Here is a 47,165-nt window from a genome sequence, read left to right on the forward strand (position 1 = left end):
GTGCTCAGCGTCGATATCGAACGTGTCTGGCAGGCGAACCTGCAGGTCTACGGGGCTGACAAGGTGTGGCGCCAACTGCGGCGTGAGGGAACGGATGTGGCCCGCTGCACCGTGGAGCGCCTGATGCGCAAGGCCGGCCTGCGGGGCGTCATGCGCGGCAAGGTCGTACGCACGACGGTTCCGGATGCGAAGGCGCCATGCCCGCTCGACCGTGTCAACCGCCAGTTCAAGGCGCAGCGGCCGAACCAGCTGTGGGTCTCCGACTTCACGTACGTCTCGACCTGGCAAGGTTTCGTCTACGTGGCCTTCGTCATCGACGTCTTCGCCCGGCGCATCGTCGGCTGGCGCGTCAGCAGCGCGATGCGGACCGACTTCGTGCTCGACGCTTTGGAGCAGGCGCTGTACGCCCGCCAGCCCGAACGAAACGAGCTGGTCCATCATAGCGACAGGGGCTCGCAATACGTATCCATAAAGTACAGCGAGCGTCTGGCAGAAGCCGGCATCGAGCCGTCTGTGGGTAGCAAAGGCGACAGTTACGATAATGCCCTGGCCGAGACGATCAACGGGCTCTACAAGGCTGAGCTGATCCACCGCCGCGCTCCCTGGAAAACGCGTGAGGCCGTCGAACTGGCCACGCTGGAATGGGTGTCGTGGTTCAATCACCACCGCCTGCTCGAGCCACTCGGCTATATACCGCCAGCCGAAGCTGAGGCAAACTATTACAAGCAATTGAGCAGTCAAGCCATCCCGGCCTGACTTACACCAACCGGCCTCCACGAAAGCCGGGGCGATTCAATGAAGCTACCCTTAATCGTGTACGTTGCTGTGTACGTTGCAGTGGGCGTTGCCATTGATGTTGCAGTGAGCCATTGCGTTGACTGAGGCGGAGTCAAAGCTGCCAGGGCCAAAGCATAAGCCGCGCTCAGTAAAACGGAGTGGTGGATTAAGGCAGAGGTCGAGTCCTGACCCCGCTCTTAATGTCAGACTTGACCCCGCTCTTGCGCTCTTCCCGCTAACTCATTCATCACCGAGTCGCATCCGCACAACCGCAACTCAAAGTTCCATTATTTCCTTCAACCTTTCAATTAAACGGGCGATTGATGGAGTTTTCTCAACTTCGTTCTCATCCAACGTGTCTATTAATGTCTCAAGAGCTATTCCATACTCACCTGCATCAAAGAACACTTTCAGTTGCGTCATATCTACTTCAGAAATCAATCCGGGCAACCGCTCAAAAAGCGAAGTAAATAAGCTCTCTATTTCTTGATATTGCATTTTTCGTCCGTTATGGAATGTTAGATGTCGGCTTTGGCGGCGGATTACGCGGAACATTTGTAGGAAATCCCGTAACAATGCGCCCACCTTTAGAACCAGGCTCTGTGACTGTTGTGATATCTACGCCATCCCTCGTACCGGTTGAGATTGTTCGCCCACCTTTTCCAGGGCTATGTGTGGAATCAGGTGCGGTAGCCACGTCAGAAATCTCGCCGAGGATCTTTTCGTCGCTCCAGTTTGTTGGGAACTCGCTTTTCCCCGGACTCCCAGTACCGGGTCGATGGCCGCCACCAGTTTTATCACCGTCCAGAATATGCTTTTCGCCTTTTTCATCTACGAGGCTAGGCTTCTTTTCAGAGTCGCTTCTTTTCGGCTCCGACCGAGAATTCCACCAATCTACAATCTTCTTGCCGGCATACGTTCCACCAATGAGCACGGTTCCCGCTGCTATACCACCACATACAGGACCGCAAACAAGAGTACCCCCCACACCCGCCGGAATCGCGACAGGATTTCTCCCATCCGGATCTACGTACTTGTACGGACTGTTATTGGCATACGCGTAGCGATTAAAGCTCCCACCAGTATTCGCATCGGTGGTCACCGGATCAATGCTCAAAAACCTCCCCGCTACAGGATCATAGTACCGTTGCTGCATATACGTCAGCCCCGTATCGGCATCGTTCACGTGTCCCGTGAAGCCAACGGCCGGGACCGCGCCACTGGCGACGTAGCCGTAAGGCTCATAGCGTGTGTGGCTGATGAGGTTACCGCCACCATCAGTGCGTGCTACCGGACTACCAAGGCCGTCTGTGTGAATGAAGGTCACACGACTCAGGTCTTCGGTTACCGTTACCGAACTGCTGGCGATGTCGCCAAACCAATCACCTTGACCGAGCATGCGCCACTGCATCGTATAGTCACCAGCCAATGGCGCCGTCACAGGGAAAGTAAAGGTATGGTTCTGCCCCGGAGCCACCGAGGTAGTAAGTGCAACGCGCGACAGGCCCCAGGTGACATTGTCGACAGGATTTTCAGACCCCAGCACGTGGCTTCCAGGTGCCCAAGTCGTCGTTCCGCTGTTACGCATGGTCACTGAAACGGTGTAGCCCAGCTTCGTTTGCATTCGGGGCTGGACTCCCATATCTGAGACCTGGGCGTTATTAACCAAGGGTGGCGGTGGGACCACATTGATCGTGACTGGGGTCGTCCCTGGTCCAAATGCCCCTTGGCCTTCACGCTGCATGCCGCATTGCATCGCATAACGGAAGGGTCAGGTCTGACATTCAGACTTCCCGCCTTGCGCAACCTCAACCGTAGCTCCGCGTTCCCGAAAAACGGCTGAGCAATCTCAGTGCCGCGAGCACTCATCCGGTATCGTGTTCGCAGCATGGCACCCGGACCGATGCGCAAGAATCCTCCTGCTACCGGATCACAATACTCCTGCATACAGGTCAGTCGAGTATTGGCATCGTTTACGTGCCCAGTGAAGCCAAGCGCCGGCACCGTGCGGCGGTGGGGCAGTCCAAGCATCAATTAACGAAGTGGGGCCTTGTATCCGGTTGCAGGTTAATGAGCTACGCCGATGACACCTACTGATTTGCTCCACGCTAGCAGTAAAATTGCCATCACCTCGCAACTCCTATGTTATTCTCAATCGACAATCTCGCCCTTCGAGCGATAACGATTTGGGACATCTCCGTCAGCGTCAAACACGATCAGCAGACTCAATGAAAAAGAAATGGCTCGTCATACCGTGTTTATTGGTCCTGACCGCGGCTAGCGCACTCACGCTGCCCGGCTTGCTGCGTTCCTGGCACACACTCGGTCCGCAGCCGGAGTTAGTGCTCGACCACGCAACGCGGGCAGCGACGATTGATAACCTGGTAGCGAAGCTGAACGATCACTATGTTTTCCCCGACAAGGCCAAAACGATCGAAGTAGTCCTGCGCCAGCGGCAACAGGAAGGCAATTACGATGGGATACGGAGCGGCTATGGCCTGGCGCGACAGCTTACGGCCGACGTTCGTGGCGTCGCCAGCGACCTGCATCTGGAGGTGCGGTACGCCCCCAAAATGGCGCTACCCGACCACGCGGACGGGCCTGCGCCGGCGTCACTGGAAGAGTGGGAGCAGCAAACCAACCTGGTCGAACGCCTGATCGTGCGTCATACGGCGACCCGTGGCGTGCTGCGGGTCGGTCATCTGGGCGCCAACATCGGCTACCTGAAGATGTCCAGGTTCCCGGATGCTTTCCTCATGACCGACAAATACGCTGCAGCGATGGATAAACTTGCCGACACCGACGGCCTCGTCGTGGACCTGCGCCACAACCGCGGCGGCGACCCGCACGCGGTGGTTTTACTTGTCAGCTATTTCGTCGACGGGCGTACGCGCCTCAACGACATCTGGGATCGTGACACCGGCAAGACCACGCAGCACTGGACGCACGATAAGCTGGACGGCAAACGCTATGGCGGCAGGAAGCCGGTGTTGATCCTGGTCGGTCCGGAGACGGCGTCCGCCGGCGAAGATTTCGCATACACGATGCAAGCCTTGAAACGTGCCACGGTGATCGGCGAGCGGACCTGGGGCGGCGCCCATCCCGCCAGTCCGCATCGCATCGGCGCGCATTTTTATGCGGTCATACCCAGCCAGCGCAGCATCAGCCCCATTACCGGTACCAACTGGGAAGGCGCTGGCGTCACCCCCGACATCATGGCGGCGCCGGACAGGGCGTTTGCCGTAGCCACGACGCTCATGCAGCGCCGGATTCAGGGAAGCGCGCCGCTCGCCGCCGCCGCCGCCGCCGCCGCCGCCGGAAAAGGTTTGCATCTGCGGACTAAATCGTCCGCTTCAACTCCTGCAACCCACTCCCCTTGCGCCGATACAAATCTGGGGCCCGATGCTGCCCACCCTTGCGCCGCTCGCCGGTCGGTTCGATGATGTCCTCGTCCAGCACCTTCTTGCGAAACGCCGCGATATTGGTCGCCGAACCGGTCACCTGTTCGTACATCGCATGCAGTTCGGGAATCGTGAACGCCGGCGGCAGCAGGAAGGTCAGCAGCGACGAATACGTCGACTTGTTGCGCAGGCGGCGGATCGCCATGTCCGCGATGGCGTTGTGGTCGAACGGCAGTGGCGGGATGCGGTCGGCCGCCACGAATTCCAGCCCTTCGATGCGCGTTTCTTCCAGCACCCCTTCCGGCACCAGCGAGTAGTAGGCGACCGACAGCGACCAGCGGCGCGGGTCGCGCTGGCGGCCCGAGAAAGTATAGAGCTGCTCCAGGTAAGGCGGATCGAAGCCGAGCTTGGTGCGCACGACCCGCCGCGCCGCCGCCTGCGCATCTTCGTCCTCGTCGGTATGGATGACGCCGCCCGGCAGTGCCAGGGCGCCGCAGTATGGCTCGTCCGGGTTCTTGCGCGTGGCAAGCAGCAGCGACAGCCGCCCGTCCTGGATGGTGAAAAGCGACACATCGACCAGCGCCAGCGGGTCTTCGTATTGATTCATGATCATTGTCAGCAGACATTAACCTCAGGATCATACGATAGCTTGACACAGTTGCACACAGGACAGAATTTTCGTGTTCCAATGTTTGTTTGTTGTTAGTTGCATTTTACGAGAAACGTGTTAGGATGGCCTTAACGATGGAGGAAACGCGCATGAGCACTGACGTTGCAAGCCTGTCTGCCGCCGCATTGCTGGCCATTCCCGAGGACCGGCCCGAGCGCCTGTTCAAGGGCGGCATCGACGACATCAAGAAGGCCTATCGCCTGCTGGCGATGAAGTGGCATCCGGACCGCAGTTGCGACCCGGGCGCGCTGGCCGTGTTCCAGCATATCGGACGCATGCGCGAGAGCGCCGAAGAGAAGATTGCGCTCGGCGACTGGCCCTGCAGCGGCGCTGTACGGCTCAGCGCGGTCGACGGCAGGACCTGGGAGATCAACTACCTGCGCCGCCATCGCTTCGAGCTGGGCAGCATGTATGTGGCGCCGACTGTCGTCGCCTTCGAGGTCGGGCGCGCGCATGCCGACCTGGTCGGGCGTGCCGAGCGCACGGTCAAAGAGTTGGACTACGCCGACGCCACCATGCGCACGCAGATCGCGCCCCACTTGCCGGCCTTTCCTTTCGCCGGCGCCTTCGAAACCGACACCGCGTACGTGATCGTGATGCGCAAGAGGCCCGACCTCCTGCTGCTGCGCGACGTGCTGGACCACTTCGACGGCCGCATGGACCCGCGCCACGTCGCCTGGGTGGTTAGCTCGCTCCTGAACCTGTGCTGCTACTTCCAGTATGCGGGCATCACCCACAACGCGCTGTCGCCCGACACCTGCTTCATGTCGCCGCTTGAACACAGCGTGGCCGTGCTGAGCGGCTGGTGGTATGCGGCGCGCAGCGGCGAGCGCATGGCCGCGGCGCCGGCGCGCACGCTCGAGTGGGCGCCGCACGACCTGCTCGAGACGGGCCAGGCCGATATCCGCACCGACCTCGAACTGGTGCGCGCGATCGGGCGTGAACTGCTGGGCGACATCAGCGGCATGCGCCTGGCGCGGGAAAGCGCTGCGAGAGCAGCCATGATCGATTGGCTGCGGCTGCCCGCATCGAACGATCCCATCGACGAATACCGGACCTGGCGTACCCAGGTCCTGCACGACAGCTTCGGCGCGCGTCGCTTCGCCGAACTGCCGCTCACACAAAGCGACATCTATCAGTGACATTGAACCTCATTGAACCTTCAAGGAGAACACCATGGGTGGAATGCGTTGGGATGCGGACGACTGGAAACGCGCTTCGAAGGCGACGGTCGGCAAACGCACCGAAGAAATCTTTACCTCGTCGGGCATGCACCCGAATCTCAATCCCTATGGGGTTGTTCGCGAGTCGCGCGACTCGCTCGTCAATCCGGAGTCGAACGCGATCATCATCGGGCTCGACGTGACCGGTTCGATGGGCGTGATTGCCGACACGATGGCGCGCGAGGGACTGGGTACGCTGGTCGAAGAAATCCTGAAACGCAAGCCGGTGTCGGACCCGCACATCCTCGCCTGCGGCATCGGCGATTCGTACTGCGACACCGCGCCGCTGCAGACCACGCAGTTCGAGGCCGACATCCGCATCGCCGACCAGCTCAAGATGATCTGGCTGGAGAAAGGCGGCGGCGGCAACAACCACGAGGGCTATCACCTGCCCTGGTATTTCGCCGCCCAGCACACGCAGATCGACTGCTTCGAAAAGCGCAACAAGAAGGGCTACCTGTTCACCGTCGGCGACGAGGAACCGCCGCAGGAACTGCTGGCCTCGCACGCCAAGGCGATCTTCGGCGACTCGCTGCAGCGCGACCTGTCGGTGCGCGAACTGCTGACACTGGTCTCGCGCATGTACCACGTCTTCCACGTCGTGGTCGAGGAAGGCAACCACGCGCGCGCCTACCTGCCCAAGGTGCTCAAGAAGTGGAACGCCCTGCTCGGCCAGCGCGTGCTGCGGCTGAAGGATTACCGCCGGCTGGCCGAAGTCGTCGTCTCGGCGATCGAAGTCAACGAGGGACGCGACCGCGAGGCGGTGGCGAAGAGCTGGTCGGGAGACACCTCGGTCGTGGTCGCGCATGCGCTGGGAGCGCTGCCGGCCAGCCCGGCCAGGAAACTGCTCGGCCTGGTACGGTTTTAAGGAGCCGATGATGAAGCGAACCGCGCAAGCCGTCATCGGCGCCAACTACGGCGACGAAGGCAAGGGCCTGATGACCGATTACCACGTCGCCCCGGCGGGAGAGGACGGCATCGTGGTGCGCTTCAACGGCGGCGCCCAGGCCGGCCATACCGTCGTCACCCCGGAAGGCAGGCGCCACGTGTTCTCGCACGTCGGCAGCGGCGCCCTGGCCGGCGCCGCGACCTTCCTGTCGCGCCACGTCGTGTGCAACCCGCTCCTGTTCCTCAAGGAGGCCGCCAATTTACCGGCGCCGCCGCAGGTCTTCGTCGACGAGCGGGCGCCCGTATCAACGCTCTACGACATCCTGATCAACCAGGTCGCCGAGCGCCACCGCGGCGACGGCCGCCACGGCAGTTGCGGCATGGGCATCGGCGAGACCATCGAACGCAACCTCGACCCGGATTTCGCCTTGACGATGGCCGACCTGCGCCAGGGCGCCGGTTACCTGCTGCACCGGCTCGGCGCAATCCGGCGCGACTATGTGCCGCGGCGCCTGGCCAGCCTCGGCATTCCCGCCCTGGGCAGCCAGGACGCCGCATGGCTGGCCAGCGACAGCGCCCTGCAACACTACGCGCACGCCGCCATGCAATTCTGCCGCGCGACGCAGGCGGCGCAACCGGGCCTGCTGGCCGATTTCGGGAGCGTCGTCTTCGAGGGCGCGCAAGGCCTGCTGCTCGACCAGGACCGCGGCGCGTTTCCGTACGTGACGCGGTCGCATACCGGCATCCGCAATGCGCTCGACGTCGCCGCCGAAGCCGGCATCGAGGCACTCGACGTCACCTACGTCAGCCGCGCCTACCTGACGCGCCATGGCGCCGGTCCGCTGGCCAACGAGCTGCCGGGCCAACCCTACCGGGGCATTCGCGACGATACCAACGTTCCCAATGAATTCCAGGGCACGCTGCGCTTCGCCCATCTCGACCTGGACTTGCTGAAACGGACCGTGCGTGCCGACTTCGCCGATGCACGGCTCGCCCCGGGCATCGCCACCACCTTGATCCTGGCCGTCAGTTGCCTCGACCAGGTCGGGCCGGCGGTGTCGTATGTCGAGAACGGGGAATTGAAGAGCGCGCCACCCGCCGCCCTTGCCGCCCGCCTGGCCGCGCACCTCGATGCAGCTGCCTTGTACGCCGCCTGGGGACCGACGCGCGATACGATCAAGGTACAGCGGTTCAGGGTGCAGCAGCACTGAACGCAGGTGCGTGCAGGTGCAATGCCGCGTACAGCGATTCCTTCTCGGCATACGCGGCGCTGTCGACCTGCCAGAATCGTTGGCCGTGCGCGGACTGCAGGAAGGCTTGCCGCCGTTGCAGGCGTTCGCTGCCGGCCGCGCTCTTCGAGATCAGGTAGCGTATCTCGCCTTTTGGACCGAGGATGACGGTGGCCCCGCCGACGAGGGTATAGCCCGGCTCGCGCGGCGTCGGCAGGATCGTCACGCGCTGCGTGATCTCGGCGACCAGGTCATGGGCGATCTGCCCGTCCGGACCGGCGCGGCGCGCACTGCGCACCGATTCGACCGTCGGCAAGTCGGCCCTGCCCCCCAGCGCCTCGGCTTCGCTGTGCGAGACGAGACCGAATTCGTGCAGGTGTTGGGGGCGCGTGGCGAACTCGCCCAGCGCGCGCGCCTGCCGGGTCAATTCTCCAGGCGATGCGCCGGAGGCCATGTCGCCGTCGAACATCAGGTGCGCGGCATCGAGCCCGGTCACCGCCGGCATGGCGCGCCGCGGCGGGCGCCACAGCAGCGCATCCTCGGCCAGCGTGGGCACGTGGCGCGGATAGATATCGCGCCGCGCAAACGCATCGATCAGGGCTTCGCGGTAGCCCCAGGGATCGTCGGGCACGAGATCGTAATCGGCCGTCACCAGCGCGCGCAGGTATTCGCCGAGGGTGATGTTCGCCGGCGGGCAGTAATCGATGGCGCGGATGATGAGCGACTGGAAGTGGCCGGCCAGCGCGCTGGCCGCATGCGCCAGCAGATCGACCAGGTCGGCCGGCAATTCGCCCGGCGGGCAGATCCCGGTGCCGTTGCTGGCCAGGCGCAGGAAAGGCGCGGCCTTGCGCTCGAACACGACCAGGTAAGCCTCGAACACGGCGCACAGCAGGACGCGGCCCAGCTGGTGCGGCTCGGCGTTGGCGTCGTACCCGTCCGGCGGCTCCTTCGACAGCGCGCTGCGCAGGGCCGATTCGCGTTCGAGCGCGTGGCCCAGCTGGTGTGCCAGGTCGGTCAGCAGCGGCGCCTGGTCCAGCCGTCCGCGCGCCTTGCGCAGCGCTGTCTTGACCAGTTCGCGGTAGCTGAGGCGCTGGAAGATCGCGACCAGGTCGGCAAACCCTTCATGGAAGGCCGCCACGTCGGGGCCGGTCGGAACGCTGAACTGCGAGCGCAAACCGTCGAGCAGCGCGTGCGTCACCTCATGCGCGATGATGTCGTGCGACAGGCAGGTGAAAACGTAACCGACCGGCAGCGTGCGGTTCCCGGTTTTACGCACGGGCGCCAGGTCGTAACCGAAGCACAAGGCTCCTTGATCCTTGTCGTACCAGGCATTCGCGCCCTTGAAGGCGAAGGGCCGCAACTCCAGCCGGGCCGGATCGTCCGCGCGCCGGAAACCCCAGGCCACATGGCGTCCCAGCGCGCCGCGAAAGACCGCATACACGCTGCTGCAGACCGCGTACACCATCTGCTGGTGAAAGCGCGGCTCCGATGGTGAGGGCGTGTAGCCTCCGGCCATCAGAACATAGGAATCGTTCAGATCGGCGGCCTGATACTGAACATCCTGTTGCGGGTCCTCCCTGCTGACCTTGAAGAAAACTGCCGACCGGCCCCGGCGCCAGCGGCTCGTAAGGCACGTTGATCTGGGCCACCGCCGCTTCCATGCGCGAGGCGGCCGGGTCGCTGGTGAAGACCTTCAGCGGGCGGTACAGCGGGTCGCCGGTCTTGCGTGCGAACGGCGTGGCGACTTCGCGCGTCACGGCGGGCGCCACCTGGAAGCGCAGCCCGAATCCATCGCTCGCACCGGGCGCCGGGCCGGGCGGCGCCAGGCGCGGCCCGGCCGCACCGTCGCGGCTTTGCGCTTGCGCAGCCGCGGCCTGCGTGGTCGAACTGTCGTGCTCCGCCTGGGCGCTCACCATGTACCCTCAGCGGTTCTGCTCGGTGCTGCTCTGCAGCGACTGCGACGACGGTGCCTGCAGGCCGCCATTCGGCCGCCCCCATGCCTTCAAGCGCGACAGTTGCGGCTGCGCCTCTTGCAGCAGGTGTTCGACCCTGCGCAACAGCGCCACGAGCTGGCCGATGTCGGCCCCGGTATCGGCCCCGGTATCGGCACCTGCATCGGCTACTGCAGCGGCCTCCTTCCGGATTGCTTCGGATGCGGCGCCAGCCAACGGCTGCAGCAGCATGCGCCTGGGCGCGCCGCGGTGACTGCTGTCGAGCTGGACGTGCTGGCGCGCGTCGTCGCCAAAGTCGGCCCGCACCCGTTCGATGAACTGGCCGTTGCTGATCCCGTCGAGCCCCTGCGCCAGGAGGACGGCCTCTAAGATCGCAGTCGCGCGCACGGTGAACGCTCCCTGCCCCTGGCTTTCCCAGGCGGACTCGGTCGGGCTGCAGGCCGCAAAGCTCACCTCGAAGGTCGGCTTCGGCTCGACGCCAGGCGCAAAGGCACGCGCGCCGTCGGCGTCGCCGAGCGCCTTGTCGCGGTAGATGCGGTGGGCCTCGATCATGTCCGGGCTGGCGGGCAGGAAGCGCGGGCGCTCGTCGTCCTCGGCCAGGAGCAGGCGCGCGTTGTCGCCCGAGTGGCAGCAATCCATGAAGCACGTCAGGTTCACGCCATCGGGCAGGCGGGCGTAGATCTGGCCGAGGTCGTCGTCGAGCAGGAATGCCCCTGCCTTGTAATCGTAGGGAACCAGGGCTTCGTCCATCGCGTCCATTTCGTCCGCGTTCTGGTCCGGCAGGCGCGTGCCGTGCCCGGCGTACTGGAACACGATGACGTCGCCCTTGCGGCTGGCGGCGATCATGTTCTCGAGTTCGGCCACGATGTTGGCGCGCGTCGCTTCCGCGTCGAGCAGGAGCGAGACCGCAAACCCGGCCTGGCCCAGCACCCGGCTCCAGGAATCCACGTCGGCCAGGCACCCCGCCAGCGGGCGCTCGGCATAGGCATTGATGCCGACGCAGAGCGCCCGTCTCGCACCCTGCCGCGTCCCGGTGCGGATGTCTTCGCTACGGCGGTCGGGCTGCGGCTTCACCCTGATCGGGCCGGAGAGGTCGGCCGCAGCCTCGCCCCACTGCGCGCCGCGATTGGCGTCCCCGGCCGGCACGTATTCGACGATGGCTTCGTGGTCCGCCTTGCCCAGGATCCGGCGTGCGATGCTGCCCATGGTCGACGCATCGTCGTCGAAGCCGCCGTGCGAGGTGGCATTGCTGGCGCTGGCCCCCTTGACGGCCTGGGTGCGCGACCAGATGACGTCGGCCCGGCCCGCGCCGCCGGACAGGCCGAACATGCGACTCAACCCGCTGTCGGCGCGCAGGTTTTCCTCCAGGCCGAGGAGCGGCGTCTGGCGCTGCGGCTCGAGCGCATGATAGATCAGGTACAGCAGGGATTTGCGGTAGATCCGCGCGCAGTCGTCGCGCCGCTCCAGTTCATCCCGCATCGTGTACACGGTGAGGTCGCCGATGCCGCCCTGCGCGCCCACCAGCGGAGCCAGGTTTTGCTTGAACAGGTCGACCCGGAGCGCCGGCGCCATCAGGTGCAGCGAGCGAAAGCACGGCACGCCCAGGCCCAGTGCACAGGGGATGAACCACGCATGGAAAATCGCGCCGGCACTGTGGCCGACGGCGTGCAATTCCACCTCCTTGCCGAAGCGCCGGCAGAACGCGGCGAGCTGCTGGGCGACCAGGTGGGCGCCGCCCTGGCGCTCCGGATGCACCTGGCGCGAGACGCCCAGGGTGTCGGGCCAGGAAGCCGCCTGCGCGTTCTGCTTCATCACGCCCCAGATCTTCGGCGCGCCGAGCAGGCGCACCGTTTCCTGGATCAGCGGATCGCTGGTGAAGTCGGCGAAGTCACGCTTCCCGGCAACCGCCCGGCGCAGCAATTGCCCGATGCTGTCGAACAGCCCCGTCTCCCAGGCAAAATAGACCGGATAGATGCCGTTGTCGAGCCACCAGGCGACGCTCTTGCGCGCCACCGCCAGGCCGGTCGCTTCGTCGTTCAGCCCGCCATGCGCCTGGAACATCAACCGCAAGGGCTGGCCGGCGGCGCGGGCGCGTTCGAGCGCGCGCGGTAAATGTTCCCCGAACATCGCCTCGATGTCGGCGCGGGTGGTGGTCCATGCGCCGTCACTGGAGAGTTCGCCCATCGACAGGTTGACCAGGTGCGGCTTCAGGTCCGGCTGCCCGGCCGCCGCCGCGGCCGCACCGCGCCCGCCGCGCGCCCCGTCGTCCTGGTAATGGTGATGGGTGCAGGCGTCCGCATCGGCATCGAAGGCGCTCACGATACTGCGTTCCCGATGCGTCATCTCGTCCAGCATCCCTGCGATGTCGAAGCCGGTGTCGAGGGAATCGCGATGGAAGGGCAATTCGGCAGCGGGCAAGGCACGGTTGCGCTGCGCCAGTTCGCGGCGTTCGCGCCCGACCTCTTCCAGCACCTGCGTGTAGTCGATGCTGCTGCCGGGGCAGGTCTTCGCCGACAGCATGTTATGGAATTTCAGGCTGTCCGGCGCCAGGTCGAAACATTGCTGCACCAGGGCGACGACGGCGATCGCCGCCGCGCGCTGTTGGCCTTCGAGGCGGTCACGGCCGGCGTCGAAGTCGCCGATCATTTCGAACATGAACGGTCCGGCACGCAAGTCGCCGTTGTGGCCTTTGGCGCTGGCCGGCGGCATGTTCCAGTCGCGCCCGAGCCAGATGCCGCCCTCCGGATCGATGGTGATGTGCTGGGCGATATCGGACCAGCCGTTGTGCTCCGTATGAAATTTCCACATCGCGACAATCGACGCGTGACCGTCGAACTGCGCATGGTCGGGCCGCCAGGTATGGTGCATGTGGACGGCGTTGATCGCGCGGGAGAACGGGAAGCGGTCGAGCAGCTCGGAAAACTGCGCCAGGCTGACGCGTTTGAAAGGGGCGCGCATGACGATCCTCTACATCGAAGATGATTCGGAAACACATCCGGTGACCGGGGCCTTGACATGACCGCAGGTCCACCCTTGAAGAAAATCATTCTGAGCGCATTTCGAATGGAAGACACGCACAATTTGTCGAATCCTGGCGCGTGCAGTAAATACAACAACGGGGAAACGACCTGACGCATGCGCCCATTGCCGCAAGCAAAACAGGGGTTGGCGCCGGATTTGGTATAAATGATCATGTTGCCAAGATTCTGCCGCCGCCATGCATGGCACGCGGTGGCCAGGCTGAGAACTTTTTACGTGAAAAGAGGAACCCATGTTCAATCCCTCGGATGATCCCCACCGCCGCTACAACCCCCTGATGGGCGACTGGGTGCTGGTGTCGCCGCACCGCGCCAAGCGTCCGTGGCAGGGCCAGCAGGAAGCGGTCGACCGCACGGTGCAGCCCGCGCACGATCCATCCTGCTACCTGTGCGCCGGCAATACGCGCGTCAACGGCGAGCAGAACCCGCCGTACCAAGGCACCTATGTGTTCACCAACGACTTCGCGGCCCTGAAAGCCGACACGCCCGATGCCGCCCCCGGCGACGACCCGTTGTTCCAGACCATGAGCGTGCGCGGCACCAGCCGCGTCATCTGCTTTTCGCCGGACCACGGCAAATCGCTGCCGCTCTTGAGCCTGCCGGCCATCGAAGCCGTGGTCGACACCTGGTGCGCGCAAGCCGAGGAACTCGGCGCCAGCCACCGCTGGGTGCAGGTCTTCGAAAACAAGGGCGCCGTGATGGGCTGCTCCAACCCGCACCCGCATGGCCAGATCTGGGCCAGCAGCTTCCTGCCCGACCTGCCGGCCACCGAGGACGCCCAGCAGCGCGAATACCACGCGCGCCAGGGCAAGCCGCTGCTGCTCGACTACGTGGAGCGCGAGGCCGCATCCGGCGAGCGCGTCGTCGTCAGCACCGAACATTGGCTCGCGGTGGTGCCTTACTGGGCCAGCTGGCCGTTCGAAACCCTGCTGCTGCCGCGCTTCCCGGTCAAGCGCCTGGAAGACCTGGACCCCGCGCAGCGCGCCGACCTGGCGCTGGCCCTGCGGCAGCTCACCATCCGTTACGACAACCTGTTCCAGTGCTCGTTCCCGTATTCGATGGGCTGGCACGGTGCGCCGTATGGAGACGACGACACCGCCCCTTGGCAGCTGCACGCGCACTTCTACCCGCCCCTGCTGCGCTCGGCCTCGGTGCGCAAATTCATGGTCGGCTTCGAGATGCTGGCGGAGACCCAGCGCGACCTGACGCCGGAACAGGCGGCCGCCCAGCTGCGCGCCGTCTCCGACGTCCACTACCTTCACGCCCCCGACACACATAAATAAAACTACAACATGCCCAATTCCCCCAAGGCCCGTGCGGCCGCCATATTCCACGCCGCCTTTGGCGAGACCGAATCGATCCGCGTCCAGGCGCCGGGACGCGTCAACCTGATCGGCGAACATACCGACTACAACGATGGCCTGGTGCTGCCCTGCGCGATCGACTACCGCACCGTGATCGTGGCACGCCAGCGCGACGACCGCCTGGTACGCGTGGTGGCTGCCGACTACGACGGCGCCATCGACGAGTATTCGCTGGATGCGCCGATCGAACGCCTGGACGCGCCGATGTGGGCCAACTACGTGCGCGGCGTCGTCGACGAGATGGCAAAGCGCGGCCTGCCGATGCGCGGCATGGACCTGGCGATTGCCGGCGACGTGCCGCAAGGCGCCGGCTTGTCGTCGTCGGCGTCGCTGTCGGTCGCGGTGGCGCGCCTGTTCGCCTCCCTGCCCGGCTTCAAGGGCTGGACGCCGATCGACCTGGCGCTGATCGCCCAGCGCGCGGAAAACGACTTCGTCGGCTGCAAGTGCGGCAACATGGACCAGATCAGTTCCGCCGCCGGCATCCAGGACCACGCCTTGATGATCGACTGCCGCTCGCTGGAAGTGGAACCGGTGCCGATTCCGGCCGGCGCCGCGATCATGATCTTCAATTCGCACGTCACGCGCGGCCTGGTCGACAGCGCCTACAACGCACGCCGCCAGCAATGCGAGGAAGCGGCGCGCCATTTCGGCGTACCCGCCCTGCGCGACGTCGACGCCGCCATGCTGGAAGCGCGCGCCGCCGAACTCGATCCGACTGTGCTGCGGCGCGCGCGCCACGTCGTCAGCGAGAACGCACGCGTGGCCGCGGCAGCGGAGGCGCTCGCCGCCGGCGACCTGCAACGCATGGGCGAACTGATGGCCGCCTCGCACGCCTCGATGCGCGACGATTTCGAGATCACCGTGCCGCTCATCGACGAGCTGGTCGGCATCGTCAAGGATGCGATCGGCAGCGCCGGCGGTGTACGCATGACCGGCGGCGGCTTCGGCGGCTGCGTGGTGGCGCTGGTGCCGCAAGCGCTGGTCGATCCGGTGCGGGCGGCGGTAGCAAGCAGCTACCGTGGTCCGAACGGCGAACCCGCCACCATCTACGTGTGCCGCGCCGCCGGCGGCGCCGGCCTGGCGGCGGGCTGACCCGAACGGGCGTATCCTGATGACAGTCGACCAAAGAACCATTGCCGCGCTGATGCAGGGCGAGCACGCGGACCCGTTTGCCGTGCTTGGCATGCACGTCCACGACGGCGACATCGTCGTGCGTGCCTTGCTGCCGGGCGCGCTGGGGGTGGACGTGATCGGCGGCGACGCACCGATTCCTCTCGCGCGCCAGGGCGACAGCGACGTGTTCGCCGCCGCCCTGCCCGCCGCCTTGTCCAGATATACAGCGCCATTTCCCTACCGGCTGCACATCGACTGGGGGAGCCACCGGCAGGAGATGGACGACCCCTACCGCTTCGGACCGGTGCTGGGCGAGATGGACATCTGGCTGCTGTCCGAAGGCACCCATTACCGGCCCTACGAAAAACTCGGCGCGCATCCGTTGCAGGTCGAGGGCGTCGACGGCGTCAATTTCGCGGTGTGGGCGCCGAATGCGCGCCGCGTTGCCGTCGTCGGCAGCTTCAACAACTGGGATGGCCGGCGCCATGCGCTGCGCAAGCGCGGCGCATCGGGCATCTGGGAGATCTTCATCCCCGGCCTGGCCGCCGGCGACGTCTACAAGTTCGAGATCAGGACGCAATCGGGCGAACGCCTGCTCAAAGCCGATCCCTTCGCCTTCCGCGCCGAGCTGCGGCCGGCAACGGCATCGGTCGTCGCCCAATTGCCGCCGGTGGCGCCGTCGACCGGGGAGCGCCGACGCGCCAATGGCCTCGGCGCGGCGCTCAGCATCTATGAAGTCCACCTCGGCTCGTGGCGCCGCGTCCCTGAAGAAGGCGACCGCTGGCTCAACTACCGCGAACTGGCGGCGCAGTTGATCCCTTACGTCAAGGAACTCGGCTTCACCCATATCGAACTGCTGCCGGTCAGCGAACATCCCTTCGACGGCTCCTGGGGCTACCAGCCGATCGGCCTGTATGCGCCGACGGCGCGCTTCGGCACTCCGGAAGACTTCCGCTATTTCGTCGAGACCGCGCACGCCAGCGGCATCGGCGTGCTGCTGGACTGGGTGCCCGGCCATTTTCCGACCGACGCGCACGGCCTGGCGCACTTCGACGGCAGCTGCCTGTACGAACACGCAGATCCGCGCGAGGGCTTTCATCAGGACTGGAATACGCTGATCTTCAATTACGGCCGCCGCGAAGTGCGCAATTACCTGGTCGGGAATGCCTTGTACTGGATCGAGCGCTTCGGCATCGACGGCCTGCGCGTCGACGCGGTCGCCTCGATGCTGTACCGCGACTACAGCCGCAAGGCGGGCGAGTGGATTCCGAATGCCCACGGCGGCCGCGAAAACCTGGAAGCGATCGAATTTATCCGCAAGCTGAACGCCATCGTCTGCGCCGAGCGCCCGGAAGCGATCATGATCGCCGAAGAGTCGACCAGCTTCCCGCAGGTCTCGCGTCCGCTGCACACGGGCGGCCTCGGTTTCCACTACAAATGGAACCTGGGCTGGATGAACGACACGCTGCGCTACATGGGCGAAGACCCGATCCATCGCCGCTACCACCACGAGCGCATCACCTTCGGCCTGGCCTACGCCTTTTCCGAAAACTTCATGCTGCCGCTGTCGCACGACGAAGTCGTGCACGGCAAGCGCTCGATCCTCGGGCGCATGCCGGGCGACGCCTGGCAGCGCTTCGCCAACCTGCGCGCGTATTACGGCTTCATGTGGGGCCACCCGGGCAAGAAGCTGCTGTTCATGGGCTGCGAATTCGGCCAGGAAGGCGAATGGAATTTCGAGCGCAGCCTCGACTGGCACCTGCTCGATGTGCCCGCGCACGCCGGCGTGCAGCGACTGGTGCGCGACCTGAACGCAGTCCAGCGCTACTACCCCGCCTTGCACGCAATCGATTTCGACGAACGCGGTTTCGAGTGGATCACGCACGAGGACCGCGACAATTCGGTGTTCTCGTTCATGCGCAAGGCGGACGACGGCGCCACCGTGCTGGTCCTCTGCAATTTCACGCCCGTGCCGCGCCACGGTTACCGTATCGGCGTGGCGCAGCCGGGGCGCTACCGCGAAATCATCAACACCGATGCCGCGATCTACGGCGGCAGCGGCGTGCACAATGGCGAGCTGCAGACCGAACCGGTGCCGGCCCACGGCCGCGCCCTGTCGCTGAGCCTGACCGTCGCGCCGCTGGCGACGCTCATGCTGACGCTGGAGCCTTGAAGCGATGACGGTCATGATCGAACCAGTCGTGCAACTGCGCGCCGGTGCGCCCTACCCGCTCGGCGCAGGTTGGGATGGGCGCGGCGTGAACTTCGCCCTGGTCGCGCCGCATGCGCAGGCGGTGCACCTGTGCCTGTTCGATGCCGCGGGCGTGCTGGAACTGGCGCGCCTATCCATGCCCGCCTGCACGGACGGCGTCTGGCACGGCTATCTCGACGGCGCGGCGCCGGGGCAGGTGTACGGTTACCGGGTCGACGGTCCCTACGCGCCCGGGCGCGGGCAACGCTTCAATCCCGACAAGGTGCTGCTCGACCCGTACGCGCGCATGGTGGTCGGCGAATACCGCGCCCAGGACGGTTTCCTGGACCAGACGCCAGGCGCAGACGGTCCGAACCCGGTCGACAATGCCGCCATTGCGCTCAAGGGCCAGGTGGTGCATGAGCCGTATGACTGGGGCGACGATGCGCCGCCGCGCGTGGCCGCCGGCGAGACCGTGCTCTACGAACTGCACGTAAAAGGTTTTACGAAGCTGCATCCGGACGTGCCGCCGCCCCTGCGCGGCAGCTATGCCGCCATGGCGCATCCGGCCGTGCTCGATTACCTCGACCAGCTCGGCATCACCACGGTGAGCCTGATGCCGGTCCACTTCCGCGCCGACGAGATGCGCCTGCAGCAGATCGGGCTGTCGAATTACTGGGGCTATTCGAGCATCGGTTTCTTCGCGCCCGAGACGCGTTACTGGTCGGGCCGGCCCGGCACCACGCCGATCAGTGAATTCCGCGACATGGTCAAGGCCTTGCACGGCCGCGGGTTGGAGGTCGTGCTCGACGTGGTCTACAACCATACCGCCGAAACCGACGAATGGGGCCCGACGCTGAGTTTTCGCGGTATCGACAATGCACTGTATTACCACCTGCGGCCCGACGATCCGGCCCTGTACGAAAACTGGACCGGCTGCGGTAATTGCCTGAACCTGGCCGAGCCGCGCGTGCTGCAGCTGGTGATGGATTCGCTGCGCTACTGGGTGCAGGAGATGCACGTCGATGGCTTCCGCTTCGACCTGGCGCCGGCACTGGCGCGCAGCGCGCAGGGGTTTTCCGCCGGCGCCGCCTTTCTGGCCGCGCTGCGCCAGGACCCGGTGCTGGCGCGCGTGAAACTGATCGCCGAGCCGTGGGACATCGGTCCCGGCGGCTACCAGCTCGGCAACTTCCCGCCGGGCTGGTTCGAGTGGAACGATCAATACCGCGACACGATGCGCGCGTTCTGGTTAAAAGGTGGCCCGCGCGGCGCCTTTGCGCAGCGCTTCGCCGGCTCCAGCGACCGCTTCCGGAAGGACGGGCGCCTGCCGGCGGCCAGCGTCAACTTCATCAGCGCCCACGACGGTTTTACCTTGCGCGACCTGGTCAGCTACGACCACAAGCACAACGAAGCCAACGGCGAAGACAACCGCGACGGCCATCACGCCAACCTGAGCTGGAATTGCGGCGTCGAAGGCGTCACCGGCAACCCCGAGGTGCTGGCGCTGCGCGCGCGCCTGCAACGCGCCCTGCTGGCGACGCTGTTCTTCTCGCAGGGCACGCCGATGCTGCTGGCGGGCGACGACATCGGCCACTCCCAGGGCGGCAACAACAACGCCTATTGCCAGGACAATGCCGTGTGCTGGCTCGACTGGGGCACGGCCGACCATGCGCTGTTCGCGTTCACGCGCGAACTGATCGCATTACGGCGGCGCTATCCGGCCTTGCGCCACGCGGGCTGGTACGACGGCGCGGCGCGCCCCGACGGCACGGCGGACATCCTGTGGCGCGCGCCGGACGGCGCCGGGCTGGACGAAGCGGCCTGGAACCGGTCGGGCGCCATCGCCATCCGCCTGGGCGCGGACCCGGCCCACGCGCCCTGCCTGCTGCTGTTCAATCCCGAGCCGGAGCCGGTCGACTTCGTCCTGCCCGCCGGCGCATGGCGCCCGCTGTTCAGCAGCGCCGGCGACCCGATGCCTGCCCGCGAAACGGACGGCAGCACCATGGCGCCGGCGCACGCGGTGCTGCTGCTGACGCTTGAAAAGAATTCATCGAACATTCGAAAACCCCTGGAGACGACATGATGCAATCGGACACCGACAAAGCCATCCTTACCCACCGCCTGCCGGAACGCGCCATCGTGCTGGTGCTGGCCGGTGGCCGCGGTTCCCGCCTCGAGCAGCTGACCAACCGGCGCGCCAAGCCGGCGGTCTACTTCGGCGGCAAATTCCGCATCATCGATTTCGTGCTGTCGAACTGCATCAACTCGGGCTTTCGCCGCATCGGTGTCGTCACCCAGTACAAATCGCACTCGCTGCTGCGCCACCTGCAGCGCGGCTGGAGCTTCCTGCGCGGCGACAACAACGAATTCGTCGACCTGCTGCCGGCCCAGCAGCGCGTCAACGAAGAGCACTGGTACCGCGGTACCGCCGACGCGGTCTACCAGAACATCGACATCCTGCGCTCCTACAACCCTTCCTTTGTCGTGGTGCTGGCGGGCGACCATATCTACAAGATGGATTATTCGCTGATGTTGCGCGACCACGTGGCCACCGGCGCCGGCTGCACCGTCGGCTGCATCGAAGTGCCGAAGGTGGAAGCCTCGGCCTTTGGCGTGATGGCGATCGACACCGAACGCAAGATCACCGCCTTTGTCGAAAAGCCGGCCGATCCGCCGACGATGCCGGGCCGGCCGGACGTCACGCTGGCGAGCATGGGCATTTACATCTTCAATACCGACTATCTGTTCCAGCTGCTCGACGACGACATCGCCAACGACGCATCGAGCCACGACTTCGGCAAGGACATCATCCCGCGCGTGGTGAACGAGGGGCGCGCGGTGGCGCATCCGTTCAGCATGTCGTGCATCCCGTCGCCCAACGGCAGCGGCGGCTACTGGCGCGACGTCGGCACGGTCGACGCCTTCTGGTCGGCCAACCTCGACCTCGCCTCGATCTCGCCCGAACTGAACATCTACGATGCCGACTGGCCGATCTGGACCCACCAGCAGCAGCTGCCGCCGGCCAAATTCGTGCACGACCGCGCCGGTAATCACGGCATGGCGGTGAACGTGCTGGTCTCCGGCGGCTGCATCGTCTCGGGTTCGCACGTGGCGCTGTCGGTGCTGTTTTCGAACGTGCGGGTACACTCGTTCTGCCACATCGACCAGGCCGTGATCCTGCCGAATACCGAGATCGGCATGGGCTGCCGCCTGACCAAGGTCGTGATCGACCGCGGCTGCACGGTCCCGCCCGGCACCGTCATCGGCGAAGATGCCGAACTCGATGCACAGCGCTTCTTCCGCAGCGCGGGCGGCGTGGTGCTGGTCACGGCCGACATGCTGGCCAGGCTTTCAACCGAACTTTGAACAAACGCGGAACAGGAATGACGATGCATGTACTTCACGTTTGTAGCGAAATTTATCCGTTGCTGAAAACGGGCGGCCTGGCCGACGTGGCCGGCGCCCTGCCGGTGGCGCAAGCGAAGCGCGGCTGCGATGCGCGTGTGCTGGTGCCGGGTTTCCCCGCCCTGCGCGGCGGGATCCTGGTGCAGGAACTGGTGGCCGAACTGGGGTCCGTGTTCGGCGCCGCCATGGTCAAGCTCTACCGCGGCGTGCTGCCCGGCAGCGCCATCGCCGTCTACGTGATCGCCGCGCCCGACCTCTACGACCGTCCCGGCAATCCGTATGCGGATGCCGACAACCGCGAGTATGCCGACAACGACCGCCGCTTCGCCCTCTTGGGCTGGATCGCCGCGCGCATGGCCGAAGGACTCGATCCGGCCTGGCGACCGCAGGTGGTGCATGCGCACGACTGGCACGCCGGCCTGGCGCCGGCTTACCTGAAGGCGGCCAAGCAGGCGTCGGGCCAGCGCCTGGCCGGCAGCGTGCAAACCGTCCACAATCTCGCCTACCAGGGCAATTTTCCGGCGCACGCGTTCGGCCAACTGGGCTTGCCCGGTCACTTTTTCGATATCGACGGCGTCGAATTCCACGGCAATCTCTCGTACCTGAAGGCCGGCCTGTACTACGCCGACAAGCTCACCACAGTGAGCCCGACCTATGCGCGCGAAATCCAGGGAAGCGAACAGGGTTGCGGCTTCGATGGCCTGCTGCGCACGCGCGCGGGCGACCTGGTCGGCATCCTGAACGGCGTCGACGACGCGGTCTGGAATCCGGCCATCGATCCCTTGATTCCCCAGCCGTACGACGCCGGCGCGCTGGCCGGCAAACACGCCGGCAAGGCGGCGCTGCAGCGCGAAGCCGGGCTGGCCGTGCGCGACGATGCGCTGCTGTTCTGCGTCGTCAGCCGCCTGACCGACCAGAAGGGATTGCACCTGGTGCTGGCCGCCTTGCCCGGCATCGTGGCGCGCGGCGGCCAGATGGTGCTGCTCGGCTCGGGCGACGCGGCGCTGGAAGCCGGCTTCCGGGCTGCCGCCGCGGCGCAGCCGCAATCGGTGGCGGTAAAAATCGGCTACGACGAGCAGCTGTCGCACCGCCTGATCGCCGCCAGCGACGTGATCCTGGTGCCCTCGCGCTTCGAACCCTGTGGGCTGACCCAGCTTTACGGGCTAAAATACGGGACTTTGCCCCTGGTGCGCCGGGTCGGCGGGCTGGCCGACACGGTCGTCGACTGCTCGCTCGAAAACCTCGACGAGGGCCTGGCGACCGGCTTCGTCTTCGACAGCTTCGATGCCGCCGGCATCGATGCCGCGGTACGCCGCGCCTTTGCGCTGTATAAACGCAAGGACGACTGGAAACTGGTACAAGAACGCGGCATGCAGCAACGATTCGGCTGGGATGCCGCTGCCGACGCCTATCTGGCGCTCTATGCGCAGATTGCCACTTGAATATTCGCCCGGCAGGACGACATGTTCGGCATGCACCACACATTACTTTTGAACGCGAACATGCAATGAAGCTTACCGATCTGAACCAGGCGAATGTCGCCACCCTCAAGCGTTCCATCACCGAAAAACTGATGTACACCGTCGGCAAGGACCCGGCAACGGCGCAACCGAAAGACTGGCTGCACGCGACGGCATTCGCCGTGCGTGACCGGCTGGTCGACCGCGCCTTGCAAACCGGCCAGGCGCAGCAACAGCCGAACGTGAAACACGTGTATTACCTGTCGATCGAATTCCTGATCGGCCGCGCGTTCACGAATGCGATGCTGGCACTTGGCATCCAGGAAGATGTGCGCCATGCGCTGGCCGAACTCGGCGTCGACGCCGCCGCGCTGCCCGACCTGGAACCGGACGCCGCCCTCGGCAACGGCGGCCTGGGCCGCCTGGCCGCCTGCTTCCTCGATTCGATGGCGACGCTCGGCATTTCCGGCTTCGGCTACGGCATCCGCTACGACTACGGCATGTTCAAACAACAGATCGTCGATGGCCGCCAGGTCGAAGCGCCCGATTACTGGCTGGCCGACGGCAACCCCTGGGAATTCCCGCGCCCGGACGTGCAGTACCGGGTGCGCTTCGGCGGCCGGGTCGAGAAAATTGGCGAACGGATGGTCTGGAGCGGCACCCAGGACGTGCTGGCCATGGCCTACGACATCATCGTACCCGGCCATGCGACGGGGGCGACCAACACGTTGCGGCTGTGGTCGGCCAAGGCCGCCAACGAACTCGACCTGGCCGCGTTCAACGGCGGCGACTACCAGGGCGCGGCGGCGGAAAAAAACCTGGCGGAAAACGTGACCCGCGTGCTGTATCCGGACGATTCGACGCCCGGCGGGCGCGAGCTGCGCCTGCGCCAGGAATACTTCTTCTGCGCCGCCAGCCTGCAGGATCTGGTGGGCCGCTTCTTCGCCACCCACAGCGAGGTCGACCAGCTGCCGCAGCACGTGGCCATCCACCTCAACGATACGCATCCGGTGCTGGCCATTCCCGAACTGATGCGCATCCTGATCGACGAGCGCGACCTGCCGTTCGCCCAGGCCTGGACGCTCACGCAACAGGTGTTCAGCTACACCAACCACACGCTGATGCAGGAAGCGCTCGAGACCTGGCCGGTCGACATGTTGGGGCAGGTGCTGCCGCGCCACCTGCAGATCATTTTCGCCATCAACGAACTGCTGATCGCCGACGTCAACACCCGCTTCGGCCCCGATTTCGACCTGATGCGGCGCGTGTCGCTGATCGACGAAGACGGCGGCCGGCGCGTGCGCATGGCTTACCTGGCTGTCGTCGCCAGCCACAAGGTCAACGGCGTCTCACAGCTGCACTCGGACCTGATGCGGCAATCGATCTTCGCCGATTTCGCCAGACTGTTCCCGGACCGCTTCACCAACAAGACCAACGGCATCACGCCGCGGCGCTGGCTGTCGCAGGCCAACCCGGCCCTCTCGACCCTGATCGACGAACGCATCGGCCGCGACTGGCGCGGCGACCTCGACCAGCTGGAACAGCTGGCGCCGTTGGCCGGCGACGCCGACTTTGCCCGCCAGTTCCGCGCCGCCAAGCTGGCCAACAAGGAACGCCTGGCCGCCTGGATCGAAAGCAATCTGGGCATGACGGTCGATCCGCATTCCCTGTTCGACGTCCACGTCAAGCGCATCCACGAATACAAGCGCCAGTTGCTCAACGTGCTGCACGTGATCACCCGCTACAACCGCATCGTTGCCAACCCGGACGCCAACTGGGTGCCGCGCACAGTGATCTTCGCCGGCAAGGCTGCGTCCGCGTACCACATGGCCAAGCAGATCATTCACCTGATCAATGACGTCGCCGCCACGATCAATGCCGACCCGCGCGTGGGCGACAAGCTGAAAGTCGTGTTCCTGCCGAACTACAGCGTCAGCCTGGCCGAGCTCATCATCCCGGCGGCCGACCTGTCCGAGCAGATTTCGACGGCCGGCACCGAAGCCTCGGGCACGGGCAACATGAAACTGGCCCTGAACGGCGCCCTGACGATCGGCACGCTCGACGGCGCCAACGTCGAAATGCGCGAAAGTGTCGGCGCGCAGAACATTTTCATCTTCGGCAATACGACCGAAGAAGTGGCGGCGTTGCGGGCGCGTGGCTACCAGCCACGGGCGATCTACGAGGAGAACGCCGAGCTCCGGCAAGTGCTCGACATGCTGCGCGACGGCGCCTTCTCGCCGGACGACAAGGGACGTTACCAGGCGATCGTCGACGTGCTGCTGGAATGGGGCGACCACTACCTGCTGCTGGCCGATTACGCCAGCTACATCGCGACCCAGGACGAGGTCGACCAGCTGTACCGCCAGCCGGACGAATGGACGCGCAAGGCGATCCTGAACGTGGCCGGCATGGGCGTGTTTTCGTCGGACCGGACGATCGGCGAGTATGCGCGCGACATCTGGCGGGCGCAGCCGCTGGGGTTGTAAGCGAGGCAAATATCATTTGCCTCAACCCGTAGAGGTTGTGAAAAAATCGTCAGGGCAAGGCGCGCCGCCGTGGCGATTTTTTTAACCACCTCGTAAGGTGGGCGGCTCCACCCGGGCGTACGCCCGTACGCCACCTGAGCGCCGCCCACGCGTTCAACTACATGTTGAAACTTCGCGACGAATCACCTGCTGGTTGAACGCGTGGGCGGCGCAAACGTCTCTGGGCCGTGAACGGAGAAGGTGGAGCCGCCCACCTTACGGGTCTGCGCATCGTGCCTCTGGCCCAGGTCATTTCTGGTCGAGCACCGCTCCGATCGCCTCCCTGCCCTCGGCGACCCGCGCCGCATCCTGCCGCAGCAAGCGCAGCCTCCGCTGCAAGGGCGCCCAGCCCGGCCATTGCGCAATCCACGTTGTCTGCCCTTCCTGCAACGCGGGACCGCTCTCGGACGGCGCGCCCAGGCTCGCCCTCACTTCGGCAAACATGCCCTCCAGCGCCGCCTCCACCTCACGCACCGGCAGGTTTTCCTGATAACGCTGCAGCAGCAGCCGCAGCGCCGCCATGTGCGCCACCAGCAGGTAATTCTGCACGGTGAAGCGATTGAGCTCGTCGGGTGCGCGCCGTTTGCGCGCCGGTTCGTCGAGCATGCGCCCGAGCGCCGCGCTGAGCGTGGCCAGGCTGTCCATGAAGCGCTTGCGGCTGATGCGGTACGCACCGTCGTCGGCGGTGCGCTTCAGGAGCAGGTCGGCGGCGGCGTCGATGTACTTGCGGTTGGCGTCGAGCACCGCATCGACCAGCCGCGGCAGATTCTGGTATTCCCAGTTCGGCAGCACGCGGCTGAAGACGGTGGCGATCAGGGTGCCGAGCAGCGTGTCGAACAGGCGCTCGCCGATGACGCTGGCGCCGTGCGGCACCGTCAGGCCGATCAGCAGCAGCGCCTGCACGCTGGCGGCGATCGCCGTGTAGCGGTATTTGATCGAGAGGAAGGTGGGCGCCGCCGCGGTGGCGACGAACAGGAAGCCGATCAGCGCCGCCGGCGACTGCACGAAATGCAGAATCACGGCGGTGATCATGCAGCCGATCAGGGTGCCCACCAGGCGGTCGGCGCGGCGCTGGCGCGTCATGCTGAAGTTGGGTTTCAGGATCACGGCGATGGTCAGCGCGGTCCAGTAGCCGTGCGAAGTATAGGGCAGCCACTGCGCCGACACCAGACCGACCGAGATCGCCATCGCCACCCGCAGCGCGAAGCGGAACACCGGCGAACTCCAGCGCAGGTTCGCCACCAGCATGTCGAAACCGTAGCGCTGCTGGGTGAGGAAGGGCGTCATGTCCGCATGCGGCACCATCGGCAGCGTGCCGGCGTCCGCACGGTCCGCCCGAGATGCGTGGCTGGCGGCGTGCAGGCGCCCGATCATCGCGATCACTTCGCCGATCTTGTTGGCGGTAGCGCGCAGCAGCGCTTGGGCATCGAAGTCTTCACCCTCCCCTCCCGGCAGCCGGCGCAGCAGCGCTTCCAGTGCCTGCAACTCGTGCTGGTACTCGACCGCCGGGCGCGACGGCTGGTCGCGCGTCATCGCATATGCCACCGCCTCGATGTCGCGTGCGGCCTTGCCGATCAAATCGCCCAGCAGCGGCAGGATCGGACCGTCCGCGAAATGCTGGCGCAGCAGCACGTAATCGGTATGCGTCGACAGCACCAGTTCGTACAGGTCGATCATCGCGTAATGCACCCGCACCAGGATCGCTTCGCTTGGTGTCGGCTTGCCGCGCAAGACCAGGTCGCGCGACGCCTGCTGGCGTTCGGCCAGCACGCTCTGCTCGCGCACCAGCTTTTCCATTTGCGCGGGCAGGCTGTTGGCCACATCGTAGCAGCCGGCCTTGATGCTGGTGTAGACCGCCAGTTCGTACAGCGCTTCGGCCAGCACCTGCTGCTTCAAGCGCCGCTGCAGTAGCCATACGACGACCATCGCATACGCCATGTAGCCGGCGCCGCCGGCAAAAAACAGCGCACCGTGGCGCAGCGCCTGCAGCGGCGTCGACGGCGCCTCGCTCGAGAGCATCATCACGAACAGCGCCGCGAACTGCAGCGGCATCGCCTTGCGGCCATACACCACCATCATGCTGGACAGGAACGAGACCAGCACGATGACGGTAAACAGCAGCCACTCCACCTGGGAACTGAGGCTGACCAGCAGCGCCACGAGCGAGCACAGCAGCACACCGGCCAGCATCTCGTTGAACTTGTGGCGCAAGGGGCTGGGCATGTCCATCAGGCTGGTGCACAGCGCGCCCATGGCGACGGCGATCGCGGTCGGCAGGTCGGCCAGCGCGTAAGTGATGAAGGTCAGGCCGACGATGCCGGTGGCGATGCGCAGGCCGGTGGAGAAGTAGTGGCTGAAGAGGAAGGTGCGGGGCGCGAGGGCGTAGTGCATGGGGTCGGAAGGCTCGCTTTCCTGGCAGCGGCAGTGCGGAAGGGAATGATGACTAGATTATAACGTGCCTGCCAGCGCGTTCTGCTGGCAGCCCGGCGCCCGGCTGCACCACAGCAGTGAACTTATACCGTCGTTCTATCATCGACGCGCGACGTCGACGACGTGCTTGATGTCTGCTCCATGGTTGAACAGACTCAGGAGAAGTTGAGCCTTGCAACCGGGGATCATCTCTTCTGTATTTTCGTTAATGAACCCAATGACTGCTTCCGGCGTAAAGTCAATAAATCGTAATTCCGAATGCTCGAACTTGTCTTTCGCCGTCGTCCGGAACGAGTCTTCGATATCCTGGGCGATCAAGTCTGTCTTGACCGTGCCGAGCAGTGCCCACTGCAGCGAAATCGTTTCGAATCCCAATGCATAAAAACAGATTGCGTCAACTGGAATATCGACACCCAGCTCTTCCTTTGCTGCTCTCTGCGCGGCAAAATATACGTCCGGCTGCCCCTTCTCATTCTTGTCGAGCACGCGGCTGAGTGCCTCATTGGCGGATATGGTGAATTTATTTTTCCATACCGATACATTCTCCGACCTGCGCGGTATGACTACCTTGTTGTCTGCAGTAACGATAGTCAGAGCAATGCCAAATCCGAGACAATATTTCGGCTTTTTTTTCCGGATTGATTCGGCAAGGTATTTCGAGCGAAATACCGGATCCTTGGCCAGCCTGTCAACCGCGAGGAACTCGTAATACTTGGAATGGTTGAATTCCAGGTCGATGCATGCATTTTCATCCTCCTCCGTACGAGATATCCTGAAATTCGTGAAGGCGTAAATGTCGCCATTATAGAGCCTGAAGTGCGCATTTTCCTGATCCCTGAGTTCAAGCGTAATGCGCTCTTTCTCCGCAATCGCCTCCGGCGGCAAAGTGACACTGGCAGGAATTTCCTTCGTTGCTATTTTGGCAAACGTCTCGACCCCATTCCCTTCCACGACTACAAAGTCGTCAATGATTCTACCGATGCGGAACTCTCCATTGTTTGTCACAATTGATTTCGAGGCATCCAGCCGTTTTTTCAGGCCACGTTTATCCTGCATCTTCTTCAAAAATCGAAATCCGACCGCAATCACGGCAAACACTCCCAGCCCAAAGAGGTTCGACAGCCATCCAATCTCGTTTCCGAATTGTTTTAGTTGAATATATATTTCGGTCATGGTTAACGACGTAAATTGAACATTGGGTTGAGTAAAAGGACTCGCAGAAGAATCGGAAGCGCGCCCCACGCCGACGCAGCTTTTTCTTCATGCGATATTAAATGCTGCAGAAGGATACACTATGCCGGCAGGAATGATCGCTTTCATTTATTCACTTTCAGGTAGTCGACAGCTTCATCGCTGAACGGGTTACTATGTATCAACTTGGCGCGCGCCTGCCAGTCTATAGACAACGCCCACATCGTCAAACGAACCCGCCATGACCGAACCGATCCGCCGCGCCTTCCTGCGCCACTCCCTCCTCGTCGCATCGAGCATGCTGGGCGCCCACGCCTACGCCGCCACTGGATCATCCCCAGTGGCGAGCACCCGTCACGGCCAGGTTCGCGGCTATCGCGACAACGGCATCAACGTCTTCAAGGGCGTGCGCTACGGCGCCGATACCGGTCCGCGCCGTTTCATGGCGCCGCTGGCGCCGCAAGCCTGGAGCGGGGTGCGCGACGCGCTCGAACACGGTCCGTCCAGCCCGCAGCCGAGCCGCGAAGACGCGACCGGCGAAGATTGCCTGTTCCTGAACGTGTACACCCCTGCCCTGCGCGACGGCGCCCGGCGCCCGGTGATGTTCTACATCCACGGCGGCGCCTACAACAATGGCTCGGGTTCGAGTCCGCTGTACGACGGCGTGCGCCTGTGCCGGCGCGGCGACGTGGTTGTGGTGACGGTGAACCATCGCCTCAACGCCTTTGGCTACCTGTATCTCGCGCGCATTGGTGGCGCAGTGTCAGGCAACCCCTACCTCGATTCGGGTAACGCCGGCCAGCTCGACCTGATCCTGGCGCTGCAATGGGTGCGCGACAATATCGCCGAATTCGGCGGCGATCCGGACAACGTGACCGTGTTCGGCCAGTCCGGCGGCGGCGCCAAGATCGCCACCCTGATGGCCATGCCGGCCGCCGCCGGCCTGTTCCATCGCGCCGCCACCATGAGCGGCCAGCAGGTGACGGCGAGTGGCCCGCTGAATGCCACGCTGCGCGCCCAGGCGCTGCTCGACGCCCTGAAGCTGGCGCCGCAGCGGCTTGGCGAGATCCGCACCATGCCGTACCAACGCATTGTCGAGGTGCTCGGCACGCGCGACCCGGTGCTGCCCTTCGGCGGTGTTTCGTTCGCGCCGGTGCTGGACGAGCGCAACCTGCCGCGCCACCCGTTCTACCCCGATGCGCCGGCCCAGTCCGCCCACATCCCGATGATGATCGGGAACACGCACGACGAAACCCGCGCCTTCCTCGGAGGCGATCCCGCCAACTTCGCGCTGACGTGGGAGGCGCTGCCGGCCAGGCTGGCGTCCAACATGCGCGTCGATATCGAACCCGAGACGGTGATCGCCGCCTACCGCAAACTGTATCCGGCACTGTCGGCGAGCGACCTGCTGTTCAAGATCACCACCGCCTCGCGCTCCTGGCGCGGCGCGATCATCGAAGCCGAAGAGCGCGCCAAGGCCGGCACGCCCGCCTTTGTCTACCAGCTGGACTGGGCCACGCCAAAGGATGGCGGCAAGTTCGGCGCCCCGCACGCGTCCGACATCCAGCTGGTGTTCGACAACGTCGCCAAGCCCGGCGCAACCGCAATCGGCCCCCAGGCGCAAGTCATGGCCGACATGATGAGCGAGGCCTTCATCACCTTTGCCAGGAGCGGCGTGCCCAGCGCCAGGCAGCTGCCGCGCTGGGAGCCGTACGATCTCGCGCGCCGCCAGACCATGGTCTTCGACGTACCGGCGCGCATGGAAGACGACCCGCGCGGCGCCGAACGACGGCTGTTCGCGAAGGTGCCCTACGTCCAGCCAGGAACCTGACAGGTCCAGCCAATCTCGCATCGTTGGTCCAGCCAAACGGACTTTGTTGTGTCATAATTTCTGCACAACAAAACTGGAGACCACAATGCGAAACTCACTGCGCCTCAGCGTGCTGGCGCTGGCCTGCTGCTGCCTGCACGCCCAGGCCGCCGCGCCATCAACGCCTTTCACTGAGCCAAGCCCGCTGTCGCGCGCCGGCATCGATGCCAAAGGCTGGGCCGACACGACCGGCGGCGCCGGCGGCAAGATCATCCGGGTAACCAACCTGAACGCGTCCGGCGAAGGCTCGTTTGCCGCCGCGGTCAATGAAACCGGGCCGCGCATCGTGGTGTTCGAAGTGGGCGGCGTGATCGACCTGCAGGGCGCGAGCATCCGCATCCGCGAACCGCACCTGACGATCGCCGGCCAGACCGCGCCCGATCCCGGCATCACCTTCATCCGCGGCGAATTCGGCGTCGCCACCCACGACGTGATCGTCCAGCACATCGCGGTGCGCCCGGGGGAATTCGGCCGCGCGAAAAAGAGCGGCTGGAACGCCGATGGCCTCTCCACCGGTGCGGCCGACAACGTCATCGTCGACCATTGCAGCTTCAGCTGGGCCACCGACGAAAACCTGTCGGCCTCCGGTCCGCGCTTCGATGGCGCGAACGTCGAGGAATGGCGCCAGGCGACCTCGCGCCGCATCACCTTCAGCCACAACATCGTCGCCGAAGGATTGCGCGATTCGACCCATAACAAGGGCGAGCATTCGAAAGGCACGCTGGTCCACGACAATGCCAACCGGGTGCTCATCTACGGCAACCTCTACAACGCCAACCACGAGCGCAATCCGCTGGTCAAGGGCGGCGCGCACGTGGCGGTGGTCAACAACCTGATCCACGACTTCGGCGCCCGCGCGATCCACTACAACCTGATCGCCCACGAATGGGGCAACAACGCGCCGCAGCCAGGCGTCGTGACCCTGGTCGGCAACGTGGCGCGCGGCGGCGTCGACACGCTGCCGGGCGTGCCCCTGTTCAGCCTGGGCGGCGCCGGCGACGTCAACCTGTACCTGCGCGACAACCTGGCGATCGATGCCCACGGCAAGCCCTTGCCGCAGACCGGCAGCTATACCGCCTCCGGCGCACGCATCGTCGAAGCCAGGACGCCCTACCTGCCGCCCAACCTGAAGCCGATGCCGAGCGCGCGCCTGGAAAACGCGATCTACATGAGCGCGGGCATGCGGCCGTGGAAGCGCGATCCGATCGACTTCAAGATCATCTCGGACGCCGCCGAAGGACGCGGCCTGATCATCGATTCGGAAGCGCAATCGAGCGGCTACCCGAACTATGCGGCGACACGGCGCGCCTTCGACCCGGCGGAGTGGAACCTGGCCGACATGTCGCCCAGGGCGGGCTGGGATTCGCTGTTCCGGTAGGAGCAAGTTCGATCCCACATGATCTGGTGGTGCTCCCGGCGCCTTGGCGGAATCGCTTCGTGAATGTGCTGCCAAACGTCGGTTCCCATCCATTCGCGAAGGCGACGCCAGCATGTCATGCCGCTGCCGCGGCCGAGCTTACGCGGCAGGTGTTCCCAGGGTATTCCAGTCTTGAGAACACCCTGGGTTCCGGTCATGGCCGCGCGAGCATCGACGCGCTGTGCCACCTTTCGGGGATCGGTAATGGACCAGAAGATGCGTGGCTACAAGCGACCCCAGGTCTTCGGGAGAAGTGCCCGGGACATGGCATCAGTCCGTCCACGAGCACGGAAGCTACTTGAGTGCTTGGATAGAGCCTACTTAGGTCCGCTATCGACCCAAAGCGGACCAAAGATGCCTACATTTGATCAGTACCGCCAAACAGGAAAGGCCATCGCAAAACCAAGCTCTTGGAGCATGTCCATCATTGTGTTGACTTCATGAGCATCGACCGATGCAGGAACATCAACTGCATAGTGTTTGAACTGAGAGAAAACCTCGATACTGAGGCCCAGATCTACTAGCTCATCTTTGTACGGCTCAAGCTTAAGCCCTTCTTGCTCAGCAATCCAGACTAGCGAATGTCCTGATGGTTCTAAGGTAGTGAACTCGAAAACGCACCCGTTAACTGCGTCTGGCTCGGCAGAGAATTTATCGCCGAGCGCGAGGCCCTTGATAAAAAAAGGAGCGTTTCTAAGTTCGTAAATCGAGCCTGTTTTTTCACACCAAACATGTTCGGTCGCTACAGGCGGCCATCCATCGTCGACATCTAACGCAAAAGCTACCTTTTCCACTTCCCCTCCCAAATTTTACCTGCGAACTGACGATGAACGTCCGCTTCTGGCCCAGGCTGTGTAAAAACGTGAAATTGAGCGGCAGGTCCATCTTCAGTAAGAATTCGGTTTAATTGCGGAGTGCCAGGAAGGGCTGTGTCCCCCCGTGATCTCTGCGCGATATTTAGGCGGCCCGAGCAGCCAAAACCTCCGAAGCAAGCCAAAGCGCTGCGGAAACCGGGCATAGGCCCGGATTGCAGCCAGCATGCCAGTGATACCGAGCACCGCTATTAATCTCCGGAAATTATAGGCAAGCACGTGCAGGCTCATTTCGGTTGCGACGCGCTCTAGTCCTTTCGTCAGGAAGTGTGTCGCCCCCATCCAAGACTTGATCGTCCCATACGGATGCTCAACCGAGGAACGCCGAATTCGCATGGCATCGGGATTCTGCTCGAGGCGCATCTGCATCTCGTCGAGCACGTCCTGATGTTCCCAGCGAGATACCCGTCGTTGCGTACTCGGCGTGCATTTATCCTTGAGGTGGCAGCTCTTGCAGTTCGAGCTCCAGTACCGATTCAGCTTCATGCCTTTTTCGACGCTTGCGAAACGCCATATCAGGGATTCGCCTGCAGGGCAGCGATACTCGTTCTTTACTGGGTCGTATATGAAGTCGGCCTTGTCGAATCGACCGTCGGCCTTGGCACCTGAGGTTTTCGTAGGAGGTACCAAGACTGAGATGCCTGCTTCATGACAGGCCAAGATTTCCTCACCTTTGAAGTAGCCGCGATCGGCAATTACTGTCAGTGTCGTCGTACCGATTGCAGCACGGGCTTTCCTGGCCATGCTTGACAATTGGTCGCGGTCGCTGCCGTTATTAGTCACCTCATGTTCGACGATCAAATGATGCTTGGTGTCGACTGCGGTCTGCACGTTGTAGCCAACAATTCCCGAACCGCGTGCCATCATCGAGCGCGAGTCCGGGTCAGTAAGCGAGATCTGCGTTTCGCCAGTCTCTATCAGCTTCGCTTCAATTTCCTTGAGCGTCGCCATTTGAGATTTCATCGCTGCAATCTTGTCGTTGAGACGAACGCTTTTCGACTGTGCAGTGGCCGGTTCCTGCCGGTCAGCGGTATCGAGTTCCGCCAGATAGCGACCGATGTTCGCTTCGATCTCTGCCATCCTGCGCTTGAGTTTTGCGTCGGTAAAATTCCGATCGCTGCTGTTGACGGCCTTGAATTTGCTGCCGTCGATAGCAACAACTGCATCCGAAAACAGATCCAGCTGCTGGCAAAGCACGACGAACTGCCTGCAGACCTTGCCGATCGCTTTGCCATTATCTTTCCGAAAGTTCGCAATCGTTTTGAAATCAGGAGCCAGGCGTCTCGTGAGCCACATCAGCTCGACGTTACGCTGGGCCTCACGCTCAAGCCGCCGGCTCGATTGAATACGATTGAGGTAGCCGTAAATGTAGAGCTTGAGTAGCACAGCGGGATGGTAAGCCGGTCGTCCAGTCTTGGCCGGGCGCATGCGCTCGAATCCGAGACTGCAAAGATCAAGTTCGTCGACAAATACATCGACCACTCGAACCGGATTATCCTGAGTCACGTAGTCGTCCAGAAGTTCAGGAAGCAGTGTCCCTTGTCCGCGATCTTCGCCTTCGATAAAGCGCTTCATTTGACACCCCAGTGATGAGATACTTCCTCAACGCTTACCGAGCCGGGTTCGTTTACATGGCCTACGTTTTTACACAGCCTGGGCCGGATGCAGCCGTTCAGAATAGCCCAATATACGACCTTGTCGTTCTGACCACAAAAAAAGGTGTTATCAAACGTCCTTGGTCCGTCGGCCGCCCAGTGAAGCAACGACAGCGCTTCGGCGGCGGCTCGTTAGTGCCTGCACGAGTTTAACGTCGCAGCCGCGCGTTGCCCAGCAGGGCATTCCCGGCCCGATCCCCGACTATTCATATCTTAGTGCAACATCGCTAGCGTGCGCAGCTACTGTACGTTTATACAGTATCATGGCTTTCATTCGGTGATCGAGAAGAAGCGCATGACGATGCGACGCCTGGCCAAAACCGATGACACCACTGTTTCATGCGATTTTCCACACGAGCCCAGCGGGGCCCGATCGCATCGCCTCGTAACCTGGAATAGTTGCGAGGAACTTTGCGATGAGCGACACGACCGGCTTGTCAATAATTATTCAGCGAGGATAAACGATGAATTTCACACTACATTTTCTGGAACACGACGTCTCGATTGCTGAGGACACATGGACTGCTCTAGTCACCACAAGTACCGATGCGTCACTTGCGAATGTCCGGGCTACCATCCTGGGCGTTCTGGAGCGAAACGGAACTTTTTCCCTTGAGAACAGCAATGACCAGGTCGTACGCCGTATCGACACTGCTGCCGAATTCGAAGGATTCATGCAGGAAGTCGAGATGCAGCGTACCCAGTTTCAACAGGAGCAGGCGCAATAAGATCCACTGCATGATGCGCGGTGCGGTCGACATGCGCGGCCGCACCATCGCCGGCGAATCCGGCAATGGCGTTAGAACAACGCACCCTGCGGGCTGGTAAGGCGCGCGAAACTGTCGCCGACAAACGGCAGGATGCCGTCGGCGACGGGTTCCAACTGTTTTGCCAGGTAGTGTTCGTAGTCGATCGGCGCGCGCTGTTCTTCCATCCAGGCTTCCATCGGTTGCGGCCCGGCGGTCGTCATCAGGTAGCTGATCCAGCCGCCGTTGCGGTATTGCGCGCGCCGGCCCCGGGCGATATGGAAGTCGTCGGCGATGCGGGCGGCGCGCACGTGGGGCGGCACGTTGCGCTCGTATTCGTGGAGCGGCCGGCGCAGGCGCTTGCGGTAGACGAGCAGGTCGTCGAAGTCCCCGCGCAGGGTGCTCGCCACGTAGTCGCGCACGTATTCCTCGTAGGGTTCGCGCCGGAAGATGCGGCCGTACAGGCCCTGCTGGAACTGCTGCGCCAGCGGAGTCCAGTCGGTGCGCACCGCTTCCAGGCCCTTGTACACGATCTCCTCGCCACCTCCGGGCGTGCCGGCCAGGCCGGCGTAGCGCTTCTTGCTGCCTTCGTCCGAGCCGCGCACGGTCGGCATCAGGAAGCGCCGGAAATGGGTGTCGACCTCCAGCTCGAGCGCACTCGCGAGCCCGAGCTCCTCGCGCAGGTGCGTGCGCCACCAGCCGTTGACGTGCTCGGCCAGCTCGTGCCCGATGCGCAGCGCGTCGATGTCGGCATAGGGTCCGGCACCAGCGCCACCGAGCCACACGAAGGTGGAGTCGGTGTCGCCATAGATGACGTGGTAGCCGCGCGCCTCGATCAGTTCGCGCGTGCGGTGCATGATCTCGTGGCCGCGCATGGTGATCGAGGAAGCCAGGCGCGCATCGAAGAAGCGGCAGCCGGTGGTCCCGAGCACGCCGTACATGGCGTTCATGATGATCTTCAGCGCCTGCGACAGCGGCTGGTTGCCGGCGCGCTTGGCCGCCTCGCGGCCCTCCCACACGCGCGTGACGATGCCGGGCAGGCAGTGCCGCGTGCGCGAAAAGCGCGCGCCGCGAAAGCCCGGCACGGTGTCGGGTTCAAGCTCTTCCAGCCCCGCGACCAGTCCCACCGGATCGATCAGGAAGGTGCGGATGATCGACGGATAAAGGCTTTTGTAGTCGAGCACCAGCACCGAATCGTAGAGGCCCGAGCGCGAATCCATGACGAAGCCGCCCGGGCTGTCCGCGCCGGGCACGTCGCCGATGTTGGGCGCCACCCTGCCCAGGCGGTGCATGAGCGGAATGTAGGCGTGCTCAAACGCGGCAACCGATCCGCCGCTGCGGTCCGCCGCCAGGCCGGTGACACTGGCGCGCTCGAGCAGGAAGGCCATCAGGTTGGTCTTCTCAAAAATGCGGGTGACCAGTTCGCAGTCCTTCAGGTTGTAGCGCGCCAGCGCGGGCTTGTCCTGCGCGAACATGCGGTCGATCGAAGCCATGCGGTCGTAGGGATTGTCGATCGATTTGCCCTCGCCCAGCAGGCTTTGCGCCACGTTCTCCAGGCTGAACGAAGGGAAATTCCAGGTGGCCGAGCGCAGCGCCTCGATGCCGTCGATGACCAGGCGGCCGGGCAGGCCCGCGAAATAGCGTGCTTCACGTTCCGTGCCGGCCTTCGCATTGGTGCGCCATTCCATCGACGTGCCGCCGCGGCCGATGCGCAGCGGATGCCCCAGGCGTTCGGCGTGCTCCTGCAGCACGCGCAGGTCGAACCCGATCACGCTCCAGCCGATGATGGCGTCCGGATCATGGCGCGCCATCCACGCGTCGAGCTTCTCCAGCAAGGCCAGGCGCGTGTCGCAATATTCCAGCGCGAAGTCGAGCCCGGCCGGGTCGCCGTTGGGCGGCCCCAGCATGTACACCTGGCGCTGGCCGCAGCCTTCCAGGCCGATCGAGCGCAACTCGCCCTGCATGGTGGTTTCGATGTCGAGCGAGACGGTGCGCAGCCGCGGACGGTAGCCGGGCGCCGGTTTCAGGTGTGCGCCCAGCAGCAGCGCGGGGTCGCCAGCGGCCCGCGTACCTGTAAACGCCACCGGCGCCGTGATGAAGCGCTCCATCAGGTAGCGCTCGGGCGGACGGATATCGGCCTCGTAGACGTCGATCCCGTGCTCGCGCAGGCGCTTCTCCAGCCGCAGCAGATGGCGGTAGTGGCGGCAGTACAGCCCAAGCACAGGACGTCCGCGGAAGTCGCACAAGGCCAGCGGGCGCAGTTCAACGCCGCGTTCCCGCTGCAACAGACCCCTCGCCGCCGCCTCCTGTTCGGCCGGGACAAAGGCGACCGCCTCCGCCGCCGGCAGGCGCAGGCGGCAGGGACCGTCGTCGGTGGCGAGCCAGAGTTCGACTTCCACGCCGCCGGTCCCATCGTCGCCGTGGGTGCCGCGGTTGCCGTGGTTGCCAACATCGTCGCGCCAGTGGCGCGTCAGCAGGAAGCCCTGCCTTGCTGTGTCACTCATGGGTAGTCATGTGATGCGATGCGATCCACCGGCCAAAGGCGGCAGTTTATCAAATCCCCTGGAACGCATCAGCGGGTTTCGTCTGGCTTTCTGACGCGACTGCATGCCACACCGATCAAACCAGCGGCTGAAAGTGGCCTGAATACAACAGTGAAGTGGCCCGACCAAATTTAAATCTGGTCGTGTCAGCAGGAAAGAGTTACCTTCTTTACATTGCTGTACCTACAACAACGTAAAACATCAGGAGACTTTCGCATGCACCGCCCCGCCCTTCCGCTCAAGCTCACCATCCTCGCCTCGGCCCTGCTGGCCATCGGCGCCCCCGCCCACGCCCAGGAAACGACCGAGGTTCCCCAGACCGTGGTCGTGACCGGCCTGCGCGCCTCGCTCGAGAGTGCGCTGAACGAGAAGCGGACGGAAAACAGCATCGTCGACGTGGTCAAGGCCGAAGACATCGGCAAGTTCCCGGACACGAACCTGGCCGAATCGTTGCAGCGCGTGCCCGGCGTGGCGATCGACCGCGACGCCGGCGAAGGTCGCAGCATCACCGTGCGCGGCCTCGGCTCCGACTTTACGCGCGTGCGCATCAACGGCATCGAGGGCCTGGCCACGACCGGCGGCACCGACAGCTCGGGCGGCAACAACCGCGGCCGCGGCTTCGACTTCAACGTCTTCGCTTCCGAACTGTTCAGCTCCCTCACGGTGCGCAAGAGTTCCTCGGCCGAGATCGAGGAAGGCTCGCTCGGCGCCACCGTCGACCTGCAGACCATGCGCCCGTTCGACACCCCCAAGCGCGGCTTCAACGCCACCGCCATGGTCAAGGGGCGCTACAACGACATCTCGAAGAACACCGACCCGCGCGCCGCCTTCATGTTGTCGAACACCTTCAACAACAACACGATGGGCTTCCTGGTCTCGGGCGCCTTTTCAAAACGTAACGTCTACGAGGAAGGCTTCTCGACCGTGCGCTGGGATAACGGCCCGTCCTCGGGCGGCTGGTGCGCCCCACTGGGCGGCAGCGTCACGTCCGCCAACTGCGCGGCCCCGGTGGCCGGCTTCCCGACCGCCACGCGCCTGCCCGCCAGCGCTGCCGCCACCGCCGCCTACAACACCGCCTCGAACGCCGCCAACTTCCACCCGCGCCTGCCGCGCTACGGCCGCCTGACGCACGACCAGGACCGCGTCGGCCTGACCGCCTCGTTCGAGTGGAAACCGATGAAGGGCACGCGCATTTCGCTCGACATGCTGTACGCCGACCTGTCGGCCACGCGCGAAGAAAGCTACCTGGAAGCGATCTCGTTCAGCCGCTCCGCCTCGCAAGGCGGCAAGCCGCAAACCTCGGTGGTGCAGGCCGAGTACGACGCCCAGGGCCGCCTGCAGTACGGCGTCTTCAACGGCGTCGACATCCGCTCCGAAACCCGCTTCGACGACCTCTCGACCAAGTTCACCCAGCCGACCCTGACGGTGGCCCACCGCATCAGCGACACGCTCGAGATGAATGCCCGCATCGGCCGCGCCAAGTCGGATTTTAAAAACCCGGCCCAGACCACGGTGACGCTGGACGCGCCGAACGTCAACGGCTACACGATCGACTTCCGCAACGGCGACCGCCTGCCGCTGATCACCTACCCGTTCGACCCGGCCGCCGGCAACGCGCTCGGCATCGTCGGCGTGCCTGCCGGCGCCGCCAGCGTCACCACCGCCACCCCGAGCGAGATCCGCATCCGCCCGCAGGGTTCCGTCAACCAGAATGACGTCGCCCACCTCGACCTCGCCTGGCGCGCCACCGACACCTGGACCTTCAAGGGCGGCGCCGACCTGAAGACCTACAAGTTCAAGACCTACGAATCGCGCCGCCCGAACGCATCCGGCGAAGCCATCTACAGCCTGCCGGCCGGCACCAGCCTGGCCGGCCTGACGCGCGTGCTGTCCGGCTTCGGCGATGGCCTCGACCTGCCGGCCGGCAGCGCCACCAGCTGGCTGATCCCGGACGTGCAAGCCATCACCAAACTGTACGACGCCTACTGCAACTGCCTCAAGAGCGGCCCGGCCGGCGGCCCCGGCGACTTCACGCTGACCTCGACCACCAACGGCAACGCGCGCGGCAACAACCGCGACATCAAGGAAGAAGACAAGGGCGTGTTCCTGCAGGCCGACTTCGACAGCGAAGTGTATGGCCTGCCGCTGCGCGGCAACATCGGCGGCCGCTACGTCAAGACCAAACTGACCGCGCAAGGCTACCTGGCCACCGGCGGCGGCACCCCCGTCACCGCGACCAACGACTACGACGACTTCCTGCCCTCGTTCAACGTGACCGCCAACGTGACCCCGGACTTCCTGGTGCGCCTGGCCGGCGCCAAGGTGATGTCGCGTCCGCCGCTGGGCAACCTCAACCCGGGCGGCACCGTCGCCACCTCCGGCTCGCTGTCGATCAACTCCGGCAACCCGACCCTGGCGCCGTTCCGCGCCAAGACCATGGACGCCTCGTTCGAGTACTACTTCAAGAACAAGGCTTTCCTGGGCCTCGGCCTGTTCCAGAAGAACATCGACAGCTACGTCCAGGCGATCCGCCAGTCGCTGCCGTTCAACCAGACCGGCCTGCCGACGACCCTGCTGCCGGCCAGCTTCAACGGCACCGAAGTGTTCGACGTCACCTCGTTCGCCAACACGCCGGGCGGCAAGCTGCGCGGCTACGAGCTGAACTACCAGCAGCCCTTCACCTTCCTGCCGGCCTGGGGCCGCGACTTCGGCCTGATCGCCAACTACACCAAGGTCAGCTCGAAGATCAACTACCTGATCTCGAGCACCGCGGCCAACAGCGGCACCGTGACCGACGACCTGGTGAACCTGTCGCCGAAATCGTGGAACACCACCTTCTACTACGACGACGGCAAGTTCAGCGCCCGCCTCACCGGCGCCAAGCGCTCGGGCTACCTGCAGATCGTCCCGGCGCAGAACAACAACGACGTGCAGGGCAAGAACGAGACCTTCAACGTCGATTTGTCGGTGTCGTACAAGTGGAACGACAAGCTGGAGTTCACGTTCGAGGGTGTCAACCTGACCAACGAAGAGAATGACCAGTTCGTGAGCCGGGCACGCAACAGCGTGCTGGTGAACCACGTGACCGGGCGCGAGTTCCTCGTGGGGGCGCGCTACAAGTTCTAAGACCTGTTCAGTCGCACCCTGTCTGCGCGAAGCAAAAAGCCGTCGATCATGTCCTGTGATCGACGGCTTCCCTTTGCCTGATCTGGCCAGTGACATTTGATCAAAGAAGATGACACATGAACCGACGCCGCCTCTTCGCCCTGCTCCTCGCCGCGCTGGCGCTTCCGGCATGCGCACTGCCCCCTTATATAGGCACGGCAGCAGGGTCGGCCAAGCCGCGTGTCATCGTGTCGACCGACATCGGCGGCACCGACTTCGACGATTTCCAGTCGCTGGTGCACCTGCTCCTCTACGCCGACGCGATCGACCTCGAAGGCTTGATCGCCTCGCCCTGGGGCGAGGGCCGGGATCGCAAACGGCATCTGTCGGCCATCATCGACGCCTACGAAAAAGACTACCCGAACCTGAAGACCTGGTCGCGCGACTATCCTGCGCCGGCCTACCTGCGCAGCATTGCCAAGCAGGGCGGCGTGGACCTGGCGGCGCCGCCGGGCTGGGGCCAGCCGACCGAAGGCTCGAACTGGATCATCGCCCATGCCCGCCGCGACGATCCGCGGCCGCTGTGGGTCTTGTTGTGGGGCGGCTTCGAAGACCTGGCACAGGCGCTGCACGACGCGCCCGACATCAAGCCGAAGCTGCGCGTCTACCTGATCGGCGGCCCGAACAAGAAATGGTCGACCGTGGCCTACGACTACCTGGCGCGCGAACACGCGGACCTCTGGATCATCGAAAACAATGCGACTTACCGGGGCTGGTTCAGCGGCGGCCAGCAGTCCGGCGACCTGGGGAATACGGCCTTCGTCGCGCGCCACGTCAAAGGCGTCGGCACGCTGGGCGACTACTTCGCCGGCATCGCTCCCCGGATCAAGATGGGCGACACCCCGTCGCTGGCCTACGTGCTGGGTGCGAACCCCGACAACCCCGGGGCCGGAGGCTGGGGCGGCAGTTTCGTGCGGGCCTGGGAGCGGCCCCGTTCCGTCTTCACCGCGCCGCCGACGCAAGACACCGAAGTCGAAACCTTTTCGATCGTGGAACTGGTCTACCGGCCCGCCGGCAAGGCGCCGGCCGCGCCGCATGCCAGCGTTGTCATCGACAAGCAAAGCTTCCAGGGCTTCGCGCATGCGGACGGTTCGTGGCGCTTGCTGCTCTCGCCGAAAGAAGACAAGGCCTGGATCTACCGCATCACCAGCAACCATCCGGGACTCGACGGCCAGACCGGCGCCTTTACTTCGCGCATGCCGCGCCCGGAGCGGGCCAGGCAGCCTTCGAACAAATATCCGAACTGGTGGACAGACGATCCCGATCCCGCGCTGAGCGAAGGCCCGCACCAGGGCGCGAAGACGATCAGCCGCTGGCGCGAAGCCTTCCTGCGCGACTTCGCGGCGCGCCTGCGCCGCACGCAAACGCCTGCACCTGCGCCTGCGCCTGCGCCATGATGCGTTCGGGCCGCGGCATGGCCACGCCAGCGGTCGCCGGTCAGCGCATCAGGCCCTTGATCACGTCGGCGCCGAAACCCATCTTTTCGTAGTGCGCCTCGCACATCGCGATGTAGTCGTGGACGTCGAAATGGCCGGCCGAGTTGCCTTGCTCGTCGAGCCAGATCAGCGGTCCGCTGACGATGAAGAACACGCGCATCGGCTCTTCGTGTTCAAAGGCCACCAGGGTATGGCCCTCGCCCGGCGTTTCGTACACGAAGTCGCCGCGGGTTGCAGTCCAGTCGTGCTCGAGGTAGCCCCATTTGCCGGAAATCGTGTACGCGAACACTTCGTGCGGATGGTAGTGGCGGTTGACCAGGCCGGCCTTTTTCGCCATCAGGATGTCGCACCATTTGTTCGCCGACGGCGAGATCCAGAGCGGGCGCGACGACACGGTGTCGGTAAACGGAACGTACAGCCGTTCGTCCTCGGACGCAGCATCGGCGATATAGGCCTCGGGAAGCGCATGCGGCTTGAACGGATTGGCGATCGGGCTCAGGTCGCGCCAGAATTCATTGTTGGCCTTGTCTACCATGGGAGTCTCCTGCGTTATAAGAATGGATGAAGGAAGGTCCAATATAGCGCCGGAACCGGTCTTGCGATTGACTGAGCGGGACATGCAGGCGGCATCCGCCGGCGCCCTGCCCGCAACCACGCCCGCTGTGCTATGTTGGGGAAATACGCTGCGAAGGCCGCCACCGAAGCGGCGCCGACTGACGGAGACCAACGATGCCTGCCCTTTTCCCCTGCGTCACCCATGCGTCCACGGCGGCGGTCGCACCGGGCGAGAGGCTGTCCTATTGGGACCGTTACAACGCCGGCGCACTGGTCGGGTTGCGCACCACGTCGCAGTCGCCCGACGGCCTGCTCGCGCGCCAGACCAATGCCGCATTCCCCGGCATGGGCCTGGCCGACATCGCAGGCAACGCGCACGCCGTCGAGCGCAGTGCGCGCCTGGTCGGCATGTACCCGAAGGAAGCGGTGTTCGCCTGCCACCTGGTCAAGGGCACGGCGCTGTTCACCCAGGGCGGCGCGCGGCTCCGGCTCGCGGCCGGAGACACGATCGTGTACGACACGCGCCGCCCGTACACGCTCGCCTTTCTCTCGGACATGCAGCAGTTCCTGGTCGACATCCCCGTCGCCGAACTTGACGCATGCTGGGGCGTGCGCGTCGGCCAGCTCCCGCTTCGGATCGCCCCGGCCGGCGGCGTCGGGGCGGTACTCGGGGCGGAGCTGCGCCGCACCCTGCGCAATTACCTGGAAGCGCCGACGAGCGACGGCGCCATCGCCCTGCCCGCATGTACCCACACGGTACTGCGCACGATCGCGCAGTCGGGTTTGCGCGGACCCGACGTACTGCCACGCTCGCTGCTACACGTTCTCGCGGCCAGGATGCACGTGGCCCGGCACCTGCGCGACCCCGGCCTCTCCCCGCGCGACGTCGCCCGCGCCACGGGGGTGTCGGTACGCCACCTGAACCGGCTGTTCGCGCAGGAAGACACGTCGCTGGCGGAGCATATCTGGTCGCAGCGCACTGCCATGGCATACCGCGAGCTGATGCACCCGGGAGCGCGGAATGCGGCAGTCGGCGAGATTGCGTTTCGCTGGGGATTTTCGAGCCAGGCGCACTTTTCGCGCGCGATTGCAGCGGCCTATGGGGCGTCGCCGTCGGTGCTGCGCAGGAAGGCGCACGGGTGAGTGGCAGGTCCGGTGCTGCCTGGCCGGAACCCGCTGTGTCCGCTGTGTCCGCTGTGTCCGCTGTGTCCGCTGTGTCCGCTGTGTCCGCTGTGTCCGCTGTGTCCGCTGTGTCCGCTGTGTCCGCTGTGTCCGCTGTGTCCGCTGTGTCTTAAGACGACGGTGTCAGCGCGCGCGGCAGGAGAACCCATGCTGGGTCACACTGCACCCGCGCTTGACGCATTGCGCCGGCCCATAGCCACGCTCCCTGCATGCCTTCAAGGTCGCTGCCGACGCGGCAGCCGGGCGCGCGGGCTTTTTTGCGGCGACGGTGGAGGCGCGTGCCGGCGGCCGCACGGGCTCGCGTTTGCGCCGCTCCTTTGCCGGCACGGCAGCGGCCTTTGCCTGTGCCTGCACCTTTCGGGCCGACGGCTTCGGTATCGGGGAAGTGGACCGTGGTTTCGCGGCCTGCCTGGGTTTCGGCCGCGCCAGAGGCGCCGCCTCGCTCTTCACCGGCGAGGGCGCCGGTTCGGCCTTGGACAAAGTGTATTCCTCGGGTTTGAGCATCACCAGCGGCGGCACGGCAGGCAAAGGCGTGCTCGCGGCGGCGATCGGCTGCACGCGCGCGCCGGCGACGGGTGGCAGCGTAGTCGCCTTTGCCGCGATTGTCCCATCGACCCGCGCTACTTCCTTGGCCTGGCTGGCGACGAGCGCGAGCGATCCGGCATCGCTGCGTTCCTGGTACAACCAGCGGCCGCCCTGGATGAGCAGCCCGCCGGCCAGCAGGCACGCACCCCACAGCAGATAGCGCCGCGGGGACTGCGTGCGGCCGCTCGCAGCAGGAATGAACGGGGCGGCTGCCTGTGGCGGCGTTGCGGGCAACGTGAAGTCGAAGACCGGGTCTTGCGGCAGCGTCGCACCCGACGCCGGGTTCACGGCAGGGGCGTCCTCTTCAGCCATGTGCAGGGCAGGCTCGCGCTGGGACTGCGCCGGGGATCCCGGCAAGGGCAATGTAAAGTCGAACAGCGGGTCCGGCGGCGGCGCGGTGCGTACCGGCTCGGTCGCGGGAAGCACGGACTGCGCCTCCGGCGCGGCGATTTCCCCGACAGCCTGGGGTAACCGGGGTGCCGGCTCCCTTGCCTCCTCGAGCGCAGGGGCGGCCGGCTCGGCGGCGGGCTTTTGCCGCCACACGCCCATAGCAACGCGGCGATCCGCAGGCCCGGCCGACCCTGCGGTTACGCGGCCTGGCGCCTCGTTTGCCGCTTGCGGATGCCCGGCGGTTGCAGCCGGCGACATGGAGCGTTCAGCGCTTAATCCTATGTCTTCAAGCAATTGCGTCTTCATGATGTACTGCCTGCCTCCCGATTTCAGAGGTAGAGCTTAGCGCCTTTTGGAATTCGAGCCTGCTCAGTTAGAAAGAATCGGGCGCTTCGCGAGAGAGTCCGGCCGGAGCCCTCCTTCCTGCATGCCTGATGTCGAGTTGTGTCAGCTTTTCCGAAGTCGTTAGTGCTCAGTAAGTTCGGCTGCTTATCGGTCATTGTTGGTTAGTTACATTATAACGGCAGCCGACATCGGCTGGGTTCAAATGGACCACGAGTTCACCGTTGCCGGGGTCAGCGCTGCGGCCGGACATCCCTGCTAGACTCGCAGGCTTGCCACCTTCACATCGACATCGACAAACGCCATGGAACAGGAAATCTCCCGTTATTGCAGCAAAGCCCTCACCGCATGGATCACCGATGCATTCGCCGGGTGCGGCGTCGCGCAGCACGATGCCGCCGCCGCCGCCCAGGTGATCGTCCGCACCAGCCTGCGCGGCATCGACACCCATGGCCTGGCGCGCGTCCCGGCCTATGTCGACCAGTTGCGCGCGGGCCTGACCCGTGCGCAAGCCAGGCCGCGCACGGCGGCCAGCCATGGCTTCCTGCACTGCGACGGCGACGGTGCGCTCGGCCAGCTGAGCGCCAGCGTGGCCATGCATGCTGCCATCGAACAGGCGCAGGAAACGGCCATCGTGGCGGGCACGGTGAGCAATTCGGGACACATGGGTGCCCTCGGCCTGTATGCCCTGCAGGCGGCCGAACGAGGCCTGATCGCCTTCATTTGCCAGCGCACGCCGCCGATCATGGCCTTGCCGGGTTCGACGGACCGGGCCATCGGCAACAACCCGATCGCCTACGCCTTTCCGGTGCCTGGCGGGGTTCCGCTGGTGTTCGATATGGCGGCGAGCAAGGTCGCGCGCGGCAATGTCCTGGCTGCGGTCCGGCAAAAGGCGACGGCGATTCCCGAAGGCTGGGCGATCGACCCTTCAGGACAACCGACGACCGATCCGCTCGCCGCGCTGGCCGGCTCGATGCTGCCGATGAGCGGCCACAAGGGCATCGGCCTGGCGATGCTGGTGGAAGGCCTGGCCGGCAGCCTGAGCGGCATGGCCTACGAGGGGCCTGGCGCCGCCGGCGCCATGCCGGGCGGCGTGGCGACCGCGAGTGCCTTCCTGTTCGTGATCAATCCCGACCATGTGTGCGGCAGGGAGGCGTTCGAGCGCCACATCACGGAGTGGACGGCGCACTACCTCGCCGTTTCCGGGGCGCAGGCGCGGTATCCGGGGCAACGGCAGGCGCGGTGCGAGGAGGAGCGGCTGGTGCACGGGATTCCGATGGATGCGGAGCTGGTTGCGCAGTTGCGGCAGGTGGGGACGCTCGTTGGGAAGGGGTTCGACCTTGATCGTGTTGTTCAGGGCAGTGCGAGCGCGGCAAGCCAAATTTAGCGTAAAAACGCAAAAAGCCCACCAGTTTCAACTGGCGGGCTTCGCTTTATAACTAGCCTGACGATAACCTACTTTCACACTGGTTGCAGCACTATCATCGGCGCAAAGTCGTTTCACGGTCCTGTTCGGGATGGGAAGGGGTGGGACCGACTTGCTATGGTCA

General features: G+C 64.6%; 30 protein-coding genes, 1 rRNA gene and 2 pseudogenes. 18 read left to right on the forward strand and 15 right to left on the reverse strand.

What is annotated here, in order from left to right:
• Positions 1-756: IS3 family transposase (locus AC56LG_RS24165; RefSeq protein ID WP_497168583.1), on the forward strand; the 756-nt coding region annotated here is incomplete at its 5' end.
• A 297-nt stretch (positions 757-1,053) separates the two neighbouring features.
• Here AC56LG_RS24165 and AC56LG_RS24170 read toward each other — a convergent pair.
• Entirely contained in the window at positions 1,054-1,275 is a 222-nt protein-coding gene (locus tag AC56LG_RS24170; RefSeq protein WP_497168584.1) for a MafI family immunity protein, read from the reverse strand.
• 10 nt (positions 1,276-1,285) lie between these two features.
• On the reverse strand, positions 1,286-2,401 hold the full coding sequence (locus tag AC56LG_RS24175; protein ID WP_497168585.1) for an RHS repeat-associated core domain-containing protein: 1,116 nt from the start codon (positions 2,399-2,401) through the stop codon (positions 1,286-1,288).
• Between the two features lie 604 nt (positions 2,402-3,005).
• Here AC56LG_RS24175 and AC56LG_RS24180 point away from each other — a divergent pair.
• Entirely contained in the window at positions 3,006-4,220 is a 1,215-nt protein-coding gene (locus AC56LG_RS24180; RefSeq protein WP_497168586.1) for a S41 family peptidase, read from the forward strand.
• Here the strand turns inward: AC56LG_RS24180 and AC56LG_RS24185 are convergent.
• Complete coding sequence (locus tag AC56LG_RS24185) at positions 4,117-4,785, reverse strand: NUDIX hydrolase (RefSeq protein ID WP_497168587.1); 669 nt, start codon at positions 4,783-4,785, stop codon at positions 4,117-4,119. The two genes, AC56LG_RS24180 and AC56LG_RS24185, sit on opposite strands and share 104 nt — an antisense overlap.
• Positions 4,786-4,937: 152 nt before the next feature.
• Here AC56LG_RS24185 and AC56LG_RS24190 point away from each other — a divergent pair, with 152 nt between their 5' ends.
• Genes AC56LG_RS24190 through AC56LG_RS24200 form a run of 3 tightly spaced genes read left to right on the forward strand, consistent with a single transcriptional unit; the run spans position 4,938 to position 8,170 of the window.
• On the forward strand, positions 4,938-5,990 hold the full coding sequence (locus AC56LG_RS24190; protein ID WP_497168588.1) for a DnaJ domain-containing protein: 1,053 nt from the start codon (positions 4,938-4,940) through the stop codon (positions 5,988-5,990).
• 34 nt (positions 5,991-6,024) lie between these two features.
• On the forward strand, positions 6,025-6,939 hold the full coding sequence (locus AC56LG_RS24195) for a hypothetical protein (protein WP_497168589.1): 915 nt from the start codon (positions 6,025-6,027) through the stop codon (positions 6,937-6,939).
• Positions 6,940-6,946: 7 nt separating this feature from the next.
• Positions 6,947-8,170 carry an adenylosuccinate synthetase gene (locus AC56LG_RS24200; RefSeq protein WP_497168590.1) on the forward strand — a complete coding sequence of 408 codons (1,224 nt, stop codon included), beginning with the start codon at positions 6,947-6,949 and terminating at the stop codon, positions 8,168-8,170.
• On the opposite strand, the gene AC56LG_RS24205 is transcribed toward AC56LG_RS24200, so the two are convergent.
• Positions 8,151-9,704: a hypothetical protein gene (locus tag AC56LG_RS24205; RefSeq protein ID WP_497168591.1), complete on the reverse strand. Its 1,554-nt coding sequence runs from the start codon at positions 9,702-9,704 to the stop codon at positions 8,151-8,153. The genes AC56LG_RS24200 and AC56LG_RS24205 overlap by 20 nt on opposite strands.
• Before the next feature lie 406 nt (positions 9,705-10,110).
• Positions 10,111-13,098 (reverse strand): caspase family protein, encoded by a 2,988-nt coding sequence (locus AC56LG_RS24210; protein ID WP_497168592.1) that lies wholly within the window; start codon positions 13,096-13,098, stop codon positions 10,111-10,113.
• Positions 13,099-13,411: 313 nt separating this feature from the next.
• On the opposite strand from AC56LG_RS24210, the gene AC56LG_RS24215 reads away from it, so the two are divergent.
• The 7 genes from AC56LG_RS24215 to AC56LG_RS24245 all read left to right on the forward strand — a co-directional run bounded on the left by AC56LG_RS24215 (position 13,412) and on the right by AC56LG_RS24245 (position 25,197).
• Positions 13,412-14,461: a UDP-glucose--hexose-1-phosphate uridylyltransferase gene (locus tag AC56LG_RS24215; RefSeq protein ID WP_497168593.1), complete on the forward strand. Its 1,050-nt coding sequence runs from the start codon at positions 13,412-13,414 to the stop codon at positions 14,459-14,461.
• A gap of 9 nt (positions 14,462-14,470) precedes the next feature.
• Positions 14,471-15,634 carry a galactokinase gene (gene galK / locus AC56LG_RS24220; RefSeq protein ID WP_497168594.1) on the forward strand — a complete coding sequence of 388 codons (1,164 nt, stop codon included), beginning with the start codon at positions 14,471-14,473 and terminating at the stop codon, positions 15,632-15,634.
• Positions 15,635-15,653: 19 nt separating this feature from the next.
• Entirely contained in the window at positions 15,654-17,828 is a 2,175-nt protein-coding gene (glgB, locus tag AC56LG_RS24225) for a 1,4-alpha-glucan branching protein GlgB (protein WP_497168595.1), read from the forward strand.
• Positions 17,829-17,841: 13 nt separating this feature from the next.
• The gene (gene glgX / locus AC56LG_RS24230) at positions 17,842-19,929 is read left to right on the forward strand and encodes a glycogen debranching protein GlgX (protein ID WP_497168596.1); all 2,088 of its coding nucleotides are present in this window, start codon (positions 17,842-17,844) and stop codon (positions 19,927-19,929) included.
• Entirely contained in the window at positions 19,929-21,212 is a 1,284-nt protein-coding gene (glgC, locus tag AC56LG_RS24235; RefSeq protein ID WP_497168612.1) for a glucose-1-phosphate adenylyltransferase, read from the forward strand. Before glgX ends, glgC begins: the two co-directional genes overlap by 1 nt.
• A gap of 17 nt (positions 21,213-21,229) precedes the next feature.
• Complete coding sequence (gene glgA / locus AC56LG_RS24240) at positions 21,230-22,693, forward strand: glycogen synthase GlgA (protein ID WP_497168597.1); 1,464 nt, start codon at positions 21,230-21,232, stop codon at positions 22,691-22,693.
• 65 nt (positions 22,694-22,758) lie between these two features.
• Positions 22,759-25,197, forward strand: coding sequence for a glycogen/starch/alpha-glucan phosphorylase (locus AC56LG_RS24245; protein ID WP_497168598.1), 2,439 nt, complete (start codon positions 22,759-22,761; stop codon positions 25,195-25,197).
• A 288-nt stretch (positions 25,198-25,485) separates the two neighbouring features.
• On the opposite strand, the gene AC56LG_RS24250 is transcribed toward AC56LG_RS24245, so the two are convergent.
• Both AC56LG_RS24250 and AC56LG_RS24255 read right to left on the reverse strand, forming a co-directional pair.
• A complete protein-coding gene (locus AC56LG_RS24250) occupies positions 25,486-27,627 on the reverse strand; it encodes an FUSC family protein (protein ID WP_497168599.1) in 2,142 nt (713 codons plus the stop codon).
• A 138-nt stretch (positions 27,628-27,765) separates the two neighbouring features.
• A complete protein-coding gene (locus AC56LG_RS24255) occupies positions 27,766-28,839 on the reverse strand; it encodes a hypothetical protein (RefSeq protein WP_497168600.1) in 1,074 nt (357 codons plus the stop codon).
• Between the two features lie 259 nt (positions 28,840-29,098).
• On the opposite strand from AC56LG_RS24255, the gene AC56LG_RS24260 reads away from it, so the two are divergent.
• Positions 29,099-30,688, forward strand: coding sequence for a carboxylesterase/lipase family protein (locus AC56LG_RS24260; protein ID WP_497168601.1), 1,590 nt, complete (start codon positions 29,099-29,101; stop codon positions 30,686-30,688).
• 85 nt (positions 30,689-30,773) lie between these two features.
• A complete protein-coding gene (locus AC56LG_RS24265) occupies positions 30,774-32,105 on the forward strand; it encodes a pectate lyase family protein (protein ID WP_497168602.1) in 1,332 nt (443 codons plus the stop codon).
• An 88-nt stretch (positions 32,106-32,193) separates the two neighbouring features.
• On the opposite strand, the pseudogene AC56LG_RS24270 reads toward AC56LG_RS24265, so the two are convergent.
• From AC56LG_RS24270 to AC56LG_RS24290, 5 genes and pseudogenes are all read right to left on the reverse strand, one after another.
• A pseudogene (locus AC56LG_RS24270) lies at positions 32,194-32,342 on the reverse strand (transposase); the annotation flags it as partial.
• A 170-nt stretch (positions 32,343-32,512) separates the two neighbouring features.
• Positions 32,513-32,938 carry a DUF4265 domain-containing protein gene (locus tag AC56LG_RS24275; RefSeq protein WP_497168603.1) on the reverse strand — a complete coding sequence of 142 codons (426 nt, stop codon included), beginning with the start codon at positions 32,936-32,938 and terminating at the stop codon, positions 32,513-32,515.
• 225 nt (positions 32,939-33,163) lie between these two features.
• Positions 33,164-34,591, reverse strand: a pseudogene (locus AC56LG_RS24280) (IS1182 family transposase); the annotation flags it as partial.
• A 631-nt stretch (positions 34,592-35,222) separates the two neighbouring features.
• Positions 35,223-35,432, reverse strand: a complete 210-nt coding sequence (locus tag AC56LG_RS24285; protein ID WP_497168604.1) for a hypothetical protein — start codon at positions 35,430-35,432, stop codon at positions 35,223-35,225.
• A gap of 38 nt (positions 35,433-35,470) precedes the next feature.
• Positions 35,471-37,921 carry a DNA polymerase II gene (locus tag AC56LG_RS24290; RefSeq protein WP_497168605.1) on the reverse strand — a complete coding sequence of 817 codons (2,451 nt, stop codon included), beginning with the start codon at positions 37,919-37,921 and terminating at the stop codon, positions 35,471-35,473.
• Positions 37,922-38,176: 255 nt separating this feature from the next.
• Between AC56LG_RS24290 and AC56LG_RS24295 the strand changes: the two genes are divergently transcribed.
• Positions 38,177-41,086, forward strand: a complete 2,910-nt coding sequence (locus AC56LG_RS24295) for a TonB-dependent receptor (protein WP_497168606.1) — start codon at positions 38,177-38,179, stop codon at positions 41,084-41,086.
• Positions 41,087-41,202: 116 nt separating this feature from the next.
• The gene (locus tag AC56LG_RS24300) at positions 41,203-42,522 is read left to right on the forward strand and encodes a DUF1593 domain-containing protein (RefSeq protein WP_497168607.1); all 1,320 of its coding nucleotides are present in this window, start codon (positions 41,203-41,205) and stop codon (positions 42,520-42,522) included.
• A 40-nt stretch (positions 42,523-42,562) separates the two neighbouring features.
• On the opposite strand, the gene AC56LG_RS24305 is transcribed toward AC56LG_RS24300, so the two are convergent.
• Positions 42,563-43,096, reverse strand: a complete 534-nt coding sequence (locus AC56LG_RS24305; RefSeq protein WP_497168608.1) for a 2,4'-dihydroxyacetophenone dioxygenase family protein — start codon at positions 43,094-43,096, stop codon at positions 42,563-42,565.
• 194 nt (positions 43,097-43,290) lie between these two features.
• On the opposite strand from AC56LG_RS24305, the gene AC56LG_RS24310 reads away from it, so the two are divergent.
• Positions 43,291-44,259: a helix-turn-helix domain-containing protein gene (locus AC56LG_RS24310; RefSeq protein WP_497168609.1), complete on the forward strand. Its 969-nt coding sequence runs from the start codon at positions 43,291-43,293 to the stop codon at positions 44,257-44,259.
• A 162-nt stretch (positions 44,260-44,421) separates the two neighbouring features.
• On the opposite strand, the gene AC56LG_RS24315 is transcribed toward AC56LG_RS24310, so the two are convergent.
• Positions 44,422-45,579, reverse strand: a complete 1,158-nt coding sequence (locus tag AC56LG_RS24315) for a hypothetical protein (protein WP_497168610.1) — start codon at positions 45,577-45,579, stop codon at positions 44,422-44,424.
• 340 nt (positions 45,580-45,919) lie between these two features.
• On the opposite strand from AC56LG_RS24315, the gene AC56LG_RS24320 reads away from it, so the two are divergent.
• Positions 45,920-47,002, forward strand: a complete 1,083-nt coding sequence (locus AC56LG_RS24320; RefSeq protein WP_497168611.1) for an Ldh family oxidoreductase — start codon at positions 45,920-45,922, stop codon at positions 47,000-47,002.
• Positions 47,003-47,057: 55 nt separating this feature from the next.
• On the opposite strand, the gene rrf is transcribed toward AC56LG_RS24320, so the two are convergent.
• Positions 47,058-47,165 (reverse strand): 5S ribosomal RNA (gene rrf / locus AC56LG_RS24325); the annotation flags it as partial.

Source organism: Telluria sp. ZB2R32 (genome assembly GCF_059685715.1).

Bases quoted from the DNA above. Each gene is read 5' to 3' on its own strand.
- AC56LG_RS24170 (WP_497168584.1), bottom strand. From the start codon at position 1,275: ATGCAATATCAAGAAATAGAGAGCTTATTTACTTCGCTTTTTGAGCGG.
- AC56LG_RS24175 (WP_497168585.1), bottom strand. From the start codon at position 2,401: ATGCAAACGAAGCTGGGCTACACCGTTTCAGTGACCATGCGTAACAGC.
- AC56LG_RS24180 (WP_497168586.1), top strand. From the start codon at position 3,006: ATGAAAAAGAAATGGCTCGTCATACCGTGTTTATTGGTCCTGACCGCG.
- AC56LG_RS24185 (WP_497168587.1), bottom strand. From the start codon at position 4,785: ATGAATCAATACGAAGACCCGCTGGCGCTGGTCGATGTGTCGCTTTTC.
- AC56LG_RS24190 (WP_497168588.1), top strand. From the start codon at position 4,938: ATGAGCACTGACGTTGCAAGCCTGTCTGCCGCCGCATTGCTGGCCATT.
- AC56LG_RS24195 (WP_497168589.1), top strand. From the start codon at position 6,025: ATGGGTGGAATGCGTTGGGATGCGGACGACTGGAAACGCGCTTCGAAG.
- AC56LG_RS24200 (WP_497168590.1), top strand. From the start codon at position 6,947: ATGATGAAGCGAACCGCGCAAGCCGTCATCGGCGCCAACTACGGCGAC.
- AC56LG_RS24205 (WP_497168591.1), bottom strand. From the start codon at position 9,704: ATGGCCGGAGGCTACACGCCCTCACCATCGGAGCCGCGCTTTCACCAG.
- AC56LG_RS24210 (WP_497168592.1), bottom strand. From the start codon at position 13,098: ATGCGCGCCCCTTTCAAACGCGTCAGCCTGGCGCAGTTTTCCGAGCTG.
- AC56LG_RS24215 (WP_497168593.1), top strand. From the start codon at position 13,412: ATGTTCAATCCCTCGGATGATCCCCACCGCCGCTACAACCCCCTGATG.
- galK (WP_497168594.1), top strand. From the start codon at position 14,471: ATGCCCAATTCCCCCAAGGCCCGTGCGGCCGCCATATTCCACGCCGCC.
- glgB (WP_497168595.1), top strand. From the start codon at position 15,654: ATGACAGTCGACCAAAGAACCATTGCCGCGCTGATGCAGGGCGAGCAC.
- glgX (WP_497168596.1), top strand. From the start codon at position 17,842: ATGATCGAACCAGTCGTGCAACTGCGCGCCGGTGCGCCCTACCCGCTC.
- glgC (WP_497168612.1), top strand. From the start codon at position 19,929: ATGCAATCGGACACCGACAAAGCCATCCTTACCCACCGCCTGCCGGAA.
- glgA (WP_497168597.1), top strand. From the start codon at position 21,230: ATGACGATGCATGTACTTCACGTTTGTAGCGAAATTTATCCGTTGCTG.
- AC56LG_RS24245 (WP_497168598.1), top strand. From the start codon at position 22,759: ATGAAGCTTACCGATCTGAACCAGGCGAATGTCGCCACCCTCAAGCGT.
- AC56LG_RS24250 (WP_497168599.1), bottom strand. From the start codon at position 27,627: ATGCACTACGCCCTCGCGCCCCGCACCTTCCTCTTCAGCCACTACTTC.
- AC56LG_RS24255 (WP_497168600.1), bottom strand. From the start codon at position 28,839: ATGACCGAAATATATATTCAACTAAAACAATTCGGAAACGAGATTGGA.
- AC56LG_RS24260 (WP_497168601.1), top strand. From the start codon at position 29,099: ATGACCGAACCGATCCGCCGCGCCTTCCTGCGCCACTCCCTCCTCGTC.
- AC56LG_RS24265 (WP_497168602.1), top strand. From the start codon at position 30,774: ATGCGAAACTCACTGCGCCTCAGCGTGCTGGCGCTGGCCTGCTGCTGC.
- AC56LG_RS24285 (WP_497168604.1), bottom strand. From the start codon at position 35,432: ATGTCGACCGCACCGCGCATCATGCAGTGGATCTTATTGCGCCTGCTC.
- AC56LG_RS24290 (WP_497168605.1), bottom strand. From the start codon at position 37,921: ATGAGTGACACAGCAAGGCAGGGCTTCCTGCTGACGCGCCACTGGCGC.
- AC56LG_RS24295 (WP_497168606.1), top strand. From the start codon at position 38,177: ATGCACCGCCCCGCCCTTCCGCTCAAGCTCACCATCCTCGCCTCGGCC.
- AC56LG_RS24300 (WP_497168607.1), top strand. From the start codon at position 41,203: ATGAACCGACGCCGCCTCTTCGCCCTGCTCCTCGCCGCGCTGGCGCTT.
- AC56LG_RS24305 (WP_497168608.1), bottom strand. From the start codon at position 43,096: ATGGTAGACAAGGCCAACAATGAATTCTGGCGCGACCTGAGCCCGATC.
- AC56LG_RS24310 (WP_497168609.1), top strand. From the start codon at position 43,291: ATGCCTGCCCTTTTCCCCTGCGTCACCCATGCGTCCACGGCGGCGGTC.
- AC56LG_RS24315 (WP_497168610.1), bottom strand. From the start codon at position 45,579: ATGAAGACGCAATTGCTTGAAGACATAGGATTAAGCGCTGAACGCTCC.
- AC56LG_RS24320 (WP_497168611.1), top strand. From the start codon at position 45,920: ATGGAACAGGAAATCTCCCGTTATTGCAGCAAAGCCCTCACCGCATGG.